Raw genomic sequence first — 45,135 nt, 5'->3', positions numbered from 1 at the left:
TTGGACATAAAAAGACCCCCAATAATTGGTGTCCAACTATTGGGGGTCAGTTCATTATGAGCGGCTTTTTGCTATCTGATGCTTTCTAAAGTGAACACAGTTCGCAATTAGTTTAGTCCACACTGCATACCAAACTATTCGTAAATGCTGTATGAAAAATACTTACTTGCGATTTTTTGATGCTGACCATTGTCGATCAAGCGCTGGATACCGTCATCAATAAGATCTTTGAGTTCATTATCTTGTTTTCGTACCGCGACACCAATACCACGCCCGAACCATTTTTCTTCTGTAAATTTAGGACCCGTAAAGTGGTAGTCCTTACCTTGCTCCGTTTCAAGAAAGCCCGTATTGAGTCCCATAGAACCACCAAACACGCTATCTAGGCGCCCGTTGAGTAAATCGGTAAAGGCTTCGTCGAATGATCCATAACGCTTGATATCTACATTTGGGTAGATCTCGGAAAGGTATTTGTCACCAATGGTAGCGCGCTGAACTCCAATTGTTAGTTCATTTAAGCTGCCGTCATCCATATTGATTTCACGCCCTTTTTCCATGACAAAACGAGTGGGAACTTTAGCGTAAGGCATCGTGAAGTTAACTTTCTTTTCACGTTCTTCGGTAATTGTCATAGCCGCTATAATTGCATCGTTTTTACGGCTTAAAAGCGAAGGGATAATCCCGTCCCAGTCAGTTTTTGAGATGATACATTTTACTTCTAATTCGACACACAAGGCGTTGGCTAAATCGACTTCAAACCCCTCTAATTCACCATCTTGCGTTGTCCAGCTGAATGGTGGGTATGCTCCTTCCACCGTAAATCGGATTTGCTTCCAATCTTTTGCGTAAGTAAATACTGAGAAAACACTGACGAATACAACAAATATCCACTTCATTTTTATTTCCTTATAGTTTTAATGGATAAGTTGGTTAATCAAATGTTAAAGAATATCAATGTTAATGCATATCATTGTGAGCAAAGGCATTAGATAACTTCTGGAACTCTTGCTTCCCAAACTAACTACACGACTTTTTCTTATCTAAATTTCTATTTATATCTTTCATAAACAGTAGCTTGCTGTACTTCTCGCAAGATCTTTAAGATACTCACCTTTGATTTATGTTGTATCTGAAACAAAAATCAATACAATGAGCGCATTATTTTGTTGCAGGTGAAACATTATGGCTAATAAAGCGTATCAATGGATGCTCTATCTAACACTTGGCACCAGTGCCTTGTTTGCTCTTTTCTTGGTGGCAAGTGACAACCTTGCGCCGTTCACAACTCAAGCTCAATTGCACATTCCAACCAGCCGTATTGCTGCAGAAGTGTCGGCGCCAGTGGTGGAGTTGGCTGTTAAGAATGGTCAGGATGTAAAAAAAGGGGAACTGCTAGTTCGCTTAGATCCAACTCGTTTTGAATTGGCGTTAACTCAGGCTGAAGCGGCTTTGGTTGAAGCAGAGCAAAGCTATGAAGCAAACAAGCAGCACTTGCATGGCGCGGAAGCGACGTTACGTCAGCGCCAACACGAAGCTCTGAATGCCGAGAGAAAATTGAAGCGTAACCAGCAATTGATTTCGAGAAAACTTGTTAGCCAAGAAACGCTAGACGATAGCCGATCGGACACTATTGTAAGACAGCAAGCCGTCGAAGCTGCGCAAGCCGATATTGAGCAGATAAAAGCTGAGCTTGAGAAAAGCAGCGACAACGGTGCTTTGGCTGTTGCTCGAACTCGCGTTGAACTGGCGCAATTGGATTTGGACAAAACGACAATCGTCGCGCCTGTTGATGGCGTAATCAGCAATCTCAACCTTAACTCAGGAACCTATGTTGGCGCTGGCAGCCCCGTTTTGTTTTTGGTTGATCGCCAGCATGCTTGGATTAACGCAGACTTCAACGAAAAGGGCAGTGCAAATCTGACTGCGGGAACAACCGTTCGTTTGGTGTTTGATGCAATGCCTGGTGAGGTGTTTGAGGGAAATATTCAAGGTCGTGAACTGGCTATCTATGATGCGAGCAGCGACAACAGCGGCCTCGCGAAAGTCGTGAATGATGATCGCTGGATTCGAGACCAACAAAAAGTGCGTACACAAGTAACGTTGCCGTCACTTGATCACTCATTGTTCTCAGGCTCTAAAGTGAGCGTGATGGTGGTGCCTGAAGCGACGTTTTGGGATGTGATCGGAAGTGCATGGATGGAAGTGCTAGCTCGCATTCGTTACCTAGTTTAACTGTGCTCTTCAATCATCGACTAACTGACTACCCACTGACGAAATAACGATTTACGACCTAAGAGGCAGATTATGAATAACGAAGTTCGAGGCCCGATTAACTGGTCTGAAGTAGCTTGGATCAGCGCTATCGTGTCTTTGGGTATGTTGGCTCAACTTTGGCTACAGCTAGGTGTTGCGGCGTACCTCGCTCTTTATCCGGTAATGGCGGCGACCAAGATTAACGACTACTCAGTGAGAGGTATGCTCAAAGCGTTTCTCCCTATCTTGGGTGTCGCTTGTGTGGCTCTGCTTGTCGATCAGTTATTTGCCTCACACCCGGCAGTGGTTTGGGGGATCAGTTTATGGGTATTTGATTTAGCAAGAAGGTGGGCCGACACGCCTGCCAAACTTGGGAAAATCTACATCCCATTGCTCAATTGGTTTTTGGTGATTGTGTTTGCACAACATGGCCCAATGCCGATGACGGACTGGGTTCGCGATATAGCAGTGAGCATGGTGACGACCATGGTTGTGGTGAGATTTGTGATGCTGTTCTTAAAGCCGCCCAAAGCGATGTCGCCGCTGCCAATGCAAAGTGTTCCTGTGACGTACCAGCAGCGAGTGATATATGTGGTCATGCTTGGAGTTGGTTTAGCATTTTTGATGATGGTCGATTTGATTGCCGCGACGTTCTGTATGATGCCTGTGATTATTGCGGCTGCGCAAAGTGAACGCATGAACTATCAAATGGTGGTGAAAAACTGTTTACAAGCCCACGTTGGTGGTTGTGCATTGGCGTTGGTCTTCGTAACCTTGTTAGCGGGGCAACACTCCTATAATTGGGTGTATATCATTGGACTAACAAGCTTGGTGACCATGATAGCAATTTGGATCAGCGGCAGTCGTGGTGGCGTGCGAGGTATGCATACTGAAGCGATGTTAGGAACTATGCTACCATTGCAACTCTATGTTTCAGCAACCGATCTTGGTTTGCAAGATACCTACTTTCGTGCAGAGTTAATGTCCATCGTGTTGGTATTATTAGTGGTCTGCCAAGGAATTATATATGGAAAATCAACCAGCATTATCCATCACCGGAATTGATGCACTCGACAGCAATCCTATGTTCTTAATGGGCTTTGCTTACAAACAGTTTCGAGCTCAAGTCACCGCTGAGATGGGCACCACTTCGGGCATTTCTCTAGAGATGTTTGGTGCGCTTCGAGTGTTAGATAAGCATGGCAAAATCACTCAGCAAGAGTTAACCAATTACTTGCTTCGAAATCGCTCTGTGACCAAGCGTTTGGTTGATAACGCGATTAAGCTGAACCTTATTGAGGCCAGCAAGAGTGAAACGAACAAGAAGGTAAAACTTCTTTCTTTAACGGAAGAGGGCAAGAAGCTTGCCGAATATTGTGAGCCTATGGTCGATAGTATCAGCGAGCAGTTTCAGAGTGCGTTGAGTGAAGACGAATCCAAGCAGTTACAGACCTTGTTGGCTAAGCTTGTAAAAACAGACCAATTCGTCGACTGATTATGCGATCGAAGGTGTGGGTCTAATAACAATCGAATAAAGAGTAAGTGACATGACATACAAAATATTAGCGATGCTAATGATTAAGCTGTTGTTTACGTTTCGTGGCAGTAAACCTACGTCTAAAATCCCCGCCTCTGACTTTGATGCCGAACGCTTCGCTGGTACATGGTATTCCGCTTGTTTTATCCCGCATCCATTGCAATCAAAGCTCGGTTCTTTGTCGTTTAGCTTTTTATTTGAATCTGACGGTAATCTTAAGCTGACAACTCGAGGCTACAACGCGAAAAAGAATGAGTGGAAGACCAAAGAACAAGCCGCAACATTTAAGGGCTCTCAAACCGAAGCGTGGTTTTCAGTCGAAGCGAATAGCCCTTATGAGAAGCAGAGAAAGGTAATTTTCTTGAATGAAGATTACACTCAGGCTTTGTTGGTGGGTCCTACCAAAAATACCTTACAGATCTTGTATCGCACTGCAGAGTTCACCAAACAAGACTTAGACTCGCTGATTGAACGGGCGCAGAGCATGGGTTTTAAAACCAGTAAGCTAGTTCGTGTGTCACAACATATCAATGATGTGCCTGAACAATAAAGTAAGTTCGGCTAGTCCTGACTAGGTAGCTCGGCTAATAAGCAAACAACATTGCTAACCCGTTCTAATTCGCTGGCAACACCACTGCCGACGCTTCTTCCTCTGAATCTTCTTTGCCTTCTACTTGGTCAGCAACCCAATCGATTGTCTTGGTTAAATAAAGCTTATTAGTTTCGGTGTCACACCAACTTTTTGATAACCCTCTTCGATTGAATTCACTGCCAATTGCTGCGAGTGTCTGGTTGCTTGAGCGCCCGTAATACAAGGTGTCGCACAGTTGCAGGTCCGACATCGATTGAGGATATGTATTGACTGACGAGGAGTTCATGCTCAGTGCTTTGGATTGGTTATGAGTGCACCCTGCTAGGCTCAGGAAAAAGAAAAGGATCAGTGTATTTTTCATGTTGTATCAGGTCTGTTGCCGATGATTTGAAGACAGTATTGGCATGTATGATTAAATTATTGTCAATTTTTCGCCAACTATTTATAGACCAAGACTTTCCTCCCAGTTAGAAAGCGTTATTAAGCCAGTGATAAAAACGGTCTTAACAAGCAAAAGCGCAATTTTGTACAAAAGCTGAAAGAGACAATAGAGTAGACTGATAAGTCGCTCGATAATTAACAGGCTTAGGAATTGTTATGGAGAACAATAAACGCTCTAAAGAAAAGGCCGAATATAAGATAACCGAAGAGCTCGGCGGCCTTGAAATTCTTAATGCTGAATACGAAAAGCAGAACTTCTCGCGCCACAGCCACGAGGGCTATACGCTGGGAGTCATCGAGCAGGGCGCTCAGCGTTTCTATCGAACGGGCGGACATCATATTGCGCCACAAAATGCGATTATTCTGGTCAATGCCGACGAAGTTCATAGCGGTCACTCCGCCACTGAAGGCGGTTGGGCGTATCGAGCCATGTATCCACTCCCAGATCAACTTGCCAAGATCACTCAAGAGCTAAACCTACCCAATTACGGCGCGCCTTACTTCCCAAGAGCGGTTGTTGAAGATCCTGAACTCGCCAATCAATTGAGATTAGTCTTTAACACGATTGATGAATCTGACAATCGCTTGTTAAGAGAGACCTTGATGTACGGGATGTTGGTTAAACTGATTAGCCGACACGGAAAATCGCCGCTTAACCCTCAACTCGACGGAAAAACTCAGCGCCAGCTTGTCTTGGTGAAAGAGTTCTTAGATGATTTTCCACAAGCCGATGTGTCCCTAGAGGAGCTGTCTAAGTTAGCGGCATTGAGTCCGTTTCACTTAGTGCGTTCTTTTCAAAAAGAGTTTGGTCTTCCGCCACATGCGTATCAAATCCAATCTCGGTTAAGGCTTTCGCGTAAGTTATTGAAACAAGGACATACCATTTCAGACACCGCGCAAGAGTCTGGCTTTCACGACCAAAGCCATTTTCATCGACACTTCAAAAAGGCCAATGGCTACACGCCGGGGCAATACATTAAAATGCTCTAAATCGGACACCTTAATTGGTTCGCGAAATCGAGCAAGTTTGTACAATCGAACCGACTCCACTCTTCTTACATTGAATAGCGAATGTAAAGAGAGAAAAGAATGATATGGATAGTGAAACAATGGATAGACGAACACAGTTATGGAAAGGCGTTTTAGCGGGAATGCCTTTGAGTATTGCGGTAATCCCTTGGGGAATTCTAGCCGGTTCATATGCGATAGATGCCGGATTGAATCAACTTCAAGCGCAAGCGATGTCGGCTATTTTGTTTGCTGGCTCAGCGCAACTTGTCGCTGCGGGTATGTTCAAAGCGGGTATTGGTTTAGGCACTATGTTGTTGACCACACTGTTCATCACCTCAAGACACTTTCTGTATAGCGTATCGATGCGTGACAAAATTAGCCATCTTCCTGCGCGTTGGCGTCTATTACTCGGATTTTGGCTCACCGATGAGCTGTTCGCGATTTGTAGTGGGCAGTCTCAGAAAGAATTTAATCGCTGGTATGCTGCGGGTGTAGGCGGCGGTTTTTATCTCGTTTGGAATATTGCGAGCTTTGTCGGCATTGTCGCGGGAAGCCAAATTCCTTCGCTTAATGAGATTGGGCTCGACTTCGCGGTCGCAGCAACCTTTATCGCTTTGGTGTTCCCATTAATCCGAACTCTACCCGTCGTTGTGTGTGTTGTGGTTTCATTGGTCACTTCGGTTGCCATGTCGGTTAACAATATTGAGGGCGGGCTAATGATTGCAGCGATTGCAGGTATGTTAGCGGGCTTTTTGAGTGAATCGTTCCAAGAGCGAAACAACGGTAACAAGACAATCGTGGAGGGGAAATAGAGATGATTTGGTTAACGATATTCCTCATGACTGCGATTGTTTTCTTTAGTCGGTATCTGTTTCTTGAGCCTGCAATCCCGCTTCGACTCAATCAAACCGCAAGGCGCCTATTGCGCTATTCAAGCCCAGCGGTGCTGACTGCGATTTGGGGGCCAATTGTATTTGCTCCTGAACAAACATTTTGGCCAAGCCTTGAAAACCCATACTTGATAGGCGCGGTGGTGACTGGCTTATTGATTTGGAAAACAGGCAATGTGCTACTAACGATCGGAGTTAGCATGGCGGTGTTTTTGTTCTATAACCTTGTCGCGGTTGATTACCTTTTCTCGTGAGCTTCAACTTCAATGTCAACTTAGGCTTTGTGTTTCTCCTATTATTTAAGGGCTGTATAAATATGATTACTTGTTATGTTCGATATGTGATTGATCCTAAAAAGGTAAATGAGTTTGAGGCATACGCAAAAATGTGGATTCCTCTGGTCGCTAAATTCGGGGGCCAACACAATGGTTATTTCTTACCGTCGGAAGGGGCGAACAATATTGCCTTGGCGCTGTTTACCTTTGAAAGTTTGGCTGCCTATGAAGAGTATCGGATTAAATCGTTGAACGATGCTGAGTGTATTAAAGCGTTTGAATTTGCAGACGAAGTTGATTGCATCGTGAGTTATGAACGCAGCTTTTTTAGACCTGTTTTAGAGTGATAGACCTTGCAACGTATAGCGTGGTGGCATCTAATGTACTGATTCACTGTTTGTGTGTTTAGGTTTTGGTAAGGAGTTAGTTTGGCTAAGAAATATTATGTGGTTTGGAAAGGTCGCACACCGGGTATTTTTACCACTTGGAACGAGTGTAAATCCCAAGTCGATGGTTTCGCTGGTGCGAGATATAAATCGTTTCCAACACTAGACGAGGCTGAGTCTGCTTTCGGTGGTAAAACGTCGTCTGCGTCAGGTTCTACTGCGAAAAAGCCAAGCTCTGCGGGTAAGTCGACGAAAGCTAAGGTGCCGCCTCTTTCGGAGCAGCAAATCACAGATATGCCTTTTGATATCAAGATCTTTACCGATGGTGCGTGTGAACCAAACCCTGGTGAAGCAGGGACGGGGTTAGCGGTATACCAAAACAACCAATTAACCGAATTGTGGTATGGCTTGTATCAACCTGTTGGTACCAATAATACCGCTGAGTTGCATGGCCTTAAACAGGCGTTTTTGCTCGCAAAAGAGAAGCTAAACGCGGGTCTGTCTGTAGCGATCTATTGTGACTCTAAGTACTCGATAGATTGTATTACTAAGTGGGCAACGGGTTGGGAGAAAAAGGGCTGGACTAAGTCGGGCGGCGAGATCAAAAACCTCGATATTATTAAGCCGGCGTATGCGCTCTACCAAGAGCTGGCTTCAAAAATTACCATCTACCATGTGAACGGACACGTTGGTATTGAAGGTAACGAATTGGCCGATAGAATGTCGATTGTGGCTATTTCATCGAAAGAGCAACAACTCGCTCAATATCGTGACATCGACGATATTGAGTCTATTTTGGCACTGCGAGCAGGCTAGTTAGACTTCTTAATGAAAAGCTACTGAAAGCATAAGTCGCGATCATTGGGCAGTGCTAAGTTGAGCGTTACATTTCAAATTGATGTAGCGCTCTTTTGTTTTTGTGGTGCTCCGTTTTCTTATGGTGCATAGTCGTTCTTGTGAGACGCAGCAGCCCTTGCGATGCTTACTGCCTGAGTTCATCCTTATTGAGCAGGGTTCTCTATCCAACGAGATAATTGCTGAGCTTGTTTGATCGAATTAAAACTGTCTTTCACTCTCTCACGTGCCTTTAAACTCATCGATGTTTTATCGTTACTGCTCAGCTGCGCGAAACGCTCAATCGCTTCTCTTAATTCTTCCACGTTTTTTTCGCTAACCACAAAACCTGTCTCTGGTGAGACGATCTCTTTGCATCCCATGATGTTGGTGGTAATGACTGGCGTTCCCACAGCCATCGCTTCTTTTAAAACCAGAGGCCCTGTATCCACACATCCGGTTTCGGAAAAACAGAAGGGCGCGATTAGGCTGTCATAATTCGATAGTTTCTCTTTCACCCATTCATGAGGCTTAGCGCCAAGAAAGGTCACGTTTCGAGTGAGCCCATTTTCTTTGACCTGTAACTTTAATTGTTGCTCTAAATCGCCAGTACCGATGATATCGAGATGAATGTCGAGAGGTTCGGCAATCGGCGCCAATGCATCAATAAGATGGTGGATACCTTTTTGCTCCACTAATCGGCCAAGGAAAATAAAGCGAAGTTGCTTCGTTTCGGTTTTTGGGTTGAGTTGGAACTGTTTGGTATTAACTCCGCAATGCAGGAGCTTAATGTTTCCTTTCGCCATGGTATTGAAGTCAGCAAGCATGTCTTTACACACTGCAACCACAAAATCACTCGATGAGATTTTATGTTCAATGTCATAAGCGAACTCGTAAACATCATGACCATGAGCAACGAACGAACAGGTGATATTCAGCAGCTTTGCCGCGACGATGGCGTGAGCTGTGGTGTGCTGACAGAAATGCGCATGTACGTGTTCGACGTCGTTTTCCGCGAGTTGCAGCGCTAATTTAAACCCATAAGCGAACAGTGACTTTTTCGGCATGCTGGTTTGCTTAGAAATAAATGAGACAGCCTTGATGAAACCTATCCAGTTAATGCTGGCGACTTTACCCTTCCGAACATTTTTACCTATTTCGACAATGTCGTAGTCGAACTGTTTTTCACTGTTTTCAATTTTGAACGTCATTACACACACATCGTGCCCACACGCTTTCACAGAGTCGACTTCTGTTTGAATGAAGGTCTCACTGAGTACTGGGTAGGTTGGCGCCACAAATGCTACTTTCTTCATTCCTTACTCCTCAAATCCATATGACTAAAACTATCAAGCCAAGGTAATAACCAATAAAGCAAGATACGAACCAAGATCGAATCGTAGCTTTGGAGGGCTTTCTGATTGCTTTTCGAAGGTTACCCCTTAAGAGGTGGCTCGTTTTCTCAAATTGATAATCAAATTGGAGTTGCAGTTTTTTTGAACATCTGTGTTTGGTCGTCATTTTGAGAATGGACGCGTAGGTGACTGATATAGAGGTGATTTTGTAGTAAGACACTCTCGGCATAGAACATGCAACGTCAGCCATATAACGTATAAATCTGAGGGCGTCATTATGGCTAAAGTAAGTGTTGTTATTCCTACCTACAATTGTTTGGATTACCTGCCGAAAGCGATTGGTAGTGTACTAAAGCAGACTCATCAAGATGTTGAGCTGATTGTCATTGACGATAACAGTAACGATGGAACGTCGACGTATCTTGCTTCTATAGACGATGAACGCATTATTACGTTGTCCACATTGGGTGTTGGTGCGCCTCAAGCGAGAAACCTAGGGATTGAAAAGGCGACCGGTGAATACATCGCTTTTTTAGACGCAGACGATTTCTGGTTTCCTGAAAAAATTGAGCGCCAACTCGAATTTCATCAACGTTACCCTGATCTCGCGATGAGCTTTACTAACTACGAGCATCTTACTGAAGATTACCAAGTAATAGTCGACTGCTTTAGTTACTGGTCGCAGTTTCAAGATCAAGATGAGCTGTTCATCAATATCGAGAACCCGTTGGAGTTCATCATAGAAAATAACGTGATTGGAACATCAACGGTCATGGTGAAAGCGGATGTGTTTTCTCAAACAGACAGTTTCAATGCTGACATCAAGTATGGGGAAGATTGGGAACTGTGGCTTCGAATGAGTGAAAACCATCAGATCGGTGTGTTGAACTCGGTGCAGGTTGGCTACTTGATGAGAGCGAGCTCTGTTACCCAAACTGAAAGTCTTAAATTGAGAAATTTGCAGTCTATAGAGACTATTCTTCAACATTACCAAAATGACAGTCAACGATGGAATCTACCCACTTCTAGCTTCAAAATCGCAAAGGCGAGAATACTGGAAGGTTATGCTGACTATTATCGAGGTTTACAACAGAATAGACAGGCTATTGCCTACAGTTTCCGTTCTTTGGTCATGTCACCTCAAAAACGCACATTGCGACACCTAATTGGAGACTGTAAAAGTTTCCTAAAGCCAGCTTGGTAAGGAAAAGGTGACGACTATGGGTTCTTTAAAGCAGTCGGCTTACTACGCCATCGGTATATTAATGATGAAAGGGATTTCATTGGTGATGATCCCGTACATTACGCACAATATGACGTTGGCAGAGTATGGTTCCTTAGAAGCCATTGTCTTGCTGGCAGACATTGGGACGATATTGTTCAGCTTCGGTATTGTCGATGCCATGTATCGTTATGTGGGTGTCGCCGAAGGTGATGAAAAGCAAAAGCTCGTCTCGAACTGCTTCACATTGAGCGTGCTGGTGTGCGTGCTTGGGGGCGCCTTGATTGCCCTCAGTATGCCGTTGTTAATCTTAATGTTGCCAGTTGAATTCCAGCCTTACCAGATACTGCTTCTGCTTATTCCTACCATGCTCGATGGGGCGATTTCTATCCCGCTAACGCTGATGCGTATGAACGCGATGGCGAAACGTTTTTGCATGCTCAATTTGTTGAAAGCCGGTGTTCAAGCCATCATGACTTTTGTTTTGCTTGAGGCTGGATACGGTATAGATGGCGTGTTGATTTCAGCTGCGGTATCCAGTGTGTTGCTAATGGTTTGTTTAGTGCGTTATCAATGGCAAGAGATGGGATCTTTTGGTTGCTTCAAATACTCGGCGAAGATCTTAAAATTCGGACTGCCCGTTCTGGTTGGCGGTGCATCAATGTATATGATCATGGGGCTCGACCGCTGGGTAATGGCAAGCTTCGTCGGTGTCGAAGAACTCGCGATTTATGCGGTTAGCGGAAAGTTCGCGTTGATTCTTGGTCTGTTGTTGCAGCCTTACGCGCTTTGGTGGTTTCCAAACCGTGTGGCGATGCTTCAACAGCCGGGTGGCAGTAAGATGTGTGCCGATAGGGCGTTAGTCGGTGTTAATCTGGCCATTGTATTCGGTTGTTTGATGATCCTTACTGTACCTGGTTTTATTACTTTGATTTTGCCAAGCAGTTATCAATATGCAGGCACGATTGTCGTGGCACTCTTGGCGATTGGTGTGATTAAGAACGCTGGGGATTACCTTAACCTTGGCTGTTTCAGCGGTCACTCAAGCCAATCGCAAATGTGGATACAAGGCGGGTGTGCGATTCTAGCTGCGATTGGTTATTTTGTTGTGACACCGATTTATGGAGTGTGGGGCGTTGTGGTGGTGCTTTGTGGCACTTATGCCGTGAGACTGTCACTGCTCTATATCGTGAGCCAAAAAATGGAGTACTTGCCTTACGAGCATCGTAAATGGATGACAGCGCTGAGTATCGCCATACTTGCCATCATTAGTGATCGAGTTCTTGGCTTGGTGCTGGTTGATGTTCATGATTTTGTTTTAGGCAGTTTTGTGGCGATAGTGACGTTAGTGGCCTTCATTCGATACTCTGTTATCCCAGTTCCACAGGCGCTGCTTGATAAGTTTACGTTAGGCAAGCATTCACATGTGAGTTGAATTCATGTCATCCAAGCTCTGGGCTTTCTAATCGGCATTCTTAGATATCATAATTCCCGACAATAAAACACTGTTCATAATACTTCTGATTAGATAGTATTTATAAATTCAGTGAATATTAACGATGGAAAGATATATGAATAAGTGGATGCTGCTCCTTTCTCTGTTTTCAGCTGCCTCATACAGCGCCTCTGAGTTTTCAAGTGAGGGTATTACTGCTCCCGACTTCAATTCACCGGATTTCAAGCCGCCTGAAGTTTCCCAACAGGAGCAACACAATATCGTTTGTGAAAGTGTCGTTTGTAATTCAATCTCGCGATCGCAGCCAGTTCCTGAATTGGGCGAAGTACCGGATAGAGAGCCGAATAAAACATTAGAAACGATAGCGAGTGCGATTTTCATCGCGGGCGAAATTGGTATTGCAGAGAATTTGATTGAACCAGACGAAGAGCATTATATTGTCGAGTAATGGTTAATTAAAATGGCGGCATGTGAAGCGGTAAATACAGAGCTTTCTGCATTCGTTCATTGATTAAATATTTACGAAGTTTTTAACAAGGACGAAAAATGGAAATCTGGAAGTTAATGCTATTCATCCCCGCTTGTTTTGCGCTCAACATGACTCCGGGCCCAAACAATTTGTTATCAATGAACAACGCCCGTTGTTATGGATTTCAAGCGGCTTTGGTTGCGGGGTTAGGTCGAATCACAGCATTTTCTGGCATGATCGTGTTGGCGGCTTCTGGCTTAGCTGTCGTTCTTTATACTTCTGAAACTTTGTTCTTCCTTATAAAACTTTTTGGCGCGATGTACTTGCTATGGATTGCGTACAACGTATGGCGTTCACAAGCTAGCCCAGTAGCGGACATTGAACGTAATAAGAATTGGTTTGGTCTAGTTAAACAAGAGTTCACCCTTGCAGCTGGTAACCCTAAAGCGATACTCATCTTTACCGCATTTCTGCCTCAATTCGTTGATGTTTCAGCCAATGTAAACACACAGTTCTTCATTCTAGGTGGCACATTCCTAGTGTTAGAGCTGCTCGCGATATCTATCTACGCTGCCTTTGGTTTATACCTCAGAAACTGGTTCTCCAAGCCGCAAATGGCTAAGCGTTTCAACAAAGCGTGCTCGGTTTTTCTTGCGTTATCTGGCGCAAATTTGTTGGTTATTCGACAGTAAAACATAAGTAACCTAATCTACTCCTCAGGCGTTAGTTAAGTGGCATCTTCGTTAAGGTAGTTCGTAAGCCTTTAGGCTGTTGATATATTATTAATAGCACCTTTGAGTTTGCATGTTTAAACTTGAGGTTCGGTTTAAATGAGGTCTATCTATGACTGTTGTTTGTGCGGAAAAACAAGAACTGGCTGATATCTACCAGCTTGAACATGCTTTGTTTGGCGCTCACGCCTATCCGCTGTTTTTCTTTCGTCAGGCCTTTGATTGCTGGGGAAAAGGTTTATTGGTTGCTAAGCAAGACTCAAAGATTGCTGGCTATGCCTTAACGACAACCACAGACAAGCAGAATGAGTTTTGGGTCCTCTCATTGGCTGTAGACCAGAATTATCGTGGCATGGGAGTTGGCCGGAAACTGATGCAACAGGCGGTTGAGCAGTTGCCTCGAGATGCTAGGCTTTTGCTCACTGTAGACCCAAATAACACATCGGCTCGTGCGCTTTATGCATCGATGGGGTTCGTTACCATCAAGCAAGAAGACAACTACTTTGGTGATGATGAGCCGAGGTTAGTGATGAAGCTCATCATCTAGATTGTTGCTAACGGTTTTTAACAAAGGCGCTTAACTAAATCAAAGGCTCACACTTCAAAGACAATCTCGTAGCTCTAGGTTAGCATCACGATACCGTGCATTAACACGACACTAGAGGTCAGCCGAGTCCTCATATCAAAGTAGCCATCAGGACCTTGGCTCTGGTTCTCTTCTCTCATCGTCCTTTCAGCTCGCCAAACCGCAATATAACCAAAGATGAGAATCAGAGTTGTCACTAGCTCTTTTTGTTCGCCAAGCAATACTGCCAGCCAAGCGATGAGCACAATCGCGTTGCTTATTAGCAGTGCTTTGTTACTTGATTGGCTTTCAAAGTTTTCGATGCCATTTGCCCACAAGATCCCTGAAAGAAAACTCAAAATTGCCACGCTGTAGGTGATGAACAGCGTTTCACCGCTTATCCCCATAAATTGGCTGTCGGTGAGCGAAAGGAGAAGACCGAATAAAAACGGAATTAACCCCATGTACCCCAGTTTGGCCATGGTGTTACGGGTTTGAGTTGTTGCCATGTAATCCGCCTTCATAACTGCTGCTCAATCGCGTTTTTGAGCGTGGCACTCACTGGAGATGTGGAGCTAGGGAAGGTGGCGACGACTTTACCTTCTTTACTGATCAAGAATTTGTAAAAGTTCCATTTAGGCGTTACGCCCGCTTGCTGTTGTATCTCTGTAAACACGGGGTTGGCGTTGCTACCAGACAGTGAAGCTCGCGCCATCATTGGGAAGGTCACGCCATAGTCTAGGTAACAAACCTTTGCCGCCTTCTCTTCGCTTCCCTTGTCTTGGCGAAAATCATTACTTGGGAAACCGATAACCGTGAAGCCTTGGTCTTTGTAGGTTTGATGAAGTTGCTCGAGTTGCTCAAACTGCGGAGTGAAGCCACATTGGCTCGCTGTATTTACCACCAATAGAGTTTTGCCTTGAAACTCATCGCACAAGGCGATTTCTTCGGTTGAGTTTAACAAGCGCTGTTTGCCATTAAGTATTTCGGGACAGCTCGCTGCAAAGGCGATGGAACTTGTGAGGCTTGTAATCAGTGCGGTTGAGCAAAGTAGTGAACATTTCATAGGGTTGGCTCATTTTAGTTGGCGTAATGGTTATTACTCTTGAGCACGATGAAATGATCACTTTGCGTATTATTTACTGTCTCATTAACTCGCGCTTTTAGTTGTGCTTTTGCTCTCTGAGATAAGATATGGAGCGACCAAGCGACTGATATTCACTTTTGCACCAAGGCGAGCCGCTAATAGATACATGCCACCAATTTTTCGGTGCAGGAACAGCGCATCGGCGGGCGGCGTATGCCAATACTCTTGTTCCATGCTCAAAATGGTGCCTGCTTCACGAAGCCTTTGTGCCAATCCACTGGCTTTGAAGTCGTACTCTTCGTCAACTAACATCGGCTCACAGGCCATCTTCACTAGATTTAGAATCGCTTGGCGTTGTTCGGGAAGAATTGTCTCGCTAAAGAATCCTATTTGCTCTAAAGCTCGGTTGAGCACTTGCTCATCGTTGTTAATGACAGAGGAAAAGGCCAAGCGATAACCCTCGCTGAAGCGGTCACTGTACTCACGGGTTGCTCCGAAATCTAATAAGCCAATTTGTCGGGTGTTTTCAACATAAAGGTAGTTGGCGAAATTGGGATCGGTTTGCACCATCTTAAAATCGAACAACTCTCTGAACAGAAGCTCCAGTAAGCTGTGCATTACAAAGTCACGTGTGCTTTGGTCGTAACTTTCGATTTGCTCTATCGAGACGCCTTCGATGAAGTCCATGGCGAGCACCGATTCTGAAGAGACTTGCGGATGAATCTTAGGTACGACGAAGTGAGAGTATTCTTTCAATGCATCATGGTAACGAGTTGCGTAATCAGCTTCGCGAGCATAGTCTGCTTCATCGTGGAGCTGTTTCTTTGCCTCTTCTAACAAGCCTTTGTAGTCGACCGACTTTGGTATCAAGCCAACAATATTGAGCAGCGTGCCCACGTTATCTACATCACTGTCGATACTTTTTCTAATGCCGGGGTATTGGACTTTGACTGCGAGTTTGTCCCCAGCATCACTATAGGCTTGGTGAACTTGTCCGATAGATGCACTGGCGATCGGTTTAAAATTGAAGGACAGGAATTCGGTTTTCCAATGGTTCCCGAGCGAGCTTTCTAACACTTGATTGAGCTGTTTTGTTGGCAGTGGATCGGCATCGGAGCGCAGGCGAGAGAGAATGTCGGCTAACTCTGGTTCTAAGACATCACCCGCATCCATTGATAGCATCTGTCCTAACTTCATAGCCGCACCGCGCAGGTGTGCGAGTTGATCGGTCAGGCGAGCAATGTTTTGTGGCGTTAACAGTAAGTCTTTTGCTTTGGGCCTGTTGCCTTGTGCAATTTGTTTGGTGCCTTCCGTTAGCACGTTACCCGCGACTCTTGTCGCCAACGAAGCGAACTTACTGAATCTAGAAATTCGATGTGTGGGTAGGTTTCTCTCTTTTGCCGACATAAAGGTTCTCACTTAGTTATCAAGACTCACTACAAAGTTCTATAAATCATTACCCAACCGAATGTTTTGTTGTGGTAACTTGTCTCGCGAAACAGTAAACAGAATTTAAGGGACAAAACATGAAGTTTATTTGGTTAAAAGTCGCGGTTACCGTTTTAGTTTTTGCTGCGCTGTTTGGTGTGGTGTATTACAAAGTCGCAAGTGGTATGTCTTAACCAAGCGCTATTTTGTGCAGCTGTTACCATCGCAGCGCGACTTTCCGGTTAACCAGAAAGAGACTTTGTATCGGTTCTTGGCAAACCGAAGATAACACCAGTCGGCCACTGGCTTGAATATCGCCCAACGTAAAGGGGCGTATAGCCAACCTTTTCCTACTAAGCGCCACGCTTGGTAGGTCACGTCTAAACCTAGCAGCAGTTTTCCATTCTCATCCAGTGCATGCAAAACGGTGTTGGCTGCGTCGGCATCAATCTGAGGGTAGTCTGAAAAGGCTTCACTGTAGATATCGATGGTTTGAATCTTATTCTTGACATCATGCTTTGCAAGTGCCGCCATCTCCTTTGCGCACAACGGGCATGTCCCATCGTAAAATATCGTTAATGAAGTCATTGCTTCCCTTACTATTTTTACCAATTACAAACTATACGCAATCACCGATTAGGTGGATCATTTTGCTCAGTTATCCGACACTGTAATTGTGACGACTATTTTACAGTGCTATCTCGAGGTAAAATCCGTTCCATGCAATTACATATTAAGAGTCGATCCCCAATGACAACAAAGTTAATGAACCGTTTGATTATAGCTGTGACAGCCCTGATGCTCAGTGGTTGTGTTAGCTACAGCATTACCGAGCAAGAAATGACGAAGTACCTTGAAGACTCAGTGATGCTAGAACAAGAGGTTGGTGTGCAAAGTGTGATGTACGCACAAGTGGCTGTGGATGATCTAGAAGTGCAAATTGGTCGAGCCGATGCACAACGCGTGTCCGTGTTGGCGAATACCAATGCAAAAGTTCAAGTGTTCAATATGCCTAATATGGGGTTGGATTTAGACTTAGAGTTCAGCGCGATTCCCGAATACGACAAGGAGAGTGGCGAGGTGTATCTAAAGTCGCTGCGACTAGAGCGCTTTGAAGAAAAAGGCAAACAGCTTTCGCCTGAAATAGAGACACTACTCAAACCAGCTGTATCGATGATAGGTTTTGCTTTGTCCCAGTCTCCGGTTTACAAACTCGACAGCAACAAGGTTCAAGAGTCGTTGATTAAGTCATCGGAACCCAATCTAGTGATTAAAGACAATAAATTGGTTATCGAATTGTTTGATTAACCCTCAGTGCATTAGTTTTGACTAAGCTCTCACCCATAATGGCTGCCTACTAGGTAGCCATTTTTGTTTGAGCTCAGTCGGTCATGACTGTTTTTAGTCGGTTTACTCACCTTGTCTATCAGTCTCATTTATTGAATTAGCCGCGTATCTCACCTTTACTTTATTCTTGCGAGCAAGTCATCGCTTCAGTCATCAAATCATAAAAAAGAAAAGGTGAACGAACTATGAAGAGTCCAGTAATCGCGGATAACAAACCCGTCAAAATCGAGCTGACAGAGGGAGAAGAGTATTACTTCTGTACCTGCGGGAAATCGAAAAGCCAACCGTTTTGTGACGGTTCTCATGCTGGTACGGGGTTCAAACCGAAAAGCTTTGTCGCCGAAGAGAGCGGAGACGCCTACCTTTGTCGCTGTAAGTATTCCAACAACCTTCCTTTCTGCGATGGCACTCATAAACAGTTCACAGCGGAACAAGTTGGGCAAGAAGGCCCTGATGTTCATATCCAAGCGGCTGCGCCAGATTTGTCGCCAGCTGCGAGCGCAACCAAAGAAGAACCTACCGTCGAGTTTATTCATCAACTGGCGCGTGATGGTTTATCCAAGGTTGGACATCATGGGCCAATGACCTCCATGGGCGTTCCAAGACATCTATTGCCTCACTGGGACGATATTCAAGTGATGGTCGCGCAAATGGCCACCAAGCCTTTGCTGGAGAATATGCCCGTTGGAACTGAACTGATTATTGGCCCCAAAGCGAAGAAGCCACTCAAATTGGACATCTCTTTGTTTGTGTCTGATATGAGTTTTGGCTCGCTATCTGAAGAAGCAAAAGTCTCATTGGCGAAAGGTGCCGAACTCGCAGGGACGGGTATCTGCTCCGGTGAGGGCGGTATGTTACCTGAAGAGCAAGCGGCGAACTCTCGCTACTTTTATGAATTAGCCAGTGCTCAGTTTGGTTACGATGAAGCTAAGCTCAAAAACGTTCAAGCCTTCCACTTTAAAGGCGGGCAGGGGGCTAAAACCGGAACGGGCGGGCACTTACCGGGCGCGAAGAACATAGGCAAGATCGCGGAGGTGCGTGGCATTGAAGCGGGCACGGCAGCGATTTCTCCACCCACCTTTGTCGACCTTAACACGGTCGAGGATTTTAAAAAGTTCGCCGACCGTGTTCGAGAGGTGACAGGCGGTATCCCGATTGGCTTTAAGTTAAGTGCCAATCACATCGAAGAAGACATTCAGTTCGCGCTTGATGCCAGTGCCGATTACATCATCTTAGATGGGCGTGGTGGCGGTACAGGGGCGGCGCCAGAAATGTTCCGTGACCATATCAGTGTTCCCACTATTCCAGCACTCGCTCGCGCTAGAGCGTATCTCGATAAACAAGGGGTCAGTGACAGAGTCACATTGATCATCACGGGCGGCTTGCGCGTGCCGATGGATTTCGTAAAAGCGATGGCGCTTGGTGCTGATGGTGTCGCTATCTCAAACAGTGCCATGCAGTCGATAGGTTGTGTGGCGGCGAGAATGTGTAACACCAATAATTGCCCTGCTGGTATTGCAACTCAAAAAGCCGATTTACGTCAGCGTTTGAATGTCGAGAAAGCATCGAACCAGCTTAAGAACTTCTTTGAAGCCTCGACAGAATTAATGCAAGTGATGGCGAGAGCGTGTGGTCATGATCATTTGAATCAATTTAACCCTCATGATTTGGCAACATGGAATCGCGAAATGGCCGAGCTATCCGGTGTCGCTTACTCTGGTGTCTGTCCATTAAATCACTTTAAGTAAATAACACTTCGATAAAGCACACTCAATGTATTTTGGGTGTGCTGACTTTTTCCTGTGTAATGCCAACCTATGTTAAACCTTTCATAATCAACTGCTTTATAAGTGTTTTTAAACTATTTCCTATATTTTGAAAATATCGCTTTACCTCAAGTTAACTTGAGGTTTTATCATCATCCCCAATCTAAAAACACAATCTATCACCTTGTCGCCTAGTGCAGGTTTTGATGTTATCAAACAGACGTTACGAATCTTCAGTTATGAATTTTGAGCTCCGTAATTGAAGTCATGAGTGCAAAAAGGTGAGAAAAATGAACAAGGATCAACAATGAAAGTATTAGCGATTGGCGCGACCAACAGTACAACATCAATTAATCAACAACTTGCAGCGTACACCGCAAGCTTAGTTGAGGGCGCGCAAGTAGAGGTGCTCGATCTTAATGATTTCGAGATGCCTATTTATAGTGAAGACAGAGAAAAAGAGTCCGGCGTTCATCAACACGCGCAGCGCTTTTTCAGCAAGATTGGCGAAGCTGATGCTGTGGTCATCTCTTTTGCAGAGTACAACGGTTCATACACCGCAGCTTTTAAGAATGTGTTTGATTGGACATCACGAATCGACATGAAAGTGTATCAAGGTAAACCTGTGGTTATGCTCTCCACATCACCAGGCCCCGGTGGCGCAAGCTCTGTGTTGTCGTCTGCGGTAAATTCCGCACCTTACTTTGATGCTGATGTGAAGGGGTCGATGTCGGTGCCAAGTTTCTACGACAACTTTAATGTAGAAACGGGTGAGATCATCAATACCGAAATGGCCGAGAGCCTGAAATCGATCATGAGTCAGATCTAACTGCTTCAGTGAGTGAGAGAATTACTACATCGGTGCACAGATAAATAGATAAATAAGTAGATACATACATAAATGGCCATCAAGCGATGGCCATTTAATTGCGTCATTATCTATTGTGATAACTCTGCTTCGGTGTCAACGAAGATACCTTGAATGTCTTTCGCTTCACGCTCAGTTTGACCACCGTGTTTTAGAAACGCACCGATAATTGCTGCGGTTTTCTGCTCTTTTGCGCGCTCTAAGAAGTAACGAAGTTCTAGTTCAGCGCCCGCTTGCTCATCTTTGATTGAGGCAGCGATGATCTCTTTGTACATCACGATATCACGTACTTCTAATTGGCTGATTACACCGAGTGTCGCTGCTAAGAAACCCTCTAGCTCTGCCTTCGGTACAAACTGCGTGATGATGTTACGCTCTTCTGCTTGTTGAGCCGTAAAATCGTTACCAAGCAGCAAAGCTTGTAGCGCTTTGTTTTTGCCCATGCGTCTTGCAAATTGAACTGCGCCTTGGCCACCCGTTGGGATGTTTACATGAATTTCTGGTTGTGCGAACGCCGAGTTTTCAGTGCCGTAAGCAAGGTCACACGCCATCACAAATTCATTACCGCCCCCACGAGCTACGCCATCAACTACCGCGACAGAGACTTGTTTCATCGCTTTAATGTTCTCAATCATGTGGTTGAATTCAATCGAACCAGCTTGTCCACCTTGTGTACCGTTGATCACATTGAGATCTAGGTGAGCCAGAAAGAAGCTCTCATGTAATGATTTGAAGACCACAACCTTAGTATCACGATCATCTTTCAATGAAAGTACAAAGGCATTGATCTCGTTGATCAAGTCGAAAGTCAGCACGTTCACTGGTGGGTTGTTGATCGATACTGTTGCGATGCCATTTTGGTTAGTCACAGATAGTAGTGTCATGGGGTGTTCCTCTATTAGGTCGGGACTGAATGTTGTCTCCGTTATGTGCAGCTACTATAGATTTGTAATAAGATGAGAAAAATAGTCATATTGGCACTTGATTGGTGCCTTAAATGCAACAAAGGGCGTTATGGATATATCGAGTCGTTTATTATTGTTACTTGAAGTGGTTGAGCTGGGTTCGTTTGTCAAAGTGGCGGAGCAAAGAAACGTCGACCGTTCCGTTATCTCTAAACAGATCAGCCGTCTTGAAGAAGAGCTGGATGTTCGGTTACTCAATCGAACCACTCGTTCGTTATCTCTGACAGCTGCAGGCAATGAGATGGTCAATCAAGCGCATCAGCTTCGTGCACTGTTGAACGATACTCGACGCTTGGCGCAAAATTATCATGCAGAGCCTCGAGGGTTATTAAGAATCACCAGCTCGACCATGTTCGGTCGACAATATGTTCAGCAGGCGATTGCGGTTTTCCAGAAGCAGTATCCAGATGTTGATTTTGAATTGAGACTCGAAGACCGAATCGTCGATATGGTTAAAGAAGGGTTTGATATTGGTTTCCGTATTGGTAAGCCCAAAAACTCCAGCCTAATCAGCCGTAAGATAGCCAGAAGTCGATTGCTGATTGTCGCTTCACCTGAGTTCATTGCTCAGCATGGCGAGATCAACACCATCGAAAAGTTAGAGTCATTACCTGCGACTATCTATGCCGCTCCGGGTTTGTTGATTGATAAGTTTTCTTATGTCGATCAAGAGGGGCAAGCGCAGCATTTCCAGCTTAATGCCGCTTATAAAGTGAATGACGTTGAGATGATTTCCAAGAGCGCGCTAACTGGCAGTACTCTCGCGGTTGTCACGGCGCAGATGATTGAAGATGAAGTGCTCAGTGGAGAGTTAGTGCCTATTATGACTCACTTAAACTTGGATGACTTTGGCACTTTCTATGCGGTGTACCCACATCGAGATGCACCCATAAAAACCAAGCTCTTCATTGATACATTGAAAACTATTGTCGGTGAAGATAAACCTGTGTGGGAGCAAGGCATTCCCGGGTTTGACGACATGTATGGTAATCAGCGAACAAAATCATAGCTCAAAAAAATCAATACGTTAGGTTGCTTTGTTGCGCGTATTTTGTAATCTAGCCCAAACCTAAGTTTGAACGCAAACTTCAAGTTAAAATGAACTATAGTATACTGGTTATTATCAGGAAGAAACGGCTATTCAAACAGGAAGTGAAAGATCATGAGAAACATCGTATACCTCACCATAGGCCAGTTGGCTGAGCGCAGTGGCGTGGCTCCTTCGGCCTTACGCTTTTACGAAACCAAGGGGTTGATTGCTTCAATTCGTACTAACGGAAATCAGCGCCGTTATCAGTCGGCGATGTTGAGAAGAATTGCTTTGATACAAGTCGCGCAGTCGATAGGCTTCACGCTGGAAGAGATCACCGAAGAATTATCGACACTGCCGATGAACCATACCGCGACTAAGCGAGACTGGGAGCGGGTTGCTAAGAAGTGGCAGGGTCAACTCGACAGCAAAATGGCGCAGATTAAATCGCTACAAGAGAACTTAACCGGCTGTATCGGTTGCGGATGCTTGAGTATGCAAAAGTGCAACTTGCTAAATCCTGATGATATCTTGCATGACCAAGGGCAGGGCGCACAACGAATTGTTGAACAGACTAACTGAGTTCCCGAAAGGCATGGAGCAGCGAACTAAGTTTCAGGTGTTTGCTCAATGGGTTAAGCAACAGTTGTGACCGAATAGCGTGCCTAGACAAACACGAATTATAGGTCTAGTTTAGGTTGTTCTTTCAATAGAAGAAGAGGTTAGTTATGTTCAGCCATGTTTTTCTCGGTACCGAAGATATTGAACGCGCGAAGGCTTTTTATGACCCAATCATGAAAGTGCTTGGTTATAGCGAAGGCTCTGTTGATTCTAAAGGGCGCTGTGTTTACGTTAGTCAAACAGGTGTGTTGGGCTTAACGAAGCCGATTGATGGTCAGCCTGCGACTCACGGCAACGGCATGACGGTGGGTTTTCTTGCGTCTTCTCCTGAAGTTGTAGATGAGTGGCATCGAGTTGGCGTCGAAAATGGCGGTACCAGCATTGAAAATGGCCCCGGAGCGAGAGGTTCTGACGAGCGTCGCTTGTACATGGCTTATTTGCGAGATCCTGATGGAAACAAGATTTGTGCAACGCACTTTATGCCGTAGTTTACGTTATGCCATCGTTCATTTTATGCCACAGTGGCGTATACTTAGATCATATTGATGGTTCGGAGTTGGCTAAGTTGCGGCTCTGGACTTGTTAGCTTCCCGATAACTCAAAATTTTGCAAAGGACTGGCTAGATGAAACCGAACGAACTGTTTTATGAAAGTTTTGAGCGCTGCCGGATTGACCAAGAATTTCTCGAAACGTTTTTGGCTGATTTTTGCGAGCATAACCCAAGGTTTTCAGAACGTTTTGAAAATATAGGGTTAGAGCAACAAACCAAGATGCTTAAAGCCTCGATCATTCTTATCTATAACTCTGCTGGTCTACCAAGCGTGCGTAACTCAGTAAAGAAATTGGGTAAAAGGCATAAAGACCTAGGGCTGGATATTTCCGAGATTGAGCTCAACGAGTGGTTCAATTCGTTACTCAATACAGTTAAAAAATATGACCCTCACTACGATGAAAGCGTCGAACAAGCTTGGACAGAAACTCTCGAGGCCGGCTTAACTATCATGAAGAAAGAGTGCGTAGTTCCAAACACTGTGAATAACTAGGTCGTTGATGGGTAGTTTTGCTTGTTCGTTAGTTAAAACCGGCATTAACTCTTGAAAGATTGACATTGTCAGGTAAGCCTAACGATATCAGGCTTACCTCTTATTGTTTGACTAGAAATGAGCAGCCCAACCAATCAGGAACCCTTGCGATGCGGTATCGTATTCAAAGGTCCCCTTGTTTTCGTAATCAACCCAGGTCGATTTGTAGGCAACATTTAAGTCAGACCAACTGTTTATCTGGTATCGCACGCCAGTTAATAGAGATGAGGTAAAGTTGGTGTCACTACCAAGCCCTGCATCAATGGTTGCGTGAAACTTCCAATCCTTATTGATCTGCGTTATCCATCTCACACCTATTTGGTAATCACCCCAATCTTCATCGAGTGATCGGTCTGCACTTAGATTGCCACCTGAACCGTAAAGCTTGGCATCGATGTCGTTATCCCACCAACGAAGCCCAAACAGATAATCAATCGTGCCAAAATCGTACTGGTAGCGCTTAAACCCCTTCACATCTAAAACACCTTGTCGGATATCAAGGTTGCCCCTCAATACCTCTAGGTTGCTACCTAACACTGAGTTTGTTTTTCCGCTTAACTTCATGAAGCTGTAGTCAATGTAATAGCCCCACTGATTGTCATAGATACCCTCTAAACGCACCATTGCGGTCATATCAAGATGATCCATGATGAATGCAGGATCAACATCGACATCAGCAGACAAATCACTAATGGTGCTGTCTCCGCGGATGTTGAGTGCGAGCGCGTAAATTTCGAAGCTATGTTGCCACTTTTTTGTATCCGCTTGTGTGCTTGCTTCCTGAGCATTTACGGTTGAACTGGCAGCCAATGCTGATGCGAGTAGGTAATGCCATTTAGCCATATTGATATCCTTATCTTCGATGTGAAATAGCACGAATGTAAATGTGTGTTTTAACTATCCATTTTCCACATATGCAACTTGTATATTGCTGATTGTAGACTATGTTTTTTGAAAAGAGCCAAATTAAAAGAGTAAGGATATGAAGCCACAAAGTGTTTTTTTGTTCGTCGCTGTTTTGGGTTTAACACCGATTGCGTTGTCGTACGGTTATGCCCCCGTTGTCTCCCTTGATTATCTTTTCGGAATTGATGCTAGCCCTATCAATGTCACTCATATCTTTCGTGCTGTGATGGGGTTGTACTTAGCGTTGGCTCTGTTTTGGATAGCAGGGGCGTTACTAAAGAAATACCGACTGCCAGCACTCTACAGTTTGGTGGTCTTCATGTTGGGTTTGGCTGCCGGCCGAGTCATTAGCTTGTTGATAGATGGCATGCCTCACTGGCTACTTGTCGTCTATCTACTATTGGAGCTTGGCTTTGGTTTGGTAGGAATAAAAATGGTTCACAAAGAGCAATCTGAAACAGTATAAGGACATTCTATGAAAAGGATTTTCCACCTTGTTGTTCTGAGTGTGTTGAGCAGCTTTTCGCTATCAGCATGGTCAGCCCAAGAGCAACCGAATATTTTTGTTATCTTCACGGATGATATTGGGATATCAAACCTGAGTGCTTATCACAATGGTGTGATGAGCAGCGAAACACCGAACATCGATAGTATTGCTGAAAAGGGCATGCTACTGACCGATTATTACGCTCAACCCTCTTGTACGGCGGGTCGTTCTGCATTCTTAACGGGTCAACTCCCTGTTCGAACAGGCATGCACTCAGTCGGATTGCCAGGTGGCCCAGTTGGTTTAAGTGCCGACACGCCAACGCTTCCTGAGATTCTTAAAACCATGGGTTATGTTACGGGTCAGTTTGGTAAAAACCATCTTGGTGATCGAGATGAATTCCTACCGACAATGCACGGTTTTGATGAGTATTGGGGTTGGTTGTATCACTTGAATGCAATGGAATACACAGAAGATCCAGATTGGCCAAAAGATGGATCTTTGGATGCCTTTGCACCTCGTAATGTCATTTACGCAAGATCAGATGGCAAAGGTGGTCAAACGATCGAAGATGATGGTGCATTGTCGATTGAGCGTATGCGTACACTCGATGATGAAGTGAATAAACACGCGATCAACTTCATCGAAAGGGCGGTTGAAGCGGATAAGCCATTCTTTACTTGGTACTGTCCATCACGTGGTCACGTTTGGACGCACCTGTCACCTGAATACGAAGCCATGCTTGGCCAAAACGGTTGGGGACTTCAAGAAGTGGTCATGAAAGATCTTGATGACCATGTTGGTGAGATGATGGCGAAAATGGAAGAACTCGGTATTGCCGACAATACCATTATTATTTTCACTGCCGATAACGGCCCAGAGATCATGACTTGGCCAGATGGCGGTATGACACCTTATCACGGTGAGAAAGGCACAACTTGGGAAGGTGGCGTAAGAGCCCCTGCATTGGTTAGCTGGCCGGGTAAAATCCCAGCGGGTACTGTAGGCAATGGCATCTTTGATGGTATGGATTGGTTACCCACTCTTGTCGCTGCGGCTGGTGGTCCAACGGATCTAAAAGAAAAACTGCTGAAAGGTCACGATGGCTTTAAAGCGCACCTTGATGGTTACAACCAAGTGGATATGCTGACCGAGAAAGGCGAGTCAAACCGTAAAGAGATCTACTACTACGAACGAGACAAGCTGCAAGCGGTTCGTGTTGGTGATTGGAAGGCGCATTTCATCGTGCAAAACCACGGTTGGAGTGGCCCTAAAGAAGAGCTAAACGCACCATTGCTGTTTAACTTACGTCGTGACCCATACGAGCGAGCGGCGGAAGAGTCGGGCATGTACCTAAAATGGATGGGACAAAAAATGTGGGCATTTGGCCCGGCACAAGCGGCTGTCCAACAACATCTAGCAACCTTCCAAGAGTGGCCTCCAGTGACGCCTGACTCTCCGGCAGAGAAGACCGGTGGTGTAGGTAACTAGTTAAATATCATAAAAAATCCCGCTCACACTGAGCGGGATTTTTGTTTGAAAGCGTCTTAACGTTGGTTCTGTTTTAGCGTCGTGTTTCGTTCAATGAACTTCACTGGCACCATCAGCTTAACCAAGCTTGTGTCTTGCTCTTGAATCTGGCTAACGACAATTTTCACTGATTCACGTGCAAGGCGTCTGAAATCTTGCTTGAAGGTAGTGAGTTGGTAGTTCAACCATTGAGTCTGTGGGATATCGTCAAAACCAATCACTTGAAGATCTTCTGGAATACGCAGGTTAAATTCTAAGCGCGCCACATCCATTACTGCCATCGCGAGGTTATCTGTCGCACAGAAAATCGCTTGAGGATGTGTGGGTTCTGAAAACAGAGTCCGAATGGTATCTAGAGCATCAAGGTAGTCATAGTCAGCTTCAATAACACGAGCTTGCTTGCCTGTTAGATCTTCGAATTCTGAGCAAAAGCCCGATTCACGCTCGCCGTTGGTGTAGGTTGGCACGTTACCTGTCAGGTAAACCGCTGACTTTGTTCCTACGCTATGTAAATGTTGAGCGGCGACTTGGCCTGCGGCGTAGTTGTCACTTATTACATGGCTACTCTTAGTCCCCTCAACTACACGAGCATACTGAACAATGGGGATGTTGAACTCTTCACACTCTTCATAAAGCGACTTATTAAAGGTCGCCGAAGCAGCAATTACGCCATCAACTCGGTATTGGAATATATTAGGAATCGAGTGGTTGTCGTTTCCATCCACTTGCCAAGGAATCAATACCGCAGAGTAACCCTGCTTTTGTAGCTCAGTAGAGATAAGCTGCAGAGTTTTCATGTGGATAGGGTAGTCGGCATCTGGGAAAACTAAGCCAATCAATTTGGACTCATTTGTCGTCAGACTGCGGGCAAAGGCATTGGGACGATAGTTCAACGATTTTGCTGCATCGAACACTTTTTGCTTGGTCTTTTCAGACACTGAACTGCCCGGGACAAATACACGAGATACAGTTGATTGAGAAACGCCAGCAAGTTTAGCGACATCTTTAGAGGTGACGGTTGGCTTTGACGCCGTGGAGTGTTTTGGAGAGCTCATAGACCATACTTTTGAACCAAATTGATTGTGCATAGAGTAACATAATTAGGTACGTACTCAAAAATACAATATGCCATGATTGGATGAAAAATAAGGGTTAATAGAGAGTGTTGAATATTATTCTGGGTATGACCCAAAAAAGCTCTGCGTAAGAGCAGAGCTTTGTTTAAAGAATTTATGAATCGACTAACTGGGCGTTAGAAGTAGTAACGAATACCTGCAGCGAATTGGTCATCTCTGTTTTCGAATTTATTGCCAACGAGCTGATCTTTACCTAGGTCGAATTGGTATTCAGTCCAAACTAGGAATTTGTTCTTCTGGAAGTGGTATTCAACACCAGGGATAAGCAGGTTACGCTCATAGCCATCTGTTTGGTCATCACGATCTTCCATGTAGTTGTAGTTCAACGTAGGGCGTAGGCCATTGTCGAAGTGGTAGTACGTGTAGATTTCACCACCTAGGGTATCGAACATTACATCCGTACCGCCTTGGCTTACAGCTTCCCAGTTTTCGCCCACGTGGAAAGTGGCACCTGCGTAGAAGCCGCCGTTGCTGTAGTTCGCACCCAATAGCATGATGCGCATGTTGTCGCCATTTTCTACGCCAACCACACCTGAGTCTAGGTCTGCAATTTCATTTTGGTGGTAAGCTGCACCTAGTGTTACGCCATCAACCGGTTTGTAAGTGATTGACGCACCCATTCCGTTTTTCAATGAAGCTGTCGCATTACTCGCTAGTGCCACTTCTTCACGTGTCGTTTGGTAAGTGAAGCCGTAGCTTACTTGGTCGTTGATTGAGTTACGGTAAGTAATGGAGTTTTCTGCTCGACCTGTACCAGATGCAATACCCCAGTCAGAAAGGTTGTAAACACCTGAGCCGCGAGTACCGAAGACACGACCTAAGTCGGTGTACCATGCGACGTCATAAAAAGTAGACCACTGCTTAGTACCTGCTGCGATCTTGCCGTATTTGTCGTGCTCTACGCCTGCGTATAGAAGTCGGTCGTAAATATTGTCGCCGTTAGCACCTGAGTTGTAACCCCATTCAGCATGGCCAAAGCCAGTCCAGCCGTTATCGAGTCCCATTTGACCTTTAAGGCCGAAACGAGAGCTACCGCTGTTCCACTCACCGTTGTGGTCGCCGCCCTTATCTTGGTAACGAACGTCGAAACGACCGTCTAAAGTAAGGCTATCGCCCGCGTCATTGGTAAAAGTGTGTGCAGCAAAAGCAGAACCTGAGGTAAGTGCTGTCAGGATCACTGCTGAAAGAATCGACTTTTTCATTGTAATTCTCTTTATTCAGGCCGTAGAAAGCCACCGTGCTTTCAAGCCCGTTATATTGGTAATGGTTTGGCAGGGTGTACCCCATCCATGAGGCACTAGTAGATTCAGTTATTAGTGGAGCAATAATGAATTGGTTGGAGCACTTACTAGGAGCGAGAAGGGTCCCCCAGTAAGCGTGGCAACCTAAATCAGATGTCTATTTAGGTTGCCACTATTTCGTTTCAATCTTTTGGATTAAAGCGTATCGATTACAGCGTTGGGTTCATGATGCTTGAAGTGCGTTCGAACACATCTAGACCTTGCTGTTGTAGCCAGTAAGGAAGGTCGATAAGAACCCAGTTCTCAGACAGTTTGTCACCGTCGCGGTAGTAAACGTCAACCACTTGCATGTTTGCACGCACTTCGCCGCCAGTCATACCTAGGAAGCCACCTGTTGGTGTGTTTGATAGGTTTGGCCAACCGAAGAAACAAGAGAAGTTACCTTCAGCGAAACGACAAACGTGGCCGTTGAACTTCTTGTCTTTCAGGTTATTACGGAAAGGAAGTTGGTGCTGTTGTTGGTAACGAGGAATAGTGTAAGACGCGCCGATACCACATGGGCCGTACCAAATCATGTCTTTTGACCAGCTCTTCGCGAGTACTTCTGGTGGGCAACCCATTGCGCCGCTGTCGTTAAGAGCAGACAGGTCATCAACCATTTTGTTTACTAGAGCCAGTGTCGCAACACCTTCTTCTGGAGCCGCGTCTTCGAATAGCAGACCGTCGTGGTTACGTGGGCCAGGGTATACGAAGTGCTTACCAGTTGATGGTGGAAGTGGGTAGCAACCCGCTTGATCCATCATGCCTAGTAGGTCTAGAAACAGGCCTGTCTTAGTGATTTTGCCATCAACAACACAGTTAAATTCTGCGTAGCGAACGTTCATGATCTTGCCAGTTGGGCGCATACCTAGGTATTCAGCGTCGAATAGACCCATGAAGTGACCCATGCTCATTACCCAAATCTCATCTGGGTTAACTTCGTTGTTACCACCGATGAAGATGTCTTGACGACGCTGCATGCGAGTCATTGACTTCATCATTGGTGCCCAGAATACGTCAGCTGCTGCTTGTGCGCCTTCTTGCTCACGGAATGGGTAAACACCGCGCCACAAGTAATCTTCAGAAGTGTGTGCTTTTAAAACTTCAGCAACGTTCTCGTGAGTTGCGTTTTCCATTGCATCGAAGTATTCACGAACAATGCGTTTCGCTTCTTGATATTTAGACATAATAATTTCTCTTTGTGTTGTCGAGTCAACATTCGGAACAGGACTCGATTTGGATTTTGTTACCGGCTGATTTATCAGCCGGCTTTAAACTTTTCGTATTTGAACTTCAGCGTATGAGTGTCGAATTAAGCTTTTGCTGCTTCAGCTTTTTTGCTCTTATCGAAGACGCCACCTTTTAGAGTTTCAGGCAGTGTTAGCCATAGTAGGCCGGCGATAATCCATACGATTGGTGAGCCCCACATTGCTGTTTGTAGGTCGGTACGCTCTTGGATGAAGATAAGAACCATTGGTGCCCACATGCCGATAATACGACCGCCATGGAATAAAGCTGCACCATAGCTACGCAAGCGTGCTGGGAACAATTCAGAGAAGTAACCGCCCCATACTGCAGAAGCAGACAGGCCGAAGTTGTAGATAAGACCTAGAAGAGCCAGCATGTTTAGGCCGCCAATCATCATGTCACCAGGTGCGACAAAGAAGATAGAAACCATAATACCTGCGAGGATGAAGCCGAACGCGTTGATCTTACGACCGTACTTATCTGCTGCCCATCCCCAGAACCAAGCACCGAAGAGTGAACCAAATGCTGAGATAGAGAAGATCAAACCGATGGTTGCACCATCAAACATACGAACATCTTTCAGGTAGGTAGTTACAAAGCCACCGAAGAATTGGAATCCGTAGAAGTTAAGACCAGAAAGAAGTAAACAAGTAATCGTAATTTTGCGGTAAGGCTTGCTTAACATCTCACCCCAAGAACCTTTTTTAGCTTCGGTTACTTCACCAGCTGCATTGGTTGTGGTTTGTTGATCTTCTTCACCGTAGGCGATCACTGTTTTGTCGCTTGGTAATACAAAGATCATTAACGCTGCTGCTACAAGCGGTGGAATACCACCTACCCACATTAGGCTCTGCCAAGGTGCATCAACACTTGTAATGAAGGCTGCGTAAGCGCCCATTGCCACTAAAGCAACAGAGAACATTGAAGAAGCAAAAGCAGTCAACTTACCGCGAACCGTTGGTGTAAATAGGCCAATCATCAAAGATACAGCTACAGTGAAGTAACCGCCTAAAGACAGTCCAATGATGAAACGCATTGCGGCCCAAGTGGCGTAGTCGGTAAACATCATGTTGATGATGGTTGCACCACCGTTTAATGCCGTAATTGCTACTAGCGTGGACTTTTTGCCGAACTTGGTTGCGAACCATGCACAGCTCAGTGCACCAATCAGAGCACCAACAGACTGCCAAGTGTAGAACTGAGCGGTATCAGAAAGGCTAATACCAGCATATTCTTCCACAATGTATGGGCGTACGTAGTCAATAATTACAAAGTTATAACAATAAAAAAAGTAACCTACTAGAATTGCTAGATATGCGGCTACCCTTTGAATCATAGGAACTTCGCTCATGTGTTTTTTAATGGTCATGACCGATAAACCTTTATTTTATATAGGGTGGTTTTGGTTTTAATTATTGTGTGTTGATTATTTAGCTTCATCACACCGTCTTCATTTCGGGAGAGATAATAGAATTTTTGTGGTTATTAGATCCGTGATCAAAGTCAATTTTAAAATGAGTGCGTACCCATTTTGTGCATTTTAGTGATCTTGATCTCATTTAACTGGGTTTTTGTGCTTTGTGGGGCGATTTGAGTGTTTAATCGTCTATCTTAGTGATAATAGTCACACTTATTGTGGGTTTTTGAGGGAAAACATCCATTTTTGAGTACTATTGGCAGCGAATTAATTGCGACATACAATAAACGGAATCTAAAAATGGTTACGTACTCAAGTTTTGTGGTTATTGCTCTTTATGTGCTAACTACTTTGTTTATCAGCTACTTAGTTAATAGGCGCTATAGCGTCGGTGGCGACTTTTCGACTGGTGGAAAACAGTTTGGTTGGTTTACGGCAGGTGTGTCGATTCTTGCAACCTACATCAGCGCAATGACGTTCGTTGGCATGCCGGGCTGGGTTTATAGCTCAGGCATGGAAGCGATGAGCGTACATTTGAACTATCCAATAGTGATCTTTTTCACTGTGCTTTTCTTTGTTCCGGTGTTTTACAAGCTCGGCCTAACCTCGATTTACGAATACCTAGAGCACCGCTTTGGCGTTGTTGCTCGCACGATCAATTCCATCGTGTTCATTGTGGTTCAGTGTATTTCGGCAGGGGTTATTCTGTATGCGGTAGCCCTGATCTTAGTGCAAGTGCTGCCAGTGAGTATCTCTGAGGCGATCATCTACATCAGCGTATTTACTGCGTTGTATACCTATGCGGGTGGTATCTCGACTGTAATCTGGACTGACATGCTTCAGTCAGCAGTGTTGATTATCGGCAGCATTGCGATCTTTGTTTTATTGCTGATGAAAATCGATGCGGGCGAGATGTTGTCTCCTGAACATTTGAATATCATCAATCTCGATTTTGACTTAGGCGTCGATACCACATTGTGGGCCGGCGTAGTGGCTGTGAGCTTCTTGCACCTGAGTGTGTATGGCACTAACCAACTGATTATTCAAAGAACATTGGCGACTAAGTGTGTTAAAACAGCGCAAAAATCGATGTTGCTTTGTGGCTACGGCGCATTTTTTGTTTATCTGTTCTTTGCTGTGATGGGGGTGCTGTTAAGTGTCTTTTATCAAGACAGCAGTTTTGAAAACAGCAACGAAGTGATTCTCGATTTTGTGTTTAACCATACCAACCCAATCATTGTTGGTTTGGTGATCTCAGCACTTTCGGCTGCGGCAATGTCGACATTGGATTCCACCTATAACTCAATGGCGACGGTCGCAACGTTCGATTTCTATAAGCGCTTCTTCCGTAAGCAAGCCTCTGACGCGCACTATGAATCAGTGGCTAGAAAAATGAGCCTGGTTGCTGCAGCGTCGGTTGTTGTGCCTGCGTTACTGGCTGTTTCTAATGAATCAGTGCTTAAAACGATTGCGAGCTTAACCTCTATTTTTGTTGGTATTCGCCTTGGCTCTTTCATCTTGGGTTTGTTCTTCAAACAAGCAAACGAGAAAGGCGTAATTGCGGGCAGTATTGGCAGTGTGGCCGTCGTATTCATCGCCAAATACAGCGGAATAGCTTGGCCTTGGTTTGCCTTGATTGGCACTGTGGTTTTCTTAGTGTTAGGTGTTGTTGTGAGCCGCTTCTGGGGAGAGGTAACCGAGCAACAAAATGAATTTATAGAAAAGCAAAAGCATTTGTTTGCAAAGCCTACCGCGAGTCATTATGGCTTGTTGGTGTTCGCTGTTGTGACGATTGCTGCTTGTACTGTTATCCCTGATTGGCTTTATGCCGCTCTTTCTTAATTGACCGATTTTTTACTGGTATATCTATGTTATCGATCTTTGATATCTACAAAATTGGTGTTGGGCCATCGAGCTCTCACACCAACGGCCCAATGATTGCGGGTTTCCATTTCACACAATTAATCGCTGATAAAATCGCAGAAGTGACGCGTATTCAGGTGGATTTATACGGTTCTTTGTCATTGACTGGCATAGGTCACCACACCGACAGAGCTACAATATTGGGGCTACTCGGCAATAAACCAGACACCATCAAAATCACCAGCGCAAACCAAGCAATGCGTCATGCCGTAGACAGTGGTGAGATGGATTTAGCGGGCACCAAGCACATTGCCTTCAACTACGAAACCGACATGTTGTTCCACAAAGACAATCTGCCTCTGCATGAAAATGGCATGATGATTACTGCGTTTGACCAGAGTGGCAACGTGATTGTCGATGAAACTTATTATTCGATTGGCGGCGGTTTTATCGCAACTGCTGATGAACTGCAAAATGGTACTCAAACCCAAGCGGTAGAAGTTCCTTTCCCGTTCAAAAACGCCGATGAAATGCTTCAACAAGCTGACAATAGTGGGATGAGCCTCGGTGGTATGATTCTAAAAAATGAAGCGGAGTTCGAAGGCGCTGACATTATTTCAGAGAAAGCGGATCAAATCTGGCGAGTGATGAGTCGTTGTATGGAGCGTGGCTTTGAAACCGAAGGCATTCTTGATGGTGGTTTGAACGTAACTCGTCGTGCGCCTAACCTACTGAAAAAGTTAGAAGCGAATGCGGCGGTTGAAAACGACCCAATGGAAATCATGGATTGGATTAACTTGTTTGCGTTTGCGGTTAGCGAAGAAAATGCGGCTGGTGGCCAAGTGGTAACATCACCAACCAATGGTGCGGCGGGCGTTATTCCTGCTGTGTTGATGTACTACCATCGCTTCATTAAAGAGTTGGATACTAAGCAGTTAAAAGATTTCTTAGCGGTATCGGGCGCGATTGGTATTCTGTACAAAACTAACGCTTCGATCTCTGGTGCGGAAGTAGGATGCCAAGGTGAGGTAGGCGTATCATCCTCTATGGCGGCTGCGGGATTAACGGCACTACGCGGTGGCAGCAATGAGCAGATCTGTATTGCGGCGGAAATCGCGATGGAACACTCATTGGGTATGACTTGTGACCCAATTGGCGGCTTGGTTCAAGTGCCGTGTATCGAGCGAAATGCGATGGGTGCGATGAAGGCAATTAATGCATCTCGCATGGCATTGAAGCGAAACAGCAAGTCTTTGATCTCACTCGATAAGGTCATCGCAACCATGTACCAAACCGGTAAAGACATGAACAAGAAATATCGTGAAACATCACTCGGTGGTTTAGCCTTGATCCATCTAGCTCATCCTTGTGAATAGCTAAGCCAGTTAACCCAGTAAATAATAACGTTAAGCCCAGAGCCTTAGACTTTAGAAATCTATCGCGGCTGGGCTTTTTGTTTTATGTGTTTTAGGGAGCTAATCTGAAAGCGGTAATCGATAGCTGTTTTTCAACTCTTTTACTGAGATGTTCGACTGAATCGCACTCACGCCTTTGACTCGTCTGATCGAGCTAATACGCTCAAAGTACTCTTCTAAATCTTTCGCCAACACTTGCACCATGTAATCGGCGCCGCCTGCAATGCAGTGACACATAGGAATCCAATCGGTTACCGCGACAAATTCTTCGAATGGTTCTGTGTTTTCAACTTCATGGTTACCCAAGGTCACAAGAGTAAAACCAGCCACATGAAAGCCTAATTTCTTACGATTCAGCTTAGCGGCGTAACCATCGATATAGCCAGTTTCCTCCATGCGTTTCCAACGACGCCAGCATGGGGTTTCGCTGAGGTTGACCTTCTCTGCGAGCTTGCTGTTGCTCATGCGTCCGTCTTGCTGGATATGCTCTAAGATGGCGATATCTGTGTCATCTAACACTTCTTTGGTGGATTCTTTCTGTTTCATGGCTATTTTAGAAAAGTCTTGCTCAAATTTGGATTAATATTAGCCTATATAGCAATTTAATTCCTAGTCGAATCTGTAAACTCTCCCCCTATAAATACTTTACTTATTAGGAGTGAGAGGAAATGAGCTCTCAATTAATGCTGGCGTTCTTGCTATTTTCAACATCAATTGCAATTACCCCTGGGGCTGGCAATATCGCATTACTTGGGATTTCAAGTCGTTATGGATTTGCTGCGACTTTACCTTTTATCTCTGGGAACGCTGTTGGCATCATCATCGTATTGGCGGGTTCTAGTGTCGGTTTGGTGAGCCTATTTACCCTTTACCCAGAGCTATACAGCATTTTGAAATACGCGGGTGCGGCTTATTTGCTGTTCATGGCGTGGTCGATTGCGAATATGCAAATCGAAGAAAGCACCACCGACAATCGTTCAGGCTTTGTGTCGGGTGTGCTGGTGCAGGTGTTAAACCCTAAAGGTTGGATAGCGTCATTAACCGTGTTTTCACAGTTCATCACTCCGAATGCAGACTACCTAATTCAAGTGGTGACCATTATCGCGGGTATGGTTATTACCGGTGTACCATGTATGTTGGTGTGGGCGTATTGCGGTACCATGCTTAAAAAGTTGCTGCAATCACCAAAACAGATGATGTTTGTGAACCGCTGCTTGGGTGGAAGCTTAGCAATGGTGGTGGCCTTTATGCTTTATCAACCGGCATAAATCACAAAGAAAAAAACCACTCCTAAATCCATAGGAGTGGTGTCTAAATGTCGACTAAGTCGTTAACAATAAAGAATTAAGTTAACAAATATTTAAGGAACTTGAGTTAAAAGCTTTTCAGTTTAAAGATTAAACGGATTCAGCCTCTTTAACTGGAGCTGAGTTACGGATTAGGTGGTCAAATGCACCTAAACTTGCTTTAGCACCTTCACCCATCGCAATGATGATCTGTTTGTAAGGTACTGTGGTCACATCGCCTGCCGCGAAGACACCTTTCATTGATGTTGCGCCATGAGCGTTAATCTCGATCTCACCGCGTGGTGAGAGCTCAACTTTCGAACCCTTCAACCATTCGCTGTTTGGCATTAGGCCGATTTGAACAAAGATACCCGCTAGTTCGATCTGTTTTAGTTCTTCAGTGTTGCGGTCTTTGTATTCCAGACCGGTTACGCGATTTCCATCACCCAACACTTTTGTGGTTTGAGCCATCTTGATGATTTCGATGTTTGGTGTTGCGTTCGCTTTGTCGATAAGCACTTGGTCAGCACGCAGTGTGTCTGCAAATTCAAGTACGGTTACATGTTCCACAATACCTGCTAGGTCGATAGCCGCTTCAATACCTGAGTTACCGCCACCGATAACCGCTGTTTTTTTGCCTTTGAACAATGGACCGTCACAGTGTGGGCAGTAAGCAACACCTTTGTTGCGGTACTCTTGCTCGCCCGGAACGTTCATTTCACGCCAGCGAGCACCGGTACTTGTGATAACCGTGCGAGCTCGTAGTGTTGCGCCGCTCTCTAGCTCAACGTGGATGTAACCGTCTTCAGTGTCTTCTGCCGCAATGATGTTTGCAGCGCGCTGCTCAGTCATTACTTCAACACCGTACTCTTTTACGTGCTCTTCAAGGCTTGCCACTAATTTAGGGCCGGTGGTTGCTTTCACTGAGATAAAGTTCTCAATCGCCATGGTGTCCATCACTTGGCCGCCGAATCGGTCAGCAACCACACCAGTACGAATGCCTTTACGTGCAGCATAAATTGCCGCTGAAGAACCTGCAGGGCCGCCGCCGACAACCAATACATCAAACGGTGCTTGTTGGTTTAGGTTTGCTGCTTTCTTTTCCGCTGCGCCTGAATCAACCTTGTTAAGGATTTCAGCCAGTGACATACGGCCTTGACCAAATAGCTCACCATTAACGAATACACTTGGTACTGCCATGATGTCGCGAGACTTCACTTCATCTTGGAATGCTGCGCCGTCGATCATCGTTGTCTTAACCAGAGGATTAATCGCCGACATCATATTGAAGGCTTGAACCACTTCTGGACAGTTTTGGCATGAGAGCGAGATAAAAATCTCTACATTAAGCTCTTGATCGAGTTCTTTAATTTGCTCGATTACGTCCGCTTCAAGCTTGATAGGGTGACCACCACTATGAAGCAGTGCTAGAACCAGTGACGTAAATTCGTGACCCATTGGCAAACCGGCAAAACCGATCGCGGTGCCTTTCTCTTGGTTCACGACCTGCATGATAGGGCTGCGAGTGCTTGCGCTGTCATCGCGAGTCACTTCAATTTTATCGGTTAAAGACGAGATGTCATTCGCCAGATCTTGAAGTTTGTTCGCGGTGTCGCTGCCATCCAGGCTAAGCACTAACTGAACATTGGTTTTTAGGTTTTCTAGGTATGCTTTTAGCTGCTGCTTCATTGCTTGATCTAACATAATCGTGCCTGCTCTTAAATTCTGTGTCTTGGTATTGACCAATACCTTCTTGCTGAAAAAGGAAAATAAAAAGGGGGCGCAAGTCGGCAAATATTGTGGTGTTGATGTTTTGAAAGGGTGGCGCGCGACTGCCCTTTAGGAGGGGGGCCGAAGCGCGCCTGTAGAACCGTTTATCTATTCTTGTTAGCTAGGCTTAGATTAAATCTTGCCTACTAGGTCTAGAGATGGAGCTAGAGTCTCTTCGCCTTCTTTCCATTTAGCTGGGCAAACTTCACCTGGGTTAGCGGCTACGTATTGTGCTGCTTTAACCTTGCGTAGTAGGTCTTCTGCGTCACGGCCGATGCCTTCAGCTGTGATTTCCATTGCTTGGATAACGCCTTCAGGGTCGATTAGGAACGTTGCACGGTCTGCAAGGCCTTGACCTTCACGCATAACGTTGAAGTTATTTGTGATGTTGCCAGTTTGGTCGCCTACCATGAAGTATTCGATAGTGCCGATTTTGTCAGAAGTATCGTGCCATGCTTTGTGAGAGAAGTGAGTGTCAGTTGATACTGAGTAAACTTCTACGCCGCGAGATTGAAGCTCTGCGTATTTGTCTTGTAGGTCAACTAGCTCAGTTGGACATACAAACGTGAAGTCTGCTGGGTAGAAGAAGAATACAGCCCACTTGCCTTTAACGTCTTGCTCAGTGATTTCTACGAATTCGCCGTTTTTGAATGCTGTTGCGTTGAATGGTTTGATTTCTGTGTTGATCATGATTTGACTCTCTTTCTAATTTATAGTGTTTAACGCTATCCCGCGTCGATGTAGATATATTGCATTGCCACCGAAAATTAGTGAAATCGGACATTTCTATAGATTCAATAGGCGAATCCTATCTTCGAAAGGAAAAGGCTATCGGTAAAAGCTATCAACAAAAACAATTAACAAAAGCCATCAAACATCAACAACTCCCAATTTAAGTAGCTATGCTCTTTAGGTTGTTCTCTACATTGGGCTTATCTCTATTGGTGTGTGTATCTATGTGTCTATGTAGGTAGGGTTCGGTATGGTTTCTTTGCGTGAGTTGAGTTGTTATATCAAACTGTAAATAACAAAAAATTATCATTAATATAAATTATGATAATTTCAATTAATTAACGCATGTACCTATACTCTCTCCATCGAAACGAAACACCGAAGCTAGACTTCGAAAAGCACAGAATTTAAAACGAATTTGGAGCAAGTTATGAAAATGAATCACGTAGGCATCATGGTGGGTGACATGGACCAAGCAGTCGAGTTTTACACGAAAGCTCTAGGTCTAAGAATCGTAATGAACAACACCAAAGTGATGGAAGAGCGCGAATCAGCAATCGGTCGTATGTGTATCGCTGTATTTGGCGAAGGTTTTAAAGGCTTCAATATTGCTCACCTAGTCACTTCTGATGGCATCGGTGTTGAGATGTTCGAAATGGTTGACCGTGAAGAGCGTCACAACGTTGATTTCTCTCGCCTGGGCATTTTCCACTTCTGTCTACAGCTTCCTAAAGAGCAGTTTCATTCAGCTATCAAGCGCGTTGAAGAGTTTGGCGGTAAGGTACGTATGGATATCCACCGTTACCACCCAGAAGACGAACTAAAACAAGCGCAAATGGTTTACCTAGAAGACCCGTTTGGCAACTTATTCGAATTCTACTCTCACTCATACGAAGATACGTACGCGACTGATTACGAGTAATAGGCGCTACCTACCTATCATAAGGTAGAAAAACTGAAACACCCCCTAAAGAGGATTGGTAGAAATACCAATCCTTTTTTGTGTCTGCGGTATTTGGTTAGAGGTAACGAGTAAACTAGAGCAAACGAGTGCTTTGTGTGTTCTTCGTTGCACTAAAACAAGCCGACTGTGTTGCTCTATAGTGCAGCATTGGCTAGAGATGAAACTTAACTGATTGATAAGTATGATGTTAAACCATTGGCATATATGTTGCTCTATTGTCTTTATGTAAATTGTATACAATAAAAAATACATAAAGGAAGTCACATGGAACAGAACAGTGAATTGATCTACGGATTAGACGATCGACCATCAGTCAGAGCTGCCAGTTACGCAGCGTTGCAGCATGTATTAGCCAGTTTCGTTGGTATTATCACGCCCACACTCATTATTGGCGGTGTGCTTGGGTTGGGTGAGCACATTCCTTATCTGATCAGCATGGCACTCATGGTGTCTGGGGTCGGTACCTTCATTCAAGCGAGAAAAATAGGGCCAGTTGGCGCAGGGATGATCTGTGTCCAAGGAACCAGCTTTGCGTTCTTGGGATCTGTATTAGGTGCAGGTTTTCTGGTTAAAGCGAATGGAGGTGGGCCAGATGAAATGCTCGCTACCATTTTCGGTGTCTGCTTCTTTGGTGCATTTGTTGAAATCGTACTATCGCGCTTTATCGAAAAGCTCAAAGTCGTTATCACGCCCGTTGTGACTGGAATCGTTATCACGACGATAGGTATCTCTTTGATTAAAGTCGGTGTTACTGATATTGCGGGTGGCGTTGGCGCCGAAGATTTTGGCTCTGGAAGCAATCTGATGTTGGGTGCCATCGTCCTCGGAACCATAGTCGTGCTTAACCTGAGTAACAATAATATGGTTAGGCTGTCGTCGATTTTAGTTGGGTTGGTAGTTGGCTGGGGCGTTGCCATTTTGATGGGTAAAGCGTCTATGGTTTCTTTTGCTTCTCAACCGCTATTGAGTATTCCTGTCCCATTTAAATATGGCTTCGCTTTTGATTGGCAAGCCTTCCTGCCTATCGCTTTTATTTACTTGATTACCGTTATTGAAACCACGGGTGACCTTACCGCCAACAGTATGTTCTCAGGGCAGCCAGTTAAGGGGCCAAAATACATCAATCGACTCAAGGCTGGCGTGCTAGGTGACGGTGTGAACTCGCTCATCGCAGCGGTATTCAATACTTTTCCGAACACGACTTTCAGCCAGAACAACGGTGTGATCCATTTTACGGGGATCGCGAGTCGCTACATCGGCTACTTCATTGCCGCGATTCTTTTTCTGTTAGGGTTATTTCCCATCTTAGGTGCGGTTTTAATGACGATTCCAAAGCCAGTATTGGGCGGGGCGACATTAGTGATGTTCGGTACGGTTGCTGCGGCGGGCATCAAAATCATCGCCAATGAAAAACTGGATCGCCGCAGAATTATGACGATTGCCATCTCACTAGGCTTAGGGCTTGGGGTGATGCTAGTGCCGGATTTATTGAAAGAAGCACCCAAGCTAGTGCAAAGCATATTTGGGTCACCTGTAACCATGTCTGGTATTGCCGCGCTTGTGACTACCGGGTTGATGTCTTTGGTGCCTGAAACAAAAGCCAAGCAGATTTCGAACGTCGTACAGACCAGTAAAGCGTAACGGGCTTCTTCGTGCTGAACTAAGGATGTTTAACTAGAGCCACATGACATATGTGGCTCTCAACTTTAACTTATTGTGTGACGTGTTGGCATCTCACTTAACTTGGTAAATAACATAAAATTATCATTAATATAAATTATGATAATTTCAATTAATCGTCGTATCTCCATATACTCTCTCCATCGAAACGAAACACCGAAGCGAGTCTTCGAAAAATACAGAATTAAAGAGAATTTGGAGAAAGTTATGAAAATGAATCACGTAGGCATCATGGTTGGCGACATGGACAAAGCAGTCGAGTTTTACACAAAAGCGCTAGGTCTAAGAATCGTAATGAACAACACTAAAGTGATGGAAGAGCGCGAATCAGCAATCGGCCGCATGTGTATTGCAGTATTTGGTGAAGGCTTTAAAGGTTTCAACATTGCTCACCTAGTAACATCTGATGGCATCGGTGTTGAGCTGTTCGAAATGAAAGAGCGTCAAGAGCGTCACGAAGTTGATTTCTCTCGCTTAGGTATCTTCCACTTCTGTCTGCAACTTCCAAAAGAGCAGTTTCATTCAGCGATTAAGCGTGTTGAAGAGTTTGGCGGTAAGGTTCGTATGGACATCATGCCTTACCACCCAGAAGACGAACTAAAACAAGCACAAATGGTTTACCTAGAAGACCCGTTTGGCAACCTGTTCGAATTCTACTCGCACACATACGAAGACACTTACGCGACTGACTACGAGTAATAGTGTTATCTACCTGTCATAAGGTAGAAAACCGAAACACCCCCTAAAGAGGATTGGTAGAGATACCAATCCTTTTTTTGTTTGTGTGCTTTTTAAGTGCTCCATCATGTGGTGGTGGTTAATAAATCAACAACTTTAAGGCATTGTTAAAGTTGACGTTTTGAAGATAAAACCTTTCATGAATATGACTGAAGCGAGCGTGCTTCATGAAAACATTGCGGAATCACACTAGTAATAGCCTTCGCTGAGAACTCATAATACTCAGTTCAATACTGCTGAACCGCACTACAATGAAAATAGATAAACATTACATGAAGAAGATCTACTGAAATAGCATGAAAAAACTAAACCTTATCTTTGCCGCTTTTCTTATTACTTTGCTTGCCGGATGCTCGTCACATGCGGCCGTCGATACTTCAAAAACAAAGGGCTATGCCAATTCACATGCGCTTGTGGGAGTGGCTTCTTGGTATGGCGATAAATTCCATGGAAAACTGACGGCAAGTGGTGAAACGTATAATAAAAACGCCTATACAGCCGCTCACAAAACCTTGCCATTTGGGACTATCGTGAGAGTGACCAATACAGCCAATAACAAGTCAGTCGATGTCAAAATTAACGATAGAGGCCCTTACGTAAAAGGCCGAGTGATTGACCTTTCCCACAAAGCATTTTCTCAAATTGGTGACGTTAAGAAAGGCGTAGTAAAAGTCAAAATTGAGATTATTGATGACAGCAACACCTTTCGATACAAACACTAGAATCCCCTCCTAACCTCCCCTTGGTGTACATCTCCGCTCCCTTACCAGCAACGGGAAGGGGAGGAAAAAAACCTCGATCTCGATGATTGAATAGCATATTTATGCTTACTCGATAAGGCTGCTTTTGCAGCCTTTTTTGTGCCTTTCGATAATCCATTTTTAATAAGATTATCTTATTTTCAGTATGTGGGTTGATGATGTAATGTGGTCAATAAATCAGTGTCTTAGCTTTCTTATCATTAGGGTTCATTGAAATTCATTGTGAAATAATGAAAAGCTAACCTAATCCAAGTTGAGCCTTGGTGTGATTAACAGTGAAAGCCTAAGGGCAATTACATTTAGTTACTTACTGAAGTAAAACTGAAATATTAGTTACACGGTTCTGAAATTTTTGGTGTTTAGCTTATGGGCTTCTATATCGCATTTAAATAAGGAAATACCCGTGAAGCTAACCCCTGTCGTTGCAGCCGTAATTATGTCTTTCAGTTCAGCAAGTTTTGCTTTTAGCTTGCAACAATCTGCCAATGAAAACAGTGAAGATCTCGTATGGACAGGGCACCTAAGCCCAGACAGCGACACGGTAATGTCTGCGATGCTCGCGGCTCATATTTATGGTGGTACGGCGACAGTGCCTGAGCCGATTAATCCTGAATCGACGTTTATCTTGAACTACTGTAATGCAGAATCTCCACGTGTAGAGACAGATTACTCTTCATACCGAGTGGGGCTGGTTGACTTCAACCAAGTGACTCAATTAGCACCAACTATTGATCAAGCATCCATTGTGGCAGTGGTCGATCATCATGCGATTGGTGGCTCTCCAATTAACACCCCGCAGATTGTCGAGATGGATATCCGAGGTTGGGGTTCAGCTGCAACTATACTGGCTGACAATGCTGAAAAGCTCGATGTGACATTACCTAAACACCTCGCTTGTGTTGGCTTGGGTGCGATTCTTTCTGACACAGTGGTATTCCAATCAACAACTACAACAGATCATGATCGTGAATACGCAGAGAAGCTGGCGAAGGTTGCAGGCATTTCAGATATCGAAGACTTCGGTCAACAGATGTTGGTTGCTAAGTCAGATCTTAGCCACCTTTCATCTGAAACCATTCTGACGCTGGATTACAAAAACTTTAAGTACGGTGGCAAACAGGTGGGTATCGGTGTTGCTGAAACACTAATGGCTCAACAACTGATTGACCGTAAAGACGATCTTCTAGCAGCAATGAAGACTTACAAAAAAGAGAACGGGCTAGACCATCTGTTCTTTTCAATCACAGATACCAAGAACAAAGAAGCGAACTTATTGTGGGTGGATGAAAGCGACTATCAAGTCATCAAATCGGCTTTCAACGCTGAACCAACAAGTGACATGCTGACTTTGGAAGGTGTCACTTCACGTAAGCGCCAGATTGGCCCTGCGGTTCAAAAGGCAATTGAGAGCTTGAAAGTAGAAAGAGAGTTTGGAGGGGATTGGTAGAAATACCAATCCCTTTTTTAATTATTGGGCGTCTAAATGGGATTTGGACAATAACAAGTTAGGAGCAGTCATAAACTGCAGTCTCATTCGAAGCGATTAAAAAAGCACTTCTAAACGAGATGTTAGAAGTGCTAGGGCGTGTTGATCTTTGCTGTACATTTCGCGTTCAACAATACATCGGTAGCCACATTAACATGAATGCCAGCGATAACATGCTGGCATAATTCCTTTCTAGCTTGTCATATCTACTTGAAATAGCTCGA

The 45,135-nt window shown here is 44.7% G+C and carries 47 protein-coding genes and 1 pseudogene; 31 read left to right on the top strand and 17 right to left on the bottom strand.

Going from position 1 to position 45,135, the window contains the following annotated elements; all coding sequences use genetic code 11:
- Positions 1 to 134: 134 nt before the first annotated feature.
- Complete coding sequence (locus AB6F11_RS16040) at positions 135 to 896, bottom strand: transporter substrate-binding domain-containing protein (protein ID WP_017070266.1); 762 nt, start codon at positions 894 to 896, stop codon at positions 135 to 137.
- A 286-nt stretch (positions 897 to 1,182) separates the two neighbouring features.
- On the opposite strand from AB6F11_RS16040, the gene AB6F11_RS16035 reads away from it, so the two are divergent.
- The 4 genes from AB6F11_RS16035 to AB6F11_RS16020 all read left to right on the top strand — a co-directional run bounded on the left by AB6F11_RS16035 (position 1,183) and on the right by AB6F11_RS16020 (position 4,340).
- Complete coding sequence (locus AB6F11_RS16035) at positions 1,183 to 2,232, top strand: HlyD family secretion protein (RefSeq protein WP_017062229.1); 1,050 nt, start codon at positions 1,183 to 1,185, stop codon at positions 2,230 to 2,232.
- A gap of 72 nt (positions 2,233 to 2,304) precedes the next feature.
- A complete protein-coding gene (locus AB6F11_RS16030; protein ID WP_017070267.1) occupies positions 2,305 to 3,318 on the top strand; it encodes a DUF2955 domain-containing protein in 1,014 nt (337 codons plus the stop codon).
- The gene (locus AB6F11_RS16025) at positions 3,281 to 3,748 is read left to right on the top strand and encodes a MarR family winged helix-turn-helix transcriptional regulator (RefSeq protein WP_017062227.1); all 468 of its coding nucleotides are present in this window, start codon (positions 3,281 to 3,283) and stop codon (positions 3,746 to 3,748) included. The genes AB6F11_RS16030 and AB6F11_RS16025 overlap by 38 nt, the downstream gene beginning before the upstream one ends.
- A 52-nt stretch (positions 3,749 to 3,800) precedes the next feature.
- Positions 3,801 to 4,340, top strand: coding sequence for a lipocalin family protein (locus AB6F11_RS16020; RefSeq protein ID WP_017062226.1), 540 nt, complete (start codon positions 3,801 to 3,803; stop codon positions 4,338 to 4,340).
- A 64-nt stretch (positions 4,341 to 4,404) separates the two neighbouring features.
- Here the strand turns inward: AB6F11_RS16020 and AB6F11_RS16015 are convergent, their stop codons facing one another.
- Positions 4,405 to 4,743 (bottom strand): hypothetical protein, encoded by a 339-nt coding sequence (locus tag AB6F11_RS16015; RefSeq protein ID WP_081324485.1) that lies wholly within the window; start codon positions 4,741 to 4,743, stop codon positions 4,405 to 4,407.
- Positions 4,744 to 4,979: 236 nt separating this feature from the next.
- On the opposite strand from AB6F11_RS16015, the gene AB6F11_RS16010 reads away from it, so the two are divergent.
- The 5 genes from AB6F11_RS16010 to AB6F11_RS15990 all read left to right on the top strand — a co-directional run bounded on the left by AB6F11_RS16010 (position 4,980) and on the right by AB6F11_RS15990 (position 8,201).
- Positions 4,980 to 5,813 (top strand): AraC family transcriptional regulator, encoded by an 834-nt coding sequence (locus AB6F11_RS16010; RefSeq protein ID WP_102320559.1) that lies wholly within the window; start codon positions 4,980 to 4,982, stop codon positions 5,811 to 5,813.
- Between the two features lie 104 nt (positions 5,814 to 5,917).
- Positions 5,918 to 6,646, top strand: coding sequence for an AzlC family ABC transporter permease (locus AB6F11_RS16005; protein ID WP_029235402.1), 729 nt, complete (start codon positions 5,918 to 5,920; stop codon positions 6,644 to 6,646).
- Positions 6,647 to 6,648: 2 nt separating this feature from the next.
- A complete protein-coding gene (locus tag AB6F11_RS16000) occupies positions 6,649 to 6,978 on the top strand; it encodes an AzlD domain-containing protein (protein WP_029235401.1) in 330 nt (109 codons plus the stop codon).
- A gap of 62 nt (positions 6,979 to 7,040) precedes the next feature.
- Positions 7,041 to 7,346 carry an NIPSNAP family protein gene (locus AB6F11_RS15995; protein WP_017070270.1) on the top strand — a complete coding sequence of 102 codons (306 nt, stop codon included), beginning with the start codon at positions 7,041 to 7,043 and terminating at the stop codon, positions 7,344 to 7,346.
- A gap of 81 nt (positions 7,347 to 7,427) precedes the next feature.
- Entirely contained in the window at positions 7,428 to 8,201 is a 774-nt protein-coding gene (locus AB6F11_RS15990) for a viroplasmin family protein (protein ID WP_102393677.1), read from the top strand.
- A gap of 185 nt (positions 8,202 to 8,386) precedes the next feature.
- On the opposite strand, the gene AB6F11_RS15985 is transcribed toward AB6F11_RS15990, so the two are convergent.
- A complete protein-coding gene (locus AB6F11_RS15985; RefSeq protein WP_102393678.1) occupies positions 8,387 to 9,535 on the bottom strand; it encodes a glycosyltransferase family 4 protein in 1,149 nt (382 codons plus the stop codon).
- A 316-nt stretch (positions 9,536 to 9,851) separates the two neighbouring features.
- On the opposite strand from AB6F11_RS15985, the gene AB6F11_RS15980 reads away from it, so the two are divergent.
- The 5 genes from AB6F11_RS15980 to AB6F11_RS15960 all read left to right on the top strand — a co-directional run bounded on the left by AB6F11_RS15980 (position 9,852) and on the right by AB6F11_RS15960 (position 13,999).
- Complete coding sequence (locus tag AB6F11_RS15980; RefSeq protein ID WP_017062218.1) at positions 9,852 to 10,778, top strand: glycosyltransferase; 927 nt, start codon at positions 9,852 to 9,854, stop codon at positions 10,776 to 10,778.
- A 16-nt stretch (positions 10,779 to 10,794) separates the two neighbouring features.
- Positions 10,795 to 12,231 (top strand): lipopolysaccharide biosynthesis protein, encoded by a 1,437-nt coding sequence (locus tag AB6F11_RS15975; protein ID WP_102393679.1) that lies wholly within the window; start codon positions 10,795 to 10,797, stop codon positions 12,229 to 12,231.
- A 136-nt stretch (positions 12,232 to 12,367) separates the two neighbouring features.
- On the top strand, positions 12,368 to 12,700 hold the full coding sequence (locus AB6F11_RS15970; protein ID WP_017062216.1) for a hypothetical protein: 333 nt from the start codon (positions 12,368 to 12,370) through the stop codon (positions 12,698 to 12,700).
- 98 nt (positions 12,701 to 12,798) lie between these two features.
- Complete coding sequence (locus AB6F11_RS15965; RefSeq protein WP_017062215.1) at positions 12,799 to 13,413, top strand: LysE family translocator; 615 nt, start codon at positions 12,799 to 12,801, stop codon at positions 13,411 to 13,413.
- A 151-nt stretch (positions 13,414 to 13,564) separates the two neighbouring features.
- Positions 13,565 to 13,999, top strand: a complete 435-nt coding sequence (locus AB6F11_RS15960) for an N-acetyltransferase (protein WP_102393680.1) — start codon at positions 13,565 to 13,567, stop codon at positions 13,997 to 13,999.
- A 74-nt stretch (positions 14,000 to 14,073) separates the two neighbouring features.
- Here AB6F11_RS15960 and AB6F11_RS15955 read toward each other — a convergent pair whose 3' ends face one another.
- The 4 genes from AB6F11_RS15955 to AB6F11_RS15940 form a co-directional block, all read right to left on the bottom strand.
- Positions 14,074 to 14,541 (bottom strand): DUF3429 domain-containing protein, encoded by a 468-nt coding sequence (locus AB6F11_RS15955; protein ID WP_017062213.1) that lies wholly within the window; start codon positions 14,539 to 14,541, stop codon positions 14,074 to 14,076.
- Entirely contained in the window at positions 14,538 to 15,083 is a 546-nt protein-coding gene (locus AB6F11_RS15950; RefSeq protein ID WP_102393681.1) for a glutathione peroxidase, read from the bottom strand. The genes AB6F11_RS15955 and AB6F11_RS15950 overlap by 4 nt, the downstream gene beginning before the upstream one ends.
- 84 nt (positions 15,084 to 15,167) lie before the next feature.
- A complete protein-coding gene (locus AB6F11_RS15945) occupies positions 15,168 to 16,511 on the bottom strand; it encodes an AarF/ABC1/UbiB kinase family protein (RefSeq protein ID WP_065584895.1) in 1,344 nt (447 codons plus the stop codon).
- 222 nt (positions 16,512 to 16,733) lie between these two features.
- The gene (locus tag AB6F11_RS15940) at positions 16,734 to 17,120 is read right to left on the bottom strand and encodes a thiol-disulfide oxidoreductase DCC family protein (protein ID WP_102393682.1); all 387 of its coding nucleotides are present in this window, start codon (positions 17,118 to 17,120) and stop codon (positions 16,734 to 16,736) included.
- 162 nt (positions 17,121 to 17,282) lie between these two features.
- Here AB6F11_RS15940 and AB6F11_RS15935 point away from each other — a divergent pair, with 162 nt between their 5' ends.
- From AB6F11_RS15935 to AB6F11_RS15925, 3 genes are all read left to right on the top strand, one after another.
- The gene (locus AB6F11_RS15935) at positions 17,283 to 17,840 is read left to right on the top strand and encodes a DUF1439 domain-containing protein (protein ID WP_017065247.1); all 558 of its coding nucleotides are present in this window, start codon (positions 17,283 to 17,285) and stop codon (positions 17,838 to 17,840) included.
- Positions 17,841 to 18,064: 224 nt separating this feature from the next.
- Positions 18,065 to 19,627, top strand: coding sequence for a glutamate synthase-related protein (locus AB6F11_RS15930; protein WP_102393683.1), 1,563 nt, complete (start codon positions 18,065 to 18,067; stop codon positions 19,625 to 19,627).
- A gap of 325 nt (positions 19,628 to 19,952) precedes the next feature.
- Complete coding sequence (locus tag AB6F11_RS15925; RefSeq protein ID WP_102393684.1) at positions 19,953 to 20,474, top strand: NADPH-dependent FMN reductase; 522 nt, start codon at positions 19,953 to 19,955, stop codon at positions 20,472 to 20,474.
- 110 nt (positions 20,475 to 20,584) lie between these two features.
- Here the strand turns inward: AB6F11_RS15925 and AB6F11_RS15920 are convergent, their stop codons facing one another.
- Entirely contained in the window at positions 20,585 to 21,397 is an 813-nt protein-coding gene (locus AB6F11_RS15920) for an enoyl-CoA hydratase/isomerase family protein (RefSeq protein ID WP_102393685.1), read from the bottom strand.
- 130 nt (positions 21,398 to 21,527) lie between these two features.
- Between AB6F11_RS15920 and AB6F11_RS15915 the strand changes: the two genes are divergently transcribed.
- The 4 genes from AB6F11_RS15915 to AB6F11_RS15900 all read left to right on the top strand — a co-directional run bounded on the left by AB6F11_RS15915 (position 21,528) and on the right by AB6F11_RS15900 (position 24,173).
- Complete coding sequence (locus AB6F11_RS15915; RefSeq protein WP_012604456.1) at positions 21,528 to 22,487, top strand: LysR family transcriptional regulator; 960 nt, start codon at positions 21,528 to 21,530, stop codon at positions 22,485 to 22,487.
- A 153-nt stretch (positions 22,488 to 22,640) separates the two neighbouring features.
- On the top strand, positions 22,641 to 23,090 hold the full coding sequence (soxR, locus tag AB6F11_RS15910; RefSeq protein WP_017062186.1) for a redox-sensitive transcriptional activator SoxR: 450 nt from the start codon (positions 22,641 to 22,643) through the stop codon (positions 23,088 to 23,090).
- Between the two features lie 146 nt (positions 23,091 to 23,236).
- Positions 23,237 to 23,617 carry a VOC family protein gene (locus tag AB6F11_RS15905; protein ID WP_102393686.1) on the top strand — a complete coding sequence of 127 codons (381 nt, stop codon included), beginning with the start codon at positions 23,237 to 23,239 and terminating at the stop codon, positions 23,615 to 23,617.
- A gap of 136 nt (positions 23,618 to 23,753) precedes the next feature.
- Positions 23,754 to 24,173, top strand: a complete 420-nt coding sequence (locus AB6F11_RS15900) for a globin (protein ID WP_017071826.1) — start codon at positions 23,754 to 23,756, stop codon at positions 24,171 to 24,173.
- Positions 24,174 to 24,284: 111 nt separating this feature from the next.
- Here the strand turns inward: AB6F11_RS15900 and AB6F11_RS15895 are convergent, their stop codons facing one another.
- Complete coding sequence (locus tag AB6F11_RS15895) at positions 24,285 to 25,055, bottom strand: DUF481 domain-containing protein (RefSeq protein WP_102393687.1); 771 nt, start codon at positions 25,053 to 25,055, stop codon at positions 24,285 to 24,287.
- A 139-nt stretch (positions 25,056 to 25,194) separates the two neighbouring features.
- On the opposite strand from AB6F11_RS15895, the gene AB6F11_RS15890 reads away from it, so the two are divergent.
- A complete protein-coding gene (locus AB6F11_RS15890; protein WP_017062182.1) occupies positions 25,195 to 25,584 on the top strand; it encodes a DUF4345 domain-containing protein in 390 nt (129 codons plus the stop codon).
- 9 nt (positions 25,585 to 25,593) lie between these two features.
- A complete protein-coding gene (locus AB6F11_RS15885; protein ID WP_102393688.1) occupies positions 25,594 to 27,096 on the top strand; it encodes an arylsulfatase in 1,503 nt (500 codons plus the stop codon).
- A gap of 56 nt (positions 27,097 to 27,152) precedes the next feature.
- Here AB6F11_RS15885 and AB6F11_RS15880 read toward each other — a convergent pair whose 3' ends face one another.
- From AB6F11_RS15880 to AB6F11_RS15865, 4 genes are all read right to left on the bottom strand, one after another.
- Positions 27,153 to 28,190, bottom strand: coding sequence for a LacI family DNA-binding transcriptional regulator (locus AB6F11_RS15880; RefSeq protein WP_017065252.1), 1,038 nt, complete (start codon positions 28,188 to 28,190; stop codon positions 27,153 to 27,155).
- 197 nt (positions 28,191 to 28,387) lie between these two features.
- The gene (locus AB6F11_RS15875; protein WP_017065839.1) at positions 28,388 to 29,473 is read right to left on the bottom strand and encodes a porin; all 1,086 of its coding nucleotides are present in this window, start codon (positions 29,471 to 29,473) and stop codon (positions 28,388 to 28,390) included.
- A gap of 248 nt (positions 29,474 to 29,721) precedes the next feature.
- A complete protein-coding gene (locus AB6F11_RS15870; RefSeq protein WP_017065254.1) occupies positions 29,722 to 30,738 on the bottom strand; it encodes a nuclear transport factor 2 family protein in 1,017 nt (338 codons plus the stop codon).
- A gap of 125 nt (positions 30,739 to 30,863) precedes the next feature.
- The gene (locus tag AB6F11_RS15865; RefSeq protein WP_017104144.1) at positions 30,864 to 32,168 is read right to left on the bottom strand and encodes an MFS transporter; all 1,305 of its coding nucleotides are present in this window, start codon (positions 32,166 to 32,168) and stop codon (positions 30,864 to 30,866) included.
- Positions 32,169 to 32,516: 348 nt separating this feature from the next.
- Here AB6F11_RS15865 and AB6F11_RS15860 point away from each other — a divergent pair, with 348 nt between their 5' ends.
- Together AB6F11_RS15860 and AB6F11_RS15855 are read left to right on the top strand one after the other, a co-directional pair.
- Complete coding sequence (locus AB6F11_RS15860; RefSeq protein WP_017065256.1) at positions 32,517 to 34,058, top strand: sodium:solute symporter family transporter; 1,542 nt, start codon at positions 32,517 to 32,519, stop codon at positions 34,056 to 34,058.
- 26 nt (positions 34,059 to 34,084) lie between these two features.
- Positions 34,085 to 35,455, top strand: a complete 1,371-nt coding sequence (locus AB6F11_RS15855) for an L-serine ammonia-lyase (RefSeq protein ID WP_017065257.1) — start codon at positions 34,085 to 34,087, stop codon at positions 35,453 to 35,455.
- Between the two features lie 99 nt (positions 35,456 to 35,554).
- Here AB6F11_RS15855 and AB6F11_RS15850 read toward each other — a convergent pair whose 3' ends face one another.
- Positions 35,555 to 36,040: an Lrp/AsnC family transcriptional regulator gene (locus AB6F11_RS15850; RefSeq protein WP_017065258.1), complete on the bottom strand. Its 486-nt coding sequence runs from the start codon at positions 36,038 to 36,040 to the stop codon at positions 35,555 to 35,557.
- A 122-nt stretch (positions 36,041 to 36,162) separates the two neighbouring features.
- On the opposite strand from AB6F11_RS15850, the gene AB6F11_RS15845 reads away from it, so the two are divergent.
- Positions 36,163 to 36,762 (top strand): LysE family translocator, encoded by a 600-nt coding sequence (locus AB6F11_RS15845; RefSeq protein WP_017071831.1) that lies wholly within the window; start codon positions 36,163 to 36,165, stop codon positions 36,760 to 36,762.
- A 129-nt stretch (positions 36,763 to 36,891) separates the two neighbouring features.
- Here AB6F11_RS15845 and ahpF read toward each other — a convergent pair whose 3' ends face one another.
- A complete protein-coding gene (ahpF, locus tag AB6F11_RS15840) occupies positions 36,892 to 38,484 on the bottom strand; it encodes an alkyl hydroperoxide reductase subunit F (protein WP_102393689.1) in 1,593 nt (530 codons plus the stop codon).
- A 198-nt stretch (positions 38,485 to 38,682) separates the two neighbouring features.
- Positions 38,683 to 39,240 (bottom strand): alkyl hydroperoxide reductase subunit C, encoded by a 558-nt coding sequence (gene ahpC, locus AB6F11_RS15835; RefSeq protein WP_016798107.1) that lies wholly within the window; start codon positions 39,238 to 39,240, stop codon positions 38,683 to 38,685.
- A 472-nt stretch (positions 39,241 to 39,712) separates the two neighbouring features.
- Between ahpC and AB6F11_RS15830 the strand changes: the two genes are divergently transcribed.
- The 5 genes from AB6F11_RS15830 (at position 39,713) to AB6F11_RS15810 (ending at position 44,872) form a co-directional block, all read left to right on the top strand.
- Complete coding sequence (locus tag AB6F11_RS15830; protein WP_102393690.1) at positions 39,713 to 40,204, top strand: VOC family protein; 492 nt, start codon at positions 39,713 to 39,715, stop codon at positions 40,202 to 40,204.
- Positions 40,205 to 40,510: 306 nt separating this feature from the next.
- Complete coding sequence (locus tag AB6F11_RS15825; protein ID WP_017071678.1) at positions 40,511 to 41,887, top strand: uracil-xanthine permease family protein; 1,377 nt, start codon at positions 40,511 to 40,513, stop codon at positions 41,885 to 41,887.
- Positions 41,888 to 42,133: 246 nt separating this feature from the next.
- Complete coding sequence (locus AB6F11_RS15820) at positions 42,134 to 42,625, top strand: VOC family protein (protein ID WP_102393691.1); 492 nt, start codon at positions 42,134 to 42,136, stop codon at positions 42,623 to 42,625.
- Between the two features lie 335 nt (positions 42,626 to 42,960).
- Positions 42,961 to 43,386 (top strand): septal ring lytic transglycosylase RlpA family protein, encoded by a 426-nt coding sequence (locus AB6F11_RS15815; protein ID WP_017068116.1) that lies wholly within the window; start codon positions 42,961 to 42,963, stop codon positions 43,384 to 43,386.
- A gap of 442 nt (positions 43,387 to 43,828) precedes the next feature.
- Positions 43,829 to 44,872, top strand: a complete 1,044-nt coding sequence (locus tag AB6F11_RS15810) for a manganese-dependent inorganic pyrophosphatase (RefSeq protein ID WP_104216374.1) — start codon at positions 43,829 to 43,831, stop codon at positions 44,870 to 44,872.
- Positions 44,873 to 45,038: 166 nt separating this feature from the next.
- Here AB6F11_RS15810 and AB6F11_RS15805 read toward each other — a convergent pair.
- A pseudogene (locus AB6F11_RS15805) lies at positions 45,039 to 45,135 on the bottom strand (IS5/IS1182 family transposase); the annotation flags it as partial.

The organism is Vibrio sp. 10N.247.311.14 (assembly GCF_041467715.1).
Taxonomy (GTDB): Bacteria; Pseudomonadota; Gammaproteobacteria; order Enterobacterales; family Vibrionaceae; genus Vibrio; species Vibrio crassostreae_C.
The sequence above is the reverse complement of the archived record's forward strand: the minus strand, read 5'-3'. Positions and strand labels throughout refer to the sequence as shown.

What these genes read in the sequence shown, in the direction of transcription:
- AB6F11_RS15905 (WP_102393686.1), top strand. Translation starts at nt 23,237, where the DNA reads ATGTTCAGCCATGTTTTTCTCGGTACCGAAGATATTGAACGCGCGAAG.
- AB6F11_RS16005 (WP_029235402.1), top strand. Translation starts at nt 5,918, where the DNA reads ATGGATAGTGAAACAATGGATAGACGAACACAGTTATGGAAAGGCGTT.
- AB6F11_RS15975 (WP_102393679.1), top strand. Translation starts at nt 10,795, where the DNA reads ATGGGTTCTTTAAAGCAGTCGGCTTACTACGCCATCGGTATATTAATG.
- AB6F11_RS15960 (WP_102393680.1), top strand. Translation starts at nt 13,565, where the DNA reads ATGACTGTTGTTTGTGCGGAAAAACAAGAACTGGCTGATATCTACCAG.
- AB6F11_RS15850 (WP_017065258.1), bottom strand. Translation starts at nt 36,040, where the DNA reads ATGAAACAGAAAGAATCCACCAAAGAAGTGTTAGATGACACAGATATC.
- AB6F11_RS16040 (WP_017070266.1), bottom strand. Translation starts at nt 896, where the DNA reads ATGAAGTGGATATTTGTTGTATTCGTCAGTGTTTTCTCAGTATTTACT.
- AB6F11_RS15870 (WP_017065254.1), bottom strand. Translation starts at nt 30,738, where the DNA reads ATGTCTAAATATCAAGAAGCGAAACGCATTGTTCGTGAATACTTCGAT.
- AB6F11_RS15935 (WP_017065247.1), top strand. Translation starts at nt 17,283, where the DNA reads ATGACAACAAAGTTAATGAACCGTTTGATTATAGCTGTGACAGCCCTG.
- AB6F11_RS15875 (WP_017065839.1), bottom strand. Translation starts at nt 29,473, where the DNA reads ATGAAAAAGTCGATTCTTTCAGCAGTGATCCTGACAGCACTTACCTCA.
- AB6F11_RS16010 (WP_102320559.1), top strand. Translation starts at nt 4,980, where the DNA reads ATGGAGAACAATAAACGCTCTAAAGAAAAGGCCGAATATAAGATAACC.
- AB6F11_RS15980 (WP_017062218.1), top strand. Translation starts at nt 9,852, where the DNA reads ATGGCTAAAGTAAGTGTTGTTATTCCTACCTACAATTGTTTGGATTAC.
- AB6F11_RS15970 (WP_017062216.1), top strand. Translation starts at nt 12,368, where the DNA reads ATGAATAAGTGGATGCTGCTCCTTTCTCTGTTTTCAGCTGCCTCATAC.
- ahpC (WP_016798107.1), bottom strand. Translation starts at nt 39,240, where the DNA reads ATGATCAACACAGAAATCAAACCATTCAACGCAACAGCATTCAAAAAC.
- AB6F11_RS15880 (WP_017065252.1), bottom strand. Translation starts at nt 28,190, where the DNA reads ATGAGCTCTCCAAAACACTCCACGGCGTCAAAGCCAACCGTCACCTCT.
- AB6F11_RS15845 (WP_017071831.1), top strand. Translation starts at nt 36,163, where the DNA reads ATGAGCTCTCAATTAATGCTGGCGTTCTTGCTATTTTCAACATCAATT.
- AB6F11_RS15895 (WP_102393687.1), bottom strand. Translation starts at nt 25,055, where the DNA reads ATGGCTAAATGGCATTACCTACTCGCATCAGCATTGGCTGCCAGTTCA.
- AB6F11_RS16035 (WP_017062229.1), top strand. Translation starts at nt 1,183, where the DNA reads ATGGCTAATAAAGCGTATCAATGGATGCTCTATCTAACACTTGGCACC.
- AB6F11_RS15920 (WP_102393685.1), bottom strand. Translation starts at nt 21,397, where the DNA reads ATGACACTACTATCTGTGACTAACCAAAATGGCATCGCAACAGTATCG.
- AB6F11_RS15865 (WP_017104144.1), bottom strand. Translation starts at nt 32,168, where the DNA reads ATGACCATTAAAAAACACATGAGCGAAGTTCCTATGATTCAAAGGGTA.
- AB6F11_RS15815 (WP_017068116.1), top strand. Translation starts at nt 42,961, where the DNA reads ATGAAAAAACTAAACCTTATCTTTGCCGCTTTTCTTATTACTTTGCTT.
- AB6F11_RS15940 (WP_102393682.1), bottom strand. Translation starts at nt 17,120, where the DNA reads ATGACTTCATTAACGATATTTTACGATGGGACATGCCCGTTGTGCGCA.
- AB6F11_RS16020 (WP_017062226.1), top strand. Translation starts at nt 3,801, where the DNA reads ATGACATACAAAATATTAGCGATGCTAATGATTAAGCTGTTGTTTACG.
- AB6F11_RS15915 (WP_012604456.1), top strand. Translation starts at nt 21,528, where the DNA reads ATGGATATATCGAGTCGTTTATTATTGTTACTTGAAGTGGTTGAGCTG.
- AB6F11_RS15945 (WP_065584895.1), bottom strand. Translation starts at nt 16,511, where the DNA reads ATGTCGGCAAAAGAGAGAAACCTACCCACACATCGAATTTCTAGATTC.
- AB6F11_RS15985 (WP_102393678.1), bottom strand. Translation starts at nt 9,535, where the DNA reads ATGAAGAAAGTAGCATTTGTGGCGCCAACCTACCCAGTACTCAGTGAG.
- AB6F11_RS15885 (WP_102393688.1), top strand. Translation starts at nt 25,594, where the DNA reads ATGAAAAGGATTTTCCACCTTGTTGTTCTGAGTGTGTTGAGCAGCTTT.
- AB6F11_RS16000 (WP_029235401.1), top strand. Translation starts at nt 6,649, where the DNA reads ATGATTTGGTTAACGATATTCCTCATGACTGCGATTGTTTTCTTTAGT.
- AB6F11_RS15950 (WP_102393681.1), bottom strand. Translation starts at nt 15,083, where the DNA reads ATGAAATGTTCACTACTTTGCTCAACCGCACTGATTACAAGCCTCACA.
- AB6F11_RS15860 (WP_017065256.1), top strand. Translation starts at nt 32,517, where the DNA reads ATGGTTACGTACTCAAGTTTTGTGGTTATTGCTCTTTATGTGCTAACT.
- AB6F11_RS15955 (WP_017062213.1), bottom strand. Translation starts at nt 14,541, where the DNA reads ATGAAGGCGGATTACATGGCAACAACTCAAACCCGTAACACCATGGCC.
- AB6F11_RS16030 (WP_017070267.1), top strand. Translation starts at nt 2,305, where the DNA reads ATGAATAACGAAGTTCGAGGCCCGATTAACTGGTCTGAAGTAGCTTGG.
- AB6F11_RS15995 (WP_017070270.1), top strand. Translation starts at nt 7,041, where the DNA reads ATGATTACTTGTTATGTTCGATATGTGATTGATCCTAAAAAGGTAAAT.
- AB6F11_RS15830 (WP_102393690.1), top strand. Translation starts at nt 39,713, where the DNA reads ATGAAAATGAATCACGTAGGCATCATGGTGGGTGACATGGACCAAGCA.
- AB6F11_RS15930 (WP_102393683.1), top strand. Translation starts at nt 18,065, where the DNA reads ATGAAGAGTCCAGTAATCGCGGATAACAAACCCGTCAAAATCGAGCTG.
- AB6F11_RS15900 (WP_017071826.1), top strand. Translation starts at nt 23,754, where the DNA reads ATGAAACCGAACGAACTGTTTTATGAAAGTTTTGAGCGCTGCCGGATT.
- AB6F11_RS15820 (WP_102393691.1), top strand. Translation starts at nt 42,134, where the DNA reads ATGAAAATGAATCACGTAGGCATCATGGTTGGCGACATGGACAAAGCA.
- AB6F11_RS15890 (WP_017062182.1), top strand. Translation starts at nt 25,195, where the DNA reads ATGAAGCCACAAAGTGTTTTTTTGTTCGTCGCTGTTTTGGGTTTAACA.
- AB6F11_RS15925 (WP_102393684.1), top strand. Translation starts at nt 19,953, where the DNA reads ATGAAAGTATTAGCGATTGGCGCGACCAACAGTACAACATCAATTAAT.
- AB6F11_RS15965 (WP_017062215.1), top strand. Translation starts at nt 12,799, where the DNA reads ATGGAAATCTGGAAGTTAATGCTATTCATCCCCGCTTGTTTTGCGCTC.
- ahpF (WP_102393689.1), bottom strand. Translation starts at nt 38,484, where the DNA reads ATGTTAGATCAAGCAATGAAGCAGCAGCTAAAAGCATACCTAGAAAAC.
- AB6F11_RS16025 (WP_017062227.1), top strand. Translation starts at nt 3,281, where the DNA reads ATGGAAAATCAACCAGCATTATCCATCACCGGAATTGATGCACTCGAC.
- AB6F11_RS15825 (WP_017071678.1), top strand. Translation starts at nt 40,511, where the DNA reads ATGGAACAGAACAGTGAATTGATCTACGGATTAGACGATCGACCATCA.
- AB6F11_RS16015 (WP_081324485.1), bottom strand. Translation starts at nt 4,743, where the DNA reads ATGAAAAATACACTGATCCTTTTCTTTTTCCTGAGCCTAGCAGGGTGC.
- AB6F11_RS15855 (WP_017065257.1), top strand. Translation starts at nt 34,085, where the DNA reads ATGTTATCGATCTTTGATATCTACAAAATTGGTGTTGGGCCATCGAGC.
- soxR (WP_017062186.1), top strand. Translation starts at nt 22,641, where the DNA reads ATGAGAAACATCGTATACCTCACCATAGGCCAGTTGGCTGAGCGCAGT.